Source organism: Micromonospora matsumotoense, from assembly GCF_900091525.1.
Taxonomy (GTDB): Bacteria; Actinomycetota; Actinomycetes; order Mycobacteriales; family Micromonosporaceae; genus Micromonospora; species Micromonospora matsumotoensis.
Window position 1 is genome coordinate 57,416 of record NZ_FMCU01000011.1, and the last position, 56,868, is coordinate 114,283.

A 56,868-nucleotide genomic window follows, 5' to 3' on the forward strand; every position below is an offset into this window, starting at 1 on the left:
CCACCCTGGTCGCCGAGGGAGAGCCGGACCGGCTACTCGGCCTGATCGACCCCGAGGCCGACCTCTGGGCGGCGATCGAGGAGGCCGGCCGGTTCGCCGTGACCCCGCTGGGCCCGCCCCACCGGCAGCTCGCCGACCGGTTCGCCGGGCTCTTTCCCTCCCCGGGCGGTCTCTTCGCCACCGGGTCGTGGACCGACACGCGCTACGGGCCGGTACCCGCCGACGCCGGGAGTTGGGCCGGCTGCCGCCTGGACACCGCCCGGGAGTACGGCTGGGCCCTCCTCGTCGAGGCCACCATCGAGACGGTCGAGATCGTCACCGACACCCACCCGCTCCTGCACTACCGGGGTCGGTACCACCATCTCCCCTGAGCCGCCCGGGTGGTCGGGTCGCCAGGTCGCCGATGTGGCGGTATCGCGAGTGGCGGATACCGCTACATCGACCCACCGGAGTGGATCATGGCCCCGGCCTGCGGGGCGGGGCCAGGGCCCTCAGTCAGCCCGGCTGGCCAGGGGCCCGGCCAGCCGGTGAGCGGGGTGACGTGGGTCACTGGGCGCAGGTGGAGGACCGTTCGGCGCAGGAGGCTGCCGGGATCGATCTGCACCTTTTCTCGCAGGCAGGCCGCTCTCTACGGTGCGCGAAACTCCCGATGCCTGTGAAGGTGGTGATCCACAGATGTCCACGGACACACCCACGCCCGCCCCGGCCGACTCGGCGGCGGAGCGTTATCTGGCCGTACAACGGTCGGACGAGTTCGTCGGGTTGCGCCGCGCGCTGCGCAGCTTCGTCTTCCCGATGACCGTCGCGTTCTTCCTGTGGTACGCGCTCTACGTGATCCTCTCCGCCTACGCGCGGGACTTCATGGGCACGAAGCTCTTCGGCAGCAACATCAACGTGGCGCTGATCTTCGGTCTGCTCCAGTTCGTCTCGACGTTCCTCATCGCCTGGCTCTACTCGCGGTACGCCGACCGCAAGCTCGACCCGACCGCCGACCGTATCCGCGCCGAGATGGGGGAGGTGACCCATGAATCCGGTCCTCGCGGTTGAGGCGGGTGGCGGCACCGCCCGCAACCTGACCATCACGCTGTTCCTGGTCTTCGTGGCGGTGACCCTGGCGATCACCATCTGGGCCAGCCGGCAGACCAAGACGGCCACCGACTTCTATGCCGGCGGACGGTCCTTCTCCGGTTTCCAGAACGGCATGGCGATCGGTGGCGACTACATGTCGGCCGCGTCGTTCCTCGGCATCGCCGGCATCATCGCGCTGTACGGCTACGACGGCTTCCTCTACTCGATCGGCTTCCTGGTCGCCTGGCTGGTGGCGTTGCTGCTGGTGGCGGAGCTGCTGCGTAACTCGGGCCGGTACACGATGGCCGACGTGCTGGCGTTCCGGATGCGTCAGCGTCCGGTGCGTACGGCGGCGGCGGTCTCCACCATCACGGTGTCGATCTTCTATCTGCTGGCCCAGATGGTGGGTGCGGGCGCCCTGGTCGCGCTACTGCTGGGGATCAAGCCGGGCACGACCTTCCTCGGCATGGACGCCGACACCGCCAAGATCGCCACCATCATCATGGTCGGCGCCCTGATGATCATCTACGTGACCGTGGGTGGCATGAAGGGCACCACGTACGTCCAGATCGTCAAGGCGTTCCTGCTGATGACCGGCGCACTGGTGATGACCGTGCTGGTGCTGGCGAAGTACAACTTCAACCTGTCGGCGCTGCTGGGTGACGCCGCCGCCACGTCGGGCAAGGGCAATGCGTTCCTCGAACCCGGGCTCCGCTACGGCGTCGAGGTGGCCGGCAACTCCACCCAGACCTTCTACAACAAGATGGACCTGCTGTCGCTGGGCATCGCCCTGGTGCTCGGCACCGCCGGCCTGCCGCACATCCTGATCCGCTTCTACACCGTGCCGACCGCCAAGGCGGCCCGCAAGAGCGTGCTCTGGGCGATCGGCATCATCGGCACCTTCTACCTGCTGACCCTCGCGCTCGGCTTCGGCGCGGCGGCGCTGGTGGGTGGCAAGGCGATCGTCGCGCAGGACAAGGCCGGCAACACGGCCGCGCCGCAGCTCGCCGAGGAGTTGGGCAAGACCTTCCTCGGCGGCAACCTGGGCGGGGCGACCCTGCTGGCGATCATCGCGGCGGTGGCGTTCGCGACCATCCTGGCGGTGGTCGCCGGGTTGACCCTGGCGTCGTCGTCCAGCCTGGCGCACGACTTCTATGCCAACGTGGTCAAGAAGGGGCAGACCTCCGAACGGCAGGAGGTCCGGGTGGCCCGGATCTCGGCCCTGGTCATCGGCGCGGTCTCGATCGCCCTGTCGATCTACGCGCAGAGCCTCAACGTGGCCTTCCTGGTGGCGCTGGCGTTCGCGGTGGCCGCCTCGGGCAACCTGCCGGCGATCCTCTACAGCCTGTTCTGGAAGCGGTTCAACACCTCGGGCGCGGTCTGGGCCATCTATGGCGGACTGCTCTCCGCAGTGTTCCTGGTGTTCTTCTCGCCGGTCGTCTCCGGCGCGCCGACCTCGATGTTCCCGGACCACGACTGGCAGTGGTTCCCGCTGTCGAACCCGGGGCTGCTGTCCATCCCGTTCGGTTTCCTCTGCGGCTGGATCGGCACGGTCATCTCCAAGGAGCACGACGAGGACAAGTACGCCGAGTTGGAGGTGCGTGCCCTCACCGGCGCGGGAGCGCACTGAGCGACCGGCACCACGAGGCCCCCGCCGCGAGCGATCGCGGCGGGGGCCTCCGGCGTTTCCCGGGCGTCGCCGATCCCGGCAACCGTGCCGTCGAGCACCCCGGAGGCAGAGATGGGCAGGGTACGGGACACGCAGATGTCCCAGGTCGAAAGAACCTACGGCTACCACGCTGAGTAGGCTGACCGCCATGAAGGTTGCCCAGCGTTTCGGAAGCGGTCACCGCATCCTCGTCACCGGCGGCGCCGGGTTCGTGCCGTCGCACCTGGTGGACGCCCTGATCGAGCGCGGGTGCACGGTCGTCGCGCTGGACAACTTCGTCACCGGTTCCAAGGACAACGTCGCGCACCTCGCGGAGCACCCCCGCTTCACCCTGGTCGAGGCGGACATCTCCGAGGGCCTGCCCACCCACCACACGGCCCTGGCCGAGCGGTTCGACGCGATCCTGCACATGGCGTCCCCGGCCAGTCCCACCGACTTCGACAAGCTGCCGGTGGAGATCCTCCGGGTCGGCTCGGTGGGCACCCTGCACCTGCTCGACCGCGCGGTCGCCGACGGGGCCCGGTTCCTGATGGCCTCCACCTCCGAGGCGTACGGGGACCCGAAGGAGCACCCACAGCGGGAGACCTACTGGGGCAACGTGAACCCGATCGGGGTACGCAGCGTCTACGACGAGGCGAAGCGCTTCTCGGAGGCGGCCACCATGGGTTACCACCGCAGTCGGGGGCTTGATGCGGCGATCGTCCGGATCTTCAACACGTACGGCCCGCGGATGCGACCGGACGACGGCCGCGCCATCCCGACCTTCATCTCCCAGGCGCTGCGCGGCGCGCCGATCACCGTGCACGGCACGGGTGAGCAGACCCGCTCGATCTGTTACGTCGACGATCTGGTGCGCGGCATCCTGCTGCTGCTCGACTCGACGGAGACCGGCCCGATCAACTGCGGCACCGAACACGAGCTGACCATGCGGCAACTCGCCGAGACGATCGTGTCACTCTCCGGCAGCGGGTCACAGGTGACCTACGTCACTCGCAGCTCGGACGACCCGGAGATGCGCCGCCCCGACCTGACCCTCGCCCGGGACCTGCTGGGATACGAGCCGCAGGTGTCGCCCGATGAGGGCCTGCGACGCACCATCGACCATTTCCGCGACCGGCTAGGGTAGCTCCCCCGCGCCACGCGGGACGGTCGGTACGCTTCACGTTCCGCCAACGCTCGACTGGCCTACGTACGCTGAAACGCATGTCAGCGACCTCGTCAGCCGGCGCCTCGCTCCCGTACCTGCACCGCGGCGCGGGCCGTGCCGCGGTGCCCGGTGCCGACCGCGGCGCCACCGGGCGTGCCCGCCAGTCCGACGCGCAGTGGTACCCGTCGTACCAGGACGACCAGCCCCGGTCGGGCGGACCGGGCGGCCCCGGCACACCCGCCGGGCCGGGCGGGCCGGGGAACTACGGCCGGCGCGGGCCGCGACCGCGCTGGGGCCGGATCGCCCTGGTGGCCGGCGTGACAGTGCTGGTGGTGGCGTTGCTCGGCGGGATCGGGGCCTGGTTCTACACCCGCAACCTCAACGAGGACCTGGCCCGCACCGACCCGTTCTCCGAGATCACCGGTGGTCGGCCCGCGAAGGCGGTCGACGGGGCGCTCAACATCCTGCTGGTCGGCACGGACTCGCGGGACCCGGACGCCGCGGTCGACAAGCCGGGCGAGTGGCGGGCGGACACGCTGATCGTCATGCACATCCCGGCCGACCACCAGAAGGCCTACCTGGTCTCGGTCCCGCGTGACCTGTACGTGCCCATTCCCGAGAGCGCGGGCGCGGCCTGCGACTCCGGTCGGCGCGCGAAGATCAACGCGGCGTTCGCCTTCGGTGGCCTGCCGCTGGCGGTACGCACCGTGGAGTGCTTCACCGACGTCCGGATCGACAACGTGATGGCGATCGACTTCGGCGGCTTCAAGGAGGTCACCGACGCGGTCGGCGGGGTGGACCTGAAGGTGGAGCAGAGCGTCACCTCGATCCACAAGCCGTACCGGAAGTTCACCAAGGGCACCATGCACATGGACGGCGCCACGGCCCTGGACTGGATCCGGCAGCGCAAGCAGTTCCCCCAGGGCGACTTCGCCCGGATGCGCCACCAGCAGGAGTTCCTGCGGGCGCTGATGGACAAGGCGGCGAGCACGGGCACCCTGACCAACCCCAAGAAGCTGAACGCGTTCCTCCAGTCGGTGACCGACGCGGTGACCGTGGACAACGACTTCTCCCTCGGCGACATGGCCGTCCAGTTCCGCAACCTGCGCGGCGAGAACCTGACCTTCCTCACCAGTCCGAACACCGGCAGCGACACCATCAACGGGGAGTCGGTGGTGGTCTCCGACCGGGAGAAGGCGCTGGCGATGTACAAGGCGATGTCCGCCGACACCATGGCGGACTGGGTGGCGGCCGACAAGAAGGCGGACGCGCCGGGCAACGGGAACTGAGCCTTCCGCGGGGTGGGGGCGGGCCGGCGTGGTCCGCCCCCGCTTTCAGCCCGGCCTGGGCCGATGCCCGATGTGTCGGGCAGATTTCGATGAGCGTCATCAGAGGTCGATTCCTGAAGGCTTGATCATCGAACGCCAACAGCCGTCCGGTCTCATCAACCAGCCCGAACGGATGAATTACCGGGTTAAAGGTCAGGTTGTCTGGGATTTGTGCGTGTGACTACCTCGCCTTGACGGGAAGCGGTACGTAAAGTGGTCCCGCCCCCCGATCACGCGAGCTGGAGCACGCATGCCGGTTCAGACCAGCCCCCGCCCACCGTCGCTGAACGCCGACCCCTACCGGGCGTCGGCCGCCGTCCCGTCACCGGGCGGACGCGGCGGACGGCCCTCCGGAACAGCCCGCAAGCGCGCCCGGCGCAAGGACCCGCTCTGGGCGCGGCTGACCGTGGTCTTCGGCGCGGTGCTGATGTTGACCAGCGGCGTCGCGATCGTCGGCAGCAAGGTGCTGATCAGCCAGGCCACCGGCAACATCGCCCAGCGCAACCTGCTCGGCGGGGCGGGCAAGACCGAGGCCGAGGGCGGCGCCAATCTGGACGGCCCGATCGACATGCTGCTGCTCGGCGTGGACGCGCGGGAGCGCTGGGCCGCCGACGACGTCCGGTCGGACAGCATCATCGTGCTGCACATCCCGGCCAGCCACGACCAGGCGTACCTGATCTCGATCCCCCGGGACACCGAGGCGCAGATCCCCGCGTTCAAGAAGAGCGGGTTCAAGGGCGGCACCGACAAGATCAACGCGGCGTTCCAGGCCGGCGCGCGCAACGGCGGCGGCTGGGAGGGCGGCGCCCAGCTGATGGCCCAGACCATCAAGAACATGACCGGGGTCAGCTTCGACGGCGCCGCGATCATCAACTTCGGTGGCTTCAAGAACGTCATCGACACCCTCGGCACGGTGCGCATCTGCGTCAGCCACGAGGTGAAGTCGCACCACATGATGATCGTGGACGGCAAGCAGATGTGGAACGCCGACGCCAAGAAGACCGGCCGGCCGATGACCCCGGTGGTCTACAAGAAGGGCTGCCGGGAGATGACCGGCCTCCAGGCGCTCGACTACTCGCGACAGCGCTACGGCCTGCCGAACAGCGACTACGACCGGCAGCAGAACCAGCAGCAGCTGATCAAGGCGATGGCCCGCAAGGCCACCGACAAGGGCATGCTGACCAACCCGGTGAAGGTCAACCAGCTGATCAAGGCGGCCGGCAAGGCGTTCATCCTGGACACCGGTGGGGTGGCGGTCGCCGATATGGTCTTCACCATGCGCGGGGTCACCGCCAACGAGTTGACCATGCTGCGCACCAACGGCGGCACGTTCAACGGCAACGCCAACAACCGTGAGGCGCTCAGCCAGCAGACGCTGGACATGTTCCAGGCGATCAAGGAAGACAAGCTGGGTGAGTTCGTGTACGCCAACCCGAGCGTCCTGTCCACCCGCAAGTGACCTGCGGGTAGTCGGGGCGAACCGGCCCGGCGACCGGCCGCCCCGCCGTAGCCTGACGTGAGAAGTTTTCACGTTACGGGGAGGGCGTCACGGCCAGGTCAGCGCGATCCGAGCGGGAGCGGGGTACACCGCCTCCCGGCCGGCGCAGGTCACGCTGGTCCCGGGTCCTGCTCGGTGTCGGCCTGGCCCTGGTGCTGCTCGCCGGCCTCGCCGTCGTCGGGGTACGGCTGCTCGCCCACCGCTACGACCGGACGGTCAACCGGGAACAACTGCTCGCCCCGGACGCCCGGCAGGCCCGCACCGAGCTGGACACCGGCCTGAACTACCTGGTCGTCGGCTCCGACCGACGCCCCGGCGCGCAAGGGTCGGACCAGCGATCGGACACCATCCTGATCGTGCACGTCCCGCCCGGCCTACGGCAGGCGTACCTGATTTCCGTCCCCCGCGACCTGCTGGTCGCGATCCCGCCCGACGGCGCCGGCTACGGCGGGGGACAAGACAAGATCAACGCGGCGTACGAGCACGGCGGCGGCGGCGAGGGCGGCACCCGACTGCTCTCGGCCACCCTGACCCGCCTCACCGGCATCCGCTTCGACGGCGCGGTACTCGTCGACTTCGCCGGCTTCCGCCAGGTCATCGACCTGCTCGGGGGCATCCGGATGTGCGTCGACACCGAGGTCCGGTCGATCCACACCGGGGCGCACTTCCCGGTCGGCTGCCAGCAGATGGACGGCGCGAAGGCGCTGGACTACGCCCGGCAGCGCTACGACCTCCCGAACGGCGACTATGACCGGCAACGCCACCAGCAGCAGATGCTCCGGGCGATGCTGGACCGCGCCGCCCAGGCCCACCTGCGCAGCGACCCCGTGCAACTGGACCGGGTGCTGCGGGCGGTCGGCGGTTCACTCACCGTCGACACCAACGGGGTACCCCTGGACGACCTGGTGTTCGCACTGCGCTCACTACCCGCCGACGCGCTGCACGGGGTGCAGCTGCCGTCCTACCCGCAGACCATCGACGGCATCTCGTACGTGGTGCTGGACCAGGGGGGCGGTGGGCTCTTCGACGCCGTCCGCACCGACCGGCTGCCCGACTGGTCGCAGGCCAACCCGCGCTGGGTCAACCGGTTGTGACGCCACACCGACCAGCCGACGTGCCGTCGGAGGCACCGAGGATCTAGGCTTGGTGACCGTGTTCGGATCCCAGGTTCCCAGCGTCCCCGTGACCGCGATCAACGACGATACCTACCTGCTCGACGTCCGTGAGGACGACGAGTGGGCGGCGGGCCACGCGCCCGGCGCCCATCACGTGCCGATGATGGAGCTGCCGGCCCGGCTCGCCGAAGTGCCCACCGACCGCGAGGTCGCGGTGATCTGCCGCTCCGGCGGGCGCTCCGCCCAGGTGGTCGGCTACCTGCTCAGCAACGGGTGGGGGCAGGTGCGCAACGCCGACGGCGGGATGCGGCAGTGGGTGGCCGTCGGCAAACCGGTGGTCACCGGGGACGGGCAACCCGGCCAGGTCATCTGAGCACCGGACCATGGGTGATCCGCTGGTCTTCGCACATCGTGGCGCGTCGGCCGACCTTCCCGAACACACCCTGGCGGCCTACCTGCGGGCCCTCGACGAGGGCGCCGACGGGTTGGAGTGCGACGTCCGGCTGACCCGCGACGGGCACCTGGTCTGCGTACACGACCGGCGGTTGAACCGGACCAGCAACGGTCACGGTCTGGTCAGCGCCCGCACGCTGGCCGAGTTGGAGACCTTGGACTTCGGCTCCTGGCATCCCGGGTGCACGCCGGCCGACGGCGACGAGGCACCGGACGACACGCACACCCGGCTGCTCACCCTGGACCGGCTGCTGACCGCCGTGCGGGACGCCGGCCGCCCGGTCCGGCTGCTGGTGGAGACCAAACACCCGTCCCGCTACCGGGGGGACGTCGAGCGCCGGCTGGTGGCGCTGCTGCGTCGGCACGGGCTGGCCGAGCCGGACCCCGACGACCCGGTCCAGGTCACCGTGATGTCCTTCTCCCCGCTGGCGGTGCGCCGGGTCCGCGAGCTGGCCCCGGCGCTGACGACGGTGCTGCTGCTGGAAGTGCTGCCCCGCTGGCTGCGACTCGGCCGGCTGCCGTTCGGCGCCGGGATCGCCGGGCCGGGCATCGGTCTGGTGCGAGCCCGCCCGGCGCTGGTGCCCACACTGCGGGCCGCCGGCCACCCGGTGTACGTCTGGACGGTCAACGAACCGGCCGACCTGGAACTGGTCCTCGACGCCGGGGTGGACGGGGTGATCACCGACCGGCCCGCCCACACCCTGGCCCGGCTCGGCCGATGAAACCCGTCGCCGCCCGGCCCGCCCGGCCGATCAGACCCGTCGCCGGCCGGCCCGACCGGCCGGTGCGACCCGTCCTCGTCCGGCCCGCCCGGCCGGGGATTCCGGTCGGGGCGTCGGCAGCCGTCGGGGGATGCCCGAAGGGTGGTGCACGGGGCACACTCGGGGCATGCCGGAGCGCACCGACCTCGCCGACCTCATCACCGACCACGGCGCGGTGATCGAGATGATCAATTCGGGAGAGGCCGGGCTGCCGGTGCTCACCGCGCTCCTCCGGGCGGCCCGGCCCGCGCTCGGCGCGGCCTGCGTGGCCTTCGTCGAGTTCGCTCCGACCGGCGGGCGGGTGATCGCCGCCAGCGGCTGCGCCGAGTGGACCATCGGCCGCCCGCTGCCGGCCTCCGACCCGGCCACCGTCTGCCTGCTCACCGGCCCCCGGGTCCGGCAGACCCGGCTGGACCGCCTCGACGGCCCGCTCGCCGGGGAACTGGCCGAGCGCGGCCTGCGCCGCATGATCGTCGCCCGCGCCGAACTCAACGGGCTCACTGTCGGCAGCCTGCACGCCCTCTACGCCGACAACGAGGAGTCCGAGGACCGGGTCCAGCACGCCACCCTCGGCTACCTCGCCTCCTGCATCGCCCACATGTACGGCGACCAGAGCGGCCTGCCGGTGCACGGCGACGGCCCGGTCGTGGCGGCCCTCGCCGACGGCCTGGCGGTGGTCGACCGGGACGGCCGGGTCCGGCTCTGGAACCCGGCCGCCGCGCAGGTCACCGGTCGCAGCGCCGGTGAGGCGATGAACCGGCCCCTGCCGTTCCCGCTCCCCCCCGCCGGCCAGGTCCTCGACCACCAACTGTCGGACGGGCGGTGGCTGCGGATCACCTCCGGTGAGCTGGTCGGTCCGGGCACGCTCCGGGTGGTCACCTTCCGCGACATCACCGACCAGCAGCGCCGGGACTCCGACCGGGACCTCTTCGTCGCGGTCACCAGCCACGAGCTGCGTACCCCGGTCACCGTCATCAAGGGCTACGCGGACACCCTCACCGACCACTGGGAGTCGTTGACCGACCACGACCGGCGGCAGGCGGCCCGGGTGATCGGTCAACGGGCCAACGAACTCGCCCGGCTGGTCGACCGGCTGCTCACCTCGGCCACCGACGTCCGCCCCGGCGACGAGCCGGCCGTCCCGTTCGACCTCGGCGGGGCGCTGCGCGCGGCGGTGCTGGACCTCCCCGCGGACCTGCGCCGCCGACTGCTCCTGCACGTCCCCGTCGACCTGCCCAAGGCGCTCGGTGACCGGCACAGCCTGACCACCGTGCTGACCGAGCTGTGCACCAACGCGGGAAAGTGGTCACCGGCGGACGCCGCGATCGAGGTGTTCGCGGCGGCCGACAGGCAGACCGTGTCGTTCCGGGTCACCGACCGGGGGGTCGGCATCCGGCCTGAGCACGTGGAACGCGCCTTCGACCGGTTCTGGCAGGGCGAGTCCGGGGACCGGCGGGGATATCCCGGTGCCGGGCTGGGCCTCTATCTCGTCCGCCGGATCGTTGAACAGCAGAATGGATGGGTATCCCTACGTCCACGAGATGGTGGCGGTACGGTCGCAGAGGTGCGGCTGCCGCGCGGATGAGCTGTCGTCGGTGGGCACGGGGGTGACCCACCGCACCAGCAGGCATGGGGCCGCGAAGGAGCCGGGGTGTCGACGGGACGAGTCGAGCGTTCGTGGTGTGTGGTGGTCCCCCACCACGCCACCGGCGCGCGGCTGGCCCGGCACCGGCTCGCCGACGAGCTGGCCGACCTGGTGCCCCCGCCCCTCCTCGCCGACCTGGTGGCCGTCCTGGCCGAACTGGTCGGCAACGCGGTCCGGCACGCCGACCCGCTACCCGGCGGGGTGGTCCGGGTCGCCTGGCGGCTGCGGCCGACGGCGACCGGCACGGGCCTGTCCGTCCGGGTGACCGACGGCGGCGCCGGGGCGGGCCCCCGGATGCGGGCCGCCGGCACCGACGCGGTCGACGGTCGGGGCCTGCACATCGTCGCCGGGTTGGCCAGTCGCTGGGGGGTCGACCGGGACGGCCTCGGGCAGAGCGTCTGGGCCGAGTTCGACCCGGCCGACTGTTGCCCTGACCTGGTCGCCGCCGGCTGACCGGGGCACCCTGGTCGTCACCGGCCGGGCCGGGGTCCGACCTCGGCATTCGTCGACCCCCCGGGGAGGCGCGGGGCGGGTCCTGCCCCCACCGCCCCCGGTCGGGCTCTAGGCTGTCTCGCCGTGAGCAAGCGTCGAAAGAACCAGCGCGCCGAGGCCGCTCCCCGCCGGGAGAAGATCCGGGACGTCTTCGTCCCCCGTCCGTTCGAAGGGTTGGCGGACGAACCGGAGTGGATCGCCCTGCGCGAGCTCGTGCCGGCCGCCTCCGCACCACTGCGGCTCACCCCCGACCTGGTCGAGGAGCACGGCGACCGGCCGGTCACCCTGGCCACCGTGCTGCCGATGGCCGCCCCGGCGATGACCAAGCCGGACGGTCGGGTGTTCATCGGTCTGCAGCGGCACCAGCAGTCCGGCGACGTCTCCCGGGACCTGGCCGAGGCGCTGCTCTGCGCGTTGCGTACCGAGCCGGGTGGGGCGGTGACGGTGCCGCCGCTGCCCGGCCCCGGCCCCCGGCTCCAGGACATCCTGGTCGACGGTCCGCTGGACATCACGATGCACGACGGCTTCGACTTCTGGCTCGACCCCGGCGCGGCCGACGACCCGACCGTGCAGGCGTCCCTGGAGCGGGCGAACGCGGCGATCTACCCGACCGTGAAGCTGGCCGCCGCGCGGGCCGCCTACTGGTGCCAGGTGCCGGAGAAGGCGCACGTGCGCTGGGTGCTCGGCGACGACGAGGACGCCGCGTTGGACGCGCTCTCCCGGCTCTCCGCCGCCGGTGTCCTCACCCTGGGCGAGGGCACGAAGTTCGCCGGCATGTTCCGGGCGCACGGCCGGCTGGCGCCGGTCTGGGACCTGCCGGAGGACGTCCCGGCCGCCGAGTGGGAGGAGCCGGTCGCCGCGTTCGCCAAGCGGTACGCCGACGCGTTGGCCGAGAAGGAGCCGCTGGACGCCGCCGGCCGCCGGGCCCGCCAGGGCCTGCTCGGCCGCCAGCTCACCCTCCGCTGAGCCACCCCCGCCGCCCGCGTGTGAGCCGTGCCCCTGCCGGAACCTGAGCCGTCCTGCCCTGCCGGAGCCGCCCCGCTGGCGGGCGGCCCCCTGCCGGCGGCTCAGGCGGCGGGCGGGTGCAGGGGCTCGCGGACCAGCGGGCAGGACATGCAGCGGGGGCCGCCCCGGCCGGAGCCCAGCTCCGAACCGGCGATCGGGATGACCTCGATGCCGGCGCGCTCCAACTGGGCGTTGGTCTCCACGTTGCGTTCGTAGCCGACGCAGAGCCGGGGGGCCAGGGCGAGGGTGTTGTTGCCGTCGTCCCACTGCTCACGTTCGGCGGTCACCGGGTCGAGGCCGGTGTCGATCACCCGGAGCTGGTCGAGGTCCATCGCGTCGGCCGCCGCGCGCAGGAACGGCGCGGGGCCGTCGACCCGGGGCTCGCCGTCCGGCCCGGCGATCACCGTGTACGCCGACAGCGTGCTGGCCACGTTGGGGTACATCAGCACCGCGTCGACGTCGACCATGGTGCAGACGGTGTCGAGGTGCATGGTGGCCCGTTCCTGGGCGATGGGCACCACCAGCATGGTGTGCGCCAGGCCGGCGGCGAAGACCTGCCGGGCCAGCCGCTCGGCACCGGCCGGGGTGGTCCGCTCGCCCACCCCCACGGCGAGCACCCCGGGGGCGAGCAGCAGCACGTCGCCGCCTTCGAGATGCTCCAGACCGGGGTGGTAGACGGCCCGGGTGCCGACGAAACGGGGGTGGTAGCGGTAGATCGCGTCGGTCAGCGTGGTCTCCCGGCGGCGGGCCGGCATGGCGAGGCTGGTGACCCCGACCCGGTCGCCGATCCACAGTGACGAGTCCCGGGTGAAGAGCAGGTTGGGCAGCGGGTCGATGACGAACTCGTGCCGGTCCATCATCGTCCAGACCAGACCGCCGGGACGCTCGGCGCTGATCCGTACCTCCTCGTGGGCGAGGCCGGCGGTGAGCACGCCGGCGAGCCCGGCCGGGTCGAGGTAGGCGAGGTGGTCGGCGACCCGGCGGCGCAGGGTGTCGCCCAGCCGGGGCGAGCTGAGCACCTGCTCGGTGAGGTCGGCGCGGGCCTCGGCGACGGCGAGGGTCTCGGCGAGCAGGGTGGCGAGGTAGAGCACCTCCACGCCGCGCCCGCGCAGCTCGGCGGCGAAGGCGTCGTGCTCCTCCTGGGCCCGGCCGACCCATGGGATAGCGTCAAAGAGCAACGAGTCGTTGTTGCGGGGGGTGAGGCGGGCAAGTTCCGGACCCGGCCGGTGCAACAGCACCGTGCCGAGTCGACCGACCTCGCTGTCCACGTAGTGGGTCACCCCCGCAGCGTAGGGCAGTGGTGAACGATCTTCAGCGGAAGAACAGCGGATGAATATGGCATTCATCCGCACTCATTCCGGCGCTCCAACTTGCCGTACCCCCACAGTGGCGACGTAGGGTAGTGAGACCATAACTTTCGAGGGACCTTTTGCCGGAGGTCGCGATGACTGTCTTTCCCGCTCGTCGAGCCGTACCCACCCGGGCACTGCCGCCCGTGGCGGTGCCGCACCCCCGTCCCGACGGGTCCGCGGCACTCGATCCGGCCCGTCCGACCCCACTGGAGTGGGCGCGTCGACGCCGGGCCGAGCGGGGCGCCCGCCGGCTGGAGGCCGCCGGGGCGCGGGCGCTCGGGCAACTCGACCACCTGGGCCCCGCCTGGCACGTCATCGAGTGGCCGCGCACCGACGTCTCCGACGTCCTGCGCGACCACGGCCAGGACGAACGCGCCGGGTTCCTCGCCATCGGCCCCAGCGGGCTCTTCGCGGTCAGCATCGCCGACCACGGCCGGGCCCGGGTGCTGGTCGCCGGGGACGTGGTGCAGATCAACGGCAAGCGCCCGCCGTACGTGGCCGAGGCCCGCAAGGACGCCAAGCGGGCGAGTAAGGCACTCACCGCAGCGGTCGGGCTGCCGATCCCGGTGACGCCGGTGCTGACCTTCGTCGGCTCCGGCGTCATCAGCGTCTACGGCCTGCCCAAGGACTGCATGATGGCGACCCACCGGGAGCTGGACCGGCTCCTCGTCGCCGGGGGCAACCGGATCAGCCCGGCCACCGCCGAGAAGCTGTCCCGGGTCGCCCAGGCACCGCAGACCTGGCACAACGGCACCTACCGTCCCGCCGGCGACTACCGGTGGTACGACGAGGGCCGAACGGCCGCTGACAAGCCGGCAGGTCGCCGGTAACGTCACCGGCGACGCCCCGCGGTACCGGTCCCCCCGACATCTCCGGTCCGCGCCGTCGCCGGCCGCCCACCAGGGCACCCGATCCACACCGGCGGCCGGTGGCTCCAGCGCGGTCGGCGACCGTCATGAAGACCGGCTAGCGTGGACAGTCCGTCGGTGTACCTAGGAGGCGCGGTGGCCCACGTCGAACTCTCGCTCTCGGACGTGTTCGTGCCGGCCGCGCGGACGCCGACAGGGCCGGGGGGCGACAACGTCGGGCAGTGGTCGGCCACCGTCTCACACGCCGAGGAGCCCTGCCTCCTGATCGCCGCCGACACCCGGGTGGTGGCCATCTCCGCCGCCGGCTGCGAACTGCTCTGCCTCGGTGCCCCCGAGGAGGTGGTCGGCCTGCCGCTGCTCGAAGGGGGCCTGCGGCTGCTCGACTTCACCGCCGCCCGGCACGAGCTGCCCGAGCAGGAGACCGACAAGATCCCGCCGCTGCTCGCCCTGCACTCCGGTCGACTCGCCCGGGGGCTGCTGAGGGTGCAACCGGCCGGCGACGACACCACCTACGCCACCGTCGACGCCATCTCCACGCCGATGCTCACCGACGGGTCGGTCGCCGGTTCACTCACCTTCTTCTCCGCGATCTGACCGGCTCTCCCCGTCCCGCCGCCCCCGCGCGACTCCCCCGAGGATCGGCCCGTGCCGCCTGACCCCGCACACCGCCCCCCGCACCGCCGGCCGGTCACCGCCCGGCTCGCCGTGGTCCTGCTCGCCGTGCTACCGGCCACCGGATGCGCGGCCCCGCCGGAACGCCGGGTGGCGATCCCCGTCGCCCCGCCGACGCCCGCCGTGACCGCGCCGCCGACCATGCCGCCCACCCTCCCGCCACTGACCCCCACCCTGCCGTCGACCCCGACGCCGCCGGCCCCCACCGCCGCCGCGGTCGCCACGGACTGCGCCGGCCGGCCCACCGCCAACCGGGTGATCGGGCTGCTCCGCGACGACGTGCTGCCGGGAAACGTGACGGTACGGGCCGTCGACGGGCCGCTCTGCGCCGACGGCTGGCAGTACACCGTGCTGGCGGTCAGCGGGCACGAGGAGCTCCAGGCGGTCAGCCGGGGTGAGCCGGGGGCGCTGCGGTTGGTCACCGCCGGGACGGACGTCTGCTCGATCGAGGTGAAGGCGGTCGCACCGCCCGCCATCCGGACGTTGGCCTGCGACGCCGCGACCGGGCTGCCACCGGGTGCGTAGGCTGGTCGGCATGCCCGGAACACCGCCGACCCGATACGTCTACCTCGGCCCCGAGGGCACCTTCGCCGAACAGGCGTTGCGTACCGTCCCGGCCGCCGAGCACGGCAGTCGTACGCCCGCCCGCAGTGTCGGTGAGGCGTTGGAGAGCGTACGGGCCGGTGAGGCGGACGCGGCGCTGGTGCCGATGGAGAACTCGATCGGCGGCGCGGTCGGGGTGACCCTGGACGAGCTGGCCGAGGGGGGCCCGCTGGTGATCACCCGGGAGGTGATCCTGTCGGTGGAGTTCGTGCTCGGCGCCCGCCCCGGCACCGACCTCGCCGGGGTGCGCAGCGTGGCCGCCCATCCGCAGGCGTCCACCCAGTGCCGCAACTGGCTGCGCGCCCATCTGCCCGACGCCACGGTGATCGACGTGCTCTCCAACGGCGCGGCGGCGGCCGGCGCGGCGAACGGGGAGTACGACGCGGCGATCTGCGCCCCGATCGGTGCGGCCCGGCACCGGTTGACGCTGCTCGCCGACAAGATCGCCGATCATCCGGACGCGGTGACCCGCTTCGCCCTGCTGTCCCGCCCCGGCCCGCCCCCGCCGCCGACCGGTGACGACCTCACCTCGCTGGTGGTCTACATCGCCCACGACCGGGTGGGCGCCCTGCTGTCGGTGCTGATGGAGTTGGCCGTCCGGGGGGTCAACCTGACCCGGATCGAGTCCCGTCCCACCGGTGAGGCGCTCGGCCGGTACGTCTTCTTCCTCGACTGCACCGGTCACGTCGCGGACGCCCGGCTCGGTGAGGCGTTGCAGGGGCTGCGTCGGGTCTGCGCCGAGGTGCGCTTCCTCGGGTCGTACCCCCGGCACCGGTGGACCGACGCGGTGGGTCACCGGCCGGTCCCGGCGCCGGCCGGCCTGTCGGACGCCGACTACACCGACGCGGCGGCCTGGCTGGCCCGGCTGCGCTCCGGCGAACTGAGCTGACCCCACCGCCGCAGATCTTCACGGCACACAGACGGATGGGGGCGGTCCCGCGCGGGACCGCCCCCATCCGGTGCAGGTCAGCTGAGCAGACCGCCGAGCAGGCCCTGTTGCTGCTGCTGAGTGCCGCTGCCCTGGACCGGCGGCTCCTCCGACGGCTGGACCACGACGAAGCCCTGGCCGGCGAAGCTCATGGTGAACGCCTCACCGGTGCTGCGACCGAGCAGGGTGCCCAGGCCGAGCTGCTCGGCCCGGTGGTAGCCGGTCTGGAGGTTGGCCGACCAGCAGACGGCGGCCTGCGGGTCGACGTAGGTGGGCGCGTCGACGTTGAGCACGACCGGGGTGCCCTTGGTGGTGATGGCGATCCGACCGTGGCCGCTGAACACGCAGTTGAACAGGCCGGACGAGGCCATCCCCGCGCCACCGACCATCTTGATGTCGTACGACAGGGAGGAGTCGAAGGCCAGCACGCTGGACCCGTTGATCGACAGGGCGTCGCCCGGCTCCAGGTCGATGATGTGCACGTCCTTGGCCAACTCGGCGAGGAAGACGTCACCGTGGCCGCTGAGCTTCATCAGTGGCACCCCCTCGCCGGTGAGCCGCTGCTTGATGAACTTGCCGATGCCGCCCGAGCCGAGCGCCTGGAACTGCACCTGCCCCTGGTAGGCGACCATGGACCCGACCCGGGCCATCGCCTCACCGTTGAGTTCGATCTTGAGCATCTTGGAGTTCTGCAGCCGCATGCCGGGCTGGGCGGACTCCTTCTCCAGGTTTTCTGCCGAGAACAGCGCGCTGCGCATGGGGTCTTCCTCCTGATCGGGGATGTGCTCGCCCCACGGTAGGCAGCCCCCGCAACTGCCGCATCAGCCGAGCGGCGCGCTCAGCCCCAGCCCAACGCGTGCAACCGCTCGTCGTCGATGCCGAAATGATGGGCGATCTCGTGCACCACCGTCACCGCCACCTCTTCGATCACGTCGTCCTCGGTGGCGCAGATGTGCAGGATCGGCCGACGGTAGATGAAGATCCGGTCGGGCAGCACGCCCGAGTAGCTCCAGCCGCGTTCGGTCAGCGCGTGCCCCTCGTAGAGGCCGAGCAGGTTCTCACCGGCGGGTGGGTCGTCCTCGACCAGGATGACCACGTTGCTCATCAGCCGGAGCAACTCCTCGGGCACCTCGTCGAGGGCCTCGCCGACCAGCTCCTCGAAGCGTTCACGGCTCATCTCCACGGGCACCTCACCCATTGTGCCCGACCCGCCGCCCGCCCACCGGTCCGCCGAGGTCCCGCCCGTACCCCGGTTGCCGCCCGGCCCACGTGCGGGCCGGGCGGCAACCGGGACGGATCAGGAGGCGAGGCGGGCGGTGAGGCTGATCTGCGCGCCGGGGGAGAGCAGCCGGGAGATCGGGCAGCCCTCCTTGGCGGCCTCGGCCAGCTTGGTGAACTGGGCCTCGTCCAGGCCCGGGGCCTGACCGACGGTCTCCAGGTCGATCCGGGTGACGGTCATCCCCGCGTCGGTCTTGTCGAAGTGCACCTTGGCGGTGGTCTCCACCGAGGTGTCGGACAGGCCGGCGTCGGCGAGCTGCTTGGAGAGCGCCATCGAGAAGCAGCCCGCGTGGGCCGCGCCGATCAGCTCCTCCGGATTGGTCCCCTCGCCCTCCTCGAAGCGCGACTTGAAGGAGTAGTTCCCCTCCAGGCCGCCCTTGCCGGTGCGGACGGTCCCGGCGCCCTCGGTGAGATTGCCCTGCCAACGTGCGGATGCGGTACGGATAGGCATACCCCGAACGCTAGTCGAACCCCCACCGCGCTGCCGACCTTCCGGGTGCCGGCTCCCGGCCGGTGGCGTTCCGACGTGGGATGATGCGGGTCAGGCCCGCGACGCGGAAGGTGGCCGATGTCCCAGGATCTCCCCATCCCGAGACAGGACGACCGCACGGACGACAGCGCCGTGCTGGAGTGGGGTGCCCCCGAACGACCGACCGGCCGACGGTTCGGGCACTGGCCCACCGCGCTGCGCCGGGACCGCCGGCTACCCCCGGTGCTGACCCTGCTCGGCGCGGTCGCCGCCACGGCGTCGATGGCCGGGGAGTGGCTGGTGATGACCGTCCCGAACGGTGGTCCGGAGGGCAGCGGCACCATCCGGGTGCCCGGTGGAGTGGCCGAGGTGGGCGGCTTCGGAATCGCGTACCTGATGGGATTGTTGCTGCTCAGCGTCGCGGTGGTGCTGACCCTGCGCGGGCGGGCGGCGGCCCGGCACGACGCCCGGCTGACCGGTCTGGCCGTGGCGGGCGCCCTGGTGGTCCTGCTCACCGTCACCGCGTTCTCGTTGGACGACTCCGGGCAGCGGGCGCTGTTCTACTCCCCCGAGGACGGGTTCCGGGTGGACTACGGCCGGGGCCTGGTGATGGCGTTCGTGGCCGTCGTGCTGGTCGGGGCGGCACTGCTCACCGTCGTCCCGGAGCCGGACGTCCGGCTCCGGGACGACGGTCCCGGTGACGGGGCCGAACCGGCCGGGGTCGATCCCGGCGGGGACGACCGACCGGCCGCGCCCGCCGACCTGACCGTCGCCCCGACGGTCCCGTTCGCCCGCCGCGAGTCCGACGCCTGAGCGCCGTCACCCGCCACGACCGGCCCCCGCCCCGGCACCGGCGCGGACCCGCGGTGAGCGGTCCGGCGGCCATCCGGCGTTGGCACCCGGTTCGCCGGGAAGCCGTGGTGGCGACCTGTTCGGCGAGGTACGGTTGCTGCCCGCCGTCACACCGGGTCGGATGACCGGTACGGACGGCGGCGGGCAAGGAGGAACGATGACCCGCCCGGGACTGCCGAAACTCATCGCCACCGACCTCGACGGCACGCTGGTGCGCAGCGACGAGACCGTCTCTGCGTACACCCACGGGGTGCTCGACCGGGTGCGGGCCGCCGGTATCCCGGTGGTCGGTGCCACCGGCCGCGGCCCCCGGTTGAAGGAACTCACCCGCAACGACATCCGGGCCGCCGACTACCTGGTGATGGCCGGGGGTGGCTGCGTGGTGGACCAGAGCGACCCGGCCGGCCCGGTGGTGCTGCGCGACGAGCGGCTGTCCGCCGAGGTGCTGGCCGCGCTGCTGACCGACCTGGAGGCCGCCGTCGGCCCGCTGACCGTCATGGTCGAGGGGTCCGACGAGCACGACGCGCCACTCTGGGGCGACTACCACCCGGCCTGGCCCTACCAGGACCGGTTCGAGGCGCGCACCCGCGCCGAATGTCTCTCCCACGACGTGATCAAGGCATTCGTCCGGACCGCCGACCACCACGTGGACGAGCTGCTGGAGACCGCCCGGCAGCTCGTCGGGCCCGAGGTGGCCAGCCTCACCCAGGCCGGCCTCGGCTTCGTCGAGATCTGCCCCCCGGGGGTGGACAAGGCCAGCGGCCTGACCGTGGTCGCCGACCGGCTCGGCGTCGACCCGGCGGACGTGCTGGTCTTCGGGGACATGCCCAACGACCTGCCGATGTTCGCCTGGGCCGGCTGGTCCCGGGTGGCCGTGTCCAACGCCCACCCGCTGGTGCGGGCCGCCGCCGACGAGGTGACCCTGCGCAACGACGACGACGGGGTGGCGGTCTATCTGGACCGACTACTCTCCCGGTGATGGGAGAGACACCACGGCTGGTCGCCAGCGACATCGACGGCACCCTGCTCGGCGACGACCGACGGCTCAGCGCCCGCACCACGGCGGTGCTGGAGCGGGTCGCCGCGGCGGGCACGCCGGTCGTACTGGTCACCGGCCGCCCGATCCGCTGGCTCCAGATGGTGTACGACCAGCTGTCCGCGCCGTTGCCGGCGATCTGCGCCAACGGCGCGGTGGTGTACGACCCGGACACCGACCAGGTGCTGCGGGCCGACCCGCTCGACCCGCAACTGCTCGCCGAGGTGGCCCGCCGGCTGCGGGCGGCGGTGCCGGAGGTCAGTTTCGCGGTGGAGATCGTGGACAGCCGGGAGATGCGGCACGAGGCGCACTACCCGCTGCGCTGGGACGCCGACCACGAGGCCATCCGGGCCGTCGAGTCGCCGGAGGAGCTGGCCTCGGTGCCGGCGGTGAAGCTGCTGGCCCGGGCCGGCACCCAGGACCCGGACGCCTTCGTGCAGGTGGTGGCGGGGGCGCTGGAGGGGCTGGCCGAGGCGACGCACTCGTCGTACAGCGGGCTGGTGGAGATCTCCGCCGCCGGGGTGACCAAGGCGGCCGGGCTGGCCTGGTACGCGGCCCGGATCGGCGTACGGCAGTCCGACGTGCTCGCCTTCGGTGACATGCCCAACGACGTGCCCATGCTCACCTGGGCGGGGCGGGCGGTGGCGGTGGCCAACGCGCACCCCGCCGTCCTGGAGATCGCCGACGAGGTGACCGGGGCGAACACCGCCGACGGGGTGGCGACGTACCTGGAGAAGGTCTTCGGGGTGGGCTGAGCGGACCGGGGCGTCGCCACGCGGCGACGCCCCGGCGCACGGCTCAGGGTCGACGGGTGGGGATCAGAGGTACTGGCCGGTGTTGTGGCCCTCACCGCCACCGGGCTGCGGCCCCATCCCGGGGATGCCGGGGATCATCCCACCGGGGCCACTGGGCAGGGCGGCACGGCCACCGGAACGCATCTGCTCCAACTGCACCCGGGCGGCCATCTGCTGGGCCACCAGGGCCGCCTGGATGCCGTGGAAGAGCCCTTCCAGCCAGCCGACCAGCTGGGCGTGGGCGATCCGCAGCTCCCCCTCGCTGGGGGCCTGGTCCTCGGCGAACGGCAGCGAGAGCCGTTCCAGCTCCTCGCGCAGCTCGGGGGCGAGACCGTCCTTCAGCTCGACGATCGACCGCTCGTGGATCTCCCGCATCCGGTGCCGGCTGGCGTCGTCGAGCGGTGCGGCCTTGACCTCCTCCAGCAGCTGCTTGATCATGCTGCCGATCCGCATCACCTTGGCCGGCTGCTCGACCAGCCGGGTCGGGTCCTCGCCGGCCTCGTCGGTCTGCACGGTGCCGACCGGGCGGCCGTCCGGGCCGACCACCACCACGGTGCCCGAGTGCCCGTCCTCGCGGCCCGGCTCGTCATCTTGTCCAGTCGAGTGCGCTTCGGTCATGCCACCCATCTTTACCCACCCGGTCCCGCCGCACTCGCCCGGACCACCAGCCGCCCGGCCCACCACCACCGGCGGACCGCCGGTCGCGCGTTCCCGCTGGTGGCGGGGGACACCGCCGGGCCGTCGACCGCGCTACCGTCGCCGGCATGACCGCCGACCCGCGGGCCGTGCTCACCCGGCCCGCCCCGCCGCCGGACCTGACCGTGCGCTACGGCGACCAGCCGGAGCAGCTCGTCGACCTGCGCCGGCCGGTCGGGGACGGTCCGGTCCGCCCGCTGGTGGCGGTGCTGCACGGGGGCTTCTGGCGGGCCGGGTACGACCGCACCCACACCGGCCCGCTCGCCGCCGCGCTGGCCGACCTGGGGTGGCCGGTGGCCCAGCTGGAATACCGGCGCACCGGTCAGCCGGACGGTGGGTGGCCGAACACCCTCTCCGACGTCCGGGCGGGGGTGACGGCACTGCCCGGGTTGGCGGCGCGCGCCCTGCCGGGGCAGGTCGCCGAGGGGCCGCCGGTGCTGCTGGGGCACTCGGCGGGTGGGCAGCTCGCGTTGCACGTCGCGGCGCACGCCCCACAGGCCGTGGCCGGGGTGCTGGCACTGGCCCCGGTCGCCGACCTCGTCGAGGCGTACCGGCGGGATCTGGATTCGGGTGCGGTGGCCGCGCTGCTCGGCGGCGGTCCGACCGAACACCCGCAGCGGTACGCGGCGGCCGACCCCCGCAGTTCGGTACCGCTGCGGACACGGACAGTGATTTTGCACGGGATGCAGGACCGCCAGGTGCCGATCGCTCTGAGCAGGTCATATGCTGCCACCGCACGAGCCGCCGGAGCCCCGGTCACCCTCGTTGAGCTGCCGGAATGCGAGCACTTCGGGTTGATCGACCCACTCTCGGCGGTCTGGCCACAGGTAAGAGCTGCGTTGCAGTCGCTGCTTGAAGATCAAGATTCATTGACGCAGGGCCGCCCACCAGGTAGAACGCCGGAGGGGCGGTGACGCCCGGCAATGCTCCCGGAAGGATTTCGGTGTCGCAGATGAACCGCAGGCGGGCCCTTCAGCTGCTGGCCGCGCTCGGTACCACCGGACTGGCCGCCGCCTGCGGCACGGACGACACCGAGACCCCGGTCGTGGGCAAACCGATCAAGGTCGGGCTGATCCGGCCGGAGAACGGCGACGGCAAGGCGATCGGCGAGGACATCGAGAACGGCTTCCAGCTCTTCCTGGCCATGAACGGACAGCAGCTCGGCGGGCACCCGACGACCGTGGTGACCGTCGACGAGGGTGACAACGCCAAGAGTGGCCAGGCCGCCGTCGACACCCTGCTCGCCCAGAACGTGCTCGCCATGAGCGGCGTAGTCAACTCGACCGTGATGTCCGGCATCCGGGACGCGGTGGAGAAGGCCCGGGTGCCGTTGATCGGGTCCAACGCCTCCCCGCCCAGCCTCCAGAGCGTCGTCTACATCTGGCGGACGTCGTACGTGCTGGACGAGCCGGGCCGCGCGCTCGGGTCCTACCTGCGGCGAACATTGCCCGCCGGCAGCCGGCTCGCCATCGTCGCCCCCGAGGGCACCGCCAGCCAGGACGTGATCAACGGTTTCCGGGACGGCTTCGGCGCCGACGACCCCCGGATCATCGGCGCACCGATCCTCACCACCGCCAACCCCACCCCGGGCGAGGGCGAGTTCAACGCGCAGATCACCGAGGCGCTCAGCCGCCAACCGGACGGCATCTTCTGCTTCTACTCCGGCACCGCGGGTGAGCAGTTCATCCGGCAGCTTCGCCGCAGCCGGTGGTTCGGCGACATCTACGCGCCCGGCTTCCTGACCGAGGGCAACATCCTCACCGACCTGCGCTCGACACTGGTCAACGCGGACGACAGCCTCAAGGCCGGCACCATCCAGACCTCGCTGAACTACTCGGCCGACCTGAACAACAACGCCAACCGGATCTTCGCCTCGGCGTACCGCAAGACCTACAACGTCTCCCCCACCACCTACGCGATGGCCTCGTACGACGCCGCGCAGGTGCTCGACAAGGCGATCCGGCTGGCCGGCGCGGAGCCCACCCCGCAGCAGGTCAACCTGGCGCTCGGCAAGATCGGCCAGATCGACAGCCCGCGCGGGCCGTGGCAGTTCAACCAGCCGCGTACCCCGCAGCAGAAGTGGTACCTGCGCAAGGTGCAGTTCGACGGCCGGCTGCTCTCCAACGTCCTGATCAACGAGATCGCCACCCTCGGCTGAGCCGTACCCACGAAGGGCCGACCCCGGACGGGGCCGGCCCTTCGCGATGTTCGGGCCCGACCTGTGGGCCCTTCGCGGTGTCCGGGTCCGGTCGGCCTTCGCGGTGTCCGGGTCGGTCAGGGGCGCAGCTCCGCGATGCAGCACTTGACGCTGCCGCCGCCCTTCTTCAGCTCGGCGAGTTCCACCGGCAGCGGGGTGTACCCGGCCGCCTTGAGCTTCCCGGCCAGCCGGGTCGCCTCGCTGTTGAGCACCACGTTCGCCCCGTCGCTGACCAGGTTCAGGCCGAAGGCCAGCGCGTCCTCGTCGTCGGCGAGCACCGCGTCCGGGAAGAGCTGGGTGAGCACCCGCTGGCTGGCCGCCGAGAAGGCCCCCGGGAAGTACGCGATGTTGCCGTCGTCGATCGAGGCGAGCGCAGTGTCCAGGTGGTAGAAACGCGGGTCGACCAGGCGTAGCGACACCACCGGGCGGCCCAGCGCCTCCTGTGCCTCGGCGTGCGCCGGCAACTCGGTGCGGAACCCGTGCCCGGCGAGGACCAACCCACCGTGCGCCTCGGGCAGGTAGGCGAAGTCGCCCTCCCCCTCGTTGGTCTCGCTCGGCGCGATGAAGTGCCAGCCGTGCTCCTGGTAGAACGCCCGGTGCGCGGCGGCCTCGGCGGTCCGCTGCGGATGCTTGAACTGCGCGCCGTAGACCGTCCCGTCCACCCCGAAGGCGCCGTTGGCCGCGAAGACCATGTCCGGCAGCCCCGCCTGCGGGGTCAGCACGTGCACCTCGTGGCCGAGCCCGACCAGCGTGTCCCGCAGCCGGTCCCACTGTTTGACCGCCAGCACCTTGTCGACACCGGTGGTGACGTCCATCCACGGATTGATGGCGTACTCCACGGCGAAGTGCTCGGGGGCACACATGAGATATGTCCGCTTTCGCGGGACGCGCTGCTGGTTCACGGTCACCAAGGGTAGGTAGCGTAGAACGTTGGTAACAGCCACAACCATTGCTTCCCCGAGGCGGAACGTTGCAGATAGACGCGGTCGACCAGCGAATCATTGCGTTGCTCGTGGCGGACGCCCGAACCTCGTACGCGGACATCGGCACCCGGGTGTCACTCTCCGCGCCTGCGGTCAAACGACGGGTGGACCGACTCCGGGCCACCGGGGTGATCCGGGGCTTCACCGCCGTGGTGGACCCGGCCGCCGTCGGCTGGACCACCGAGGCGTTCGTCGAGCTGTTCTGCGCCGGCCGGACCACGCCCACCCAGCTCGGGGTGGCCGCCCGCCGGCACCCCGAGGTGGTCGGCGCCTACACCGTCTCCGGGGAGGCCGACGCGCTCGTGCACCTGCGCGCCGCCGACATCTCCCACCTGGAGGAGGCGCTGGAGCGGCTCCGGGCGGAGCCGTTCGTCACCTCCACCCGGAGCACCATCGTGCTGTCCCGACTGGTCGAGTCACCCGGCGTCGGCCCGTCCACCCCCTGACCGCCCGTGCCGCCCATGCCGGTCGGGCCGCACCCGGCGGCGCGGCCCGCAGCGGCGGCAGCGACGGCGGCGCGGTTGTCTGGTGGGCGGTGGGCAGCACTGTCAGAGGTACATGCCGGTGCGGTGCTCGGTGTCGCCCCGGCTCGGCTTGTCGCCCTCACCGAAGAACCGCTTCCCGCCGAACTCACCGTGCAGCCGGTCGTCCAACTCGTCGGCGAGCCCGGTCATCACCTGCACCGCCAGCATCAGGTGGGTGGCCTGGAAGTTGCGGCCGAAGACCGGGATGGACGCCCAGACGGTGTCGTCGGCGCAGTACAGCCGGCCGATCGGCATCCGGTTGGTCAACTCGGAGAGCTTCACGTACAGCCGCTCGGTCGGCTCGACCTCGGTCAGCACCGGCGAGAAGACGTCGACCAACGGCGGATTGTCGCGGACCCGGACGAAGACCATCGCCGACCCGGCCCGGATGTTGATGTCCCCGTCGGAATCGATCTGGAGGTGTTCGGAGGTCGACTTCAGCATGGTCGACACCACCGTCCGGACCCGTTCGGGCAGGTCGAGAACCTCCTGCTCGCCGCTCTGGGCGTTCGCCGCGGCGGCCAGCGCCTCATCCAGGTCGGCCTCGACGTCCTGGTCGGGGCCGAACTCGCTGCGCGCGGTGCCGAGCGCCTCGATCGGCAACGACTCACCCTCGGCGTCCTGGCTGAGATAGACCAGGAAGGCCGGGTGCGGTGCCCCGTACACGTCCCGCAGGGTGCGGGAGAGCAGCCCGGCCAGCTTGCTGGCGTCGCCGGCCACCCCCTCCAGGCCGAAGTGTTCGCCGGAGCCCGCCACCACGCCGGGCGGCGACCAGCCGAGCGCGATCATGTCGGCCACCGCGGCGCGGTCCAGCCGGAAACCCTGCGGCAGGGTGGCGTTGCCGACCGCCCGCGCGGAGATCCGGCCACCCTCACCGGCGGCCACGCTGATCGAATAGACCGCGTCACCCGTGCCGGAGGCGGTCGGGTCCAGGGTGAGTTCGAGCTGCGCCCCGGTGGGCAGCTCGCGCAGCCGCGCGGCCAGCGCCCGCGCGAACTCCCGCCACGCCTCGGTGACCTTGGCCCGCAGGTCGGCCGTGCTCGGCTCGTCCAGCAGGATCGACTCGTGGTGATCGTGATGCGCCGGCGAGGTGCCGGGCTGATCACCGGTCGGCTTCGAGGGGTGGTCCGCCGTCATGATCGCCTCCGTCCGTCAAGGTCACCCTACCCAGGCGGGCCGGAGAACGAATCCACCGCGACCGGCATCGGACAACCGCCGCCGACGATCGTGGCGGCGAGAGATCACGGCACGACGGGATCACCGGCGGAGCCGGCCGGTCAGCCCGCCGGACGGCCACCACCCGGCCGCTCAGGGTGTCGGCGGTGCCGCCGGCCGACGTCTCAGGACCCGCCCGACGCCAGCCGATCGGGGCGCTCGCCACCCAGCTCGACCGGCCATTCGGCGGCCAGTCCGCTGAGCCGGGCCGCCGCCGCAGCCGGGTCCGCGCCCCGCCCGACCGCCACCCCCAGCAGGTACGCGGTGACCGGCGCGCCCGGCCGCACCACCTGGTGGGCGACGTCCCTGGCCAGGTCCAGCACGGTCGGCACCGACACCTCGGCCGGGTCGAGACCCAACTCGGCGCAGACCGCCGTCACCCAGTCGTCCAGCACGGTCATCGCGTCCACTCCTCCGCCCGGCGTACGTCGGAGTCAGTGTCGCAGTCGAACCACGGTGGCGGGCCGGCAGCGGACCATGCCAGCTCGCGCACGGTCAGCTCACTCAGGAGTTCCCGCATCGACGCCCCGGCCAGCGCCCCGGCCAGCGCCCCGGCCCGCCGGGCGGCCGTGCGGTCCAGCGCGGCGCGTAACGGCGGCACCCGCCACACCCCGCACAACGGCTGCCGCCGCCCCCGGTCGTCGAGGAGGCAGATGCCGTCCGACGCCCCCGGGCCGGACTCGGCGGCGAGCGCGTCGAGCAGCACGCCGACCGCCGGGCGGGTGAGCAGCGGCAGGTCGGCGGCGAGCAGGGCGACCACCGTCGTACCCGGGTGGAGCAGGGCCAGTCCGGCCGCCGTCGCGGCCACCGGACCACCACCCGCCGGCTCCTCCCGGGTCACCAGCACGTCGGCCGGCAGCGACCCGCCCGGCCCGACCAGCACCCGAGGTACGGCGTCAGCCACCGCGGCGAGCACCCGGTCGCGCATCGACCGCCCGTGCACCGGCACCGCCGGCTTGTCCCGCCCACCCATCCGGCGGGCCGCCCCACCGGCCAGCACCACCGCCGCGTACGCCGTCATCCGGTCACGGTAGCCGCCCGGCCCACCCGTGCGGGGCCGTCGCCGTGCGGTGGATCGGGTGGGCGGGGCAGGATGGCGGGATGGGACGGGCCACTGACCGGCGGAGCGTGCTCCGGATCGACCTCGACGCGACGGACGACGCCCGGGTGGCGCTGCGCCGGCCGGACACGCTCGCCGTGGAGGAACCGCTGGAGATCCGGGTCGGTCCGGGCGGCCCGGGTCGACGCCGCCCGCTGGCGGTGACCATGCGTACCCCCGGTGACGACCTCGACCTGGCCATCGGCTTCCTGCTGACCGAGGGGCTGATCCGCAGCGACGCCGACGTGCACACCGCCCAACTCTGCTCCGGGGTGGAGACGCCCAACACGTACAACGTGGTCGACGTGGTGCTCGCCCCCGGCGTGCCGGCACCGGCCACCGACCCGACGCGCAACTTCTACACGACCAGCTCCTGTGGGGTGTGCGGCAAGGCCAGCATCGACGCGGTGCGTACCCGGTCCCGCTTCACCGTCGCGGACGACCCGCTCACCGTGCCGGCGAAGCTGCTGGCGGAGCTGCCGGACCGGCTGCGGGCGGCACAGCGCGCCTTCGACCGCACCGGTGGCCTGCACGCGGCGGGCCTGTTCACCCCCGACGGCGAGTTGGTGGTGCTGCGCGAGGATGTCGGCCGGCACAACGCCGTGGACAAGGTGATCGGCTGGGCGGTCAGGCAACGGCGGCTGCCACTCGCCGGGCACCTGCTGCTGGTGTCCGGCCGGGCGAGCTTCGAACTGACCCAGAAGGCGTGGATGGCCGGGTTGCCGCTGCTGGCGGCGGTGTCCGCACCGAGCACCCTCGCCGCCGACCTGGCCGACGAGGCGGGGCTGACCCTGGTGGGCTTCCTGCGCGGCCGGACCATGAACGTCTACACCGGCACACACCGCGTCACACCCTGAACCGGCCCTGCCTCGGTCGGGGCGCGGATTGTGGAGACTTCTTGTCGCCAGGGCCGCAACAACTCTCCACAATCCACCGGCGACCGCTGCCGGCTCCGGCGGCGTCAGGTCGACTGGGAGGAGAAGAGTCAGCGGTCCGGCGGGCGGGCCCAGGTGAGGAAGCGGTCGGTCACGTCGATCTGGCGACCGTTGTCGAGCTGCGTCAGGTGTTCGGTCGCCTCCGCCGACAACCTGGCCAGCAGGGCGAGCAGGCCGGGCCGGTCGCCGTCATACCTGGCGAGGAGAGCGAGTTTCGCCTCCCCGCACGGCCACGGGTTCGCATCGACCCGGCACAGCCAGATCGGCCGCAGCGGCGTGTGCCGGCCGGGCAGCGGCGTGTGCCGGCCGGGCAGCGGCGTGTGCCGGCCGGGCAGCGGCGTGTGCCGGCCGGGCAGCGGCGTGTGCCGGCCGGGCAGCGGCCCGGTCACGGCGTCCCCGCCGACCTGCGCTCCCGCCCCCGACCGGGCCGAGCGCCCTGGGGGACCGTCGCCGCCCGCCGCGAGGTCGTCGCCCCACCCTGCCGGTCCGGCTGCGGGGACATCATCCCGGGTCGTGGTGGCGTCGTCCTTCGCTGCGCGTCGGCCGTCGCGGGCCGTGGGATCGTCGCCCGGCGCTGCGGGGCAGCTGGCCTGGCGTCGGGAGTCGTCGGGCCGGGCTGCGGGGTGAGCCGGCGCGCGCCCGCCGGCATGACGAACAGGGTCCGCCGCCGCACCGCGTCGCCGACGGCATTCAGCTGGTACGCGTCGATCCACACCCAACCGTCGTACGTGTGCCAGTCGGTCAGCACCCGGATGACCCGGACGGTGATCGGCCGGATGAACTGCACGCTGGCAGCGCGCGACAGGTGCAGCACCTCTCCCGACCTGACCTCCGGCGCGGTCACCGTGGCCCCTGGTTCCGGCTGACCGCCCACCGGTGCGTCGGCACGATGCCGGTCATCCGCCCCGGCCCCCGGTACGGCGGGACGAACGGCCCGATCGGTCCGGGCACGATCGGGCGCGCGGGCGGCCCGGGGTCCGGCGCGGGCTCCGGGCTGGGCGCGGGCTCCGGGCTCTTGTCGGGCTTCGGCTTCTCCCTGGGCACGGTGTCTCCTCTCCGTCGACGTGGAGGAGGGGTCGTCCCGCCCTCCCCCGGGACGGCCCCTCCGGCAGACGCCGTCGCCAGCTCTCGACAACTACCGACTGCGCCGCCCTGGTGACACTCTGATGTGGAGACCATTAGGCTCGAAAGGTGCGACGGGCGTCCGGGCACAGCTGGACGAGGAGCCGCCGAAGAGGTGGCGGCGTGAATAGTCGATCTTCAGATTGGGGCGCTGTGCATGGCTGACGTACCAGATCCGCTCGCCGACTTCGTCGTTGCCGAGATTCGTCGGGCTCGGGGTGCCGCCGGCATGACGCAGGAGGCGTTCGGGCGGGGTGCCGGTTTCAGTGCGTCGCACGTCAGTGCCGTCGAGGGTGGCACGCGGGCCCTGACCCTGGACTTCATCAAGGGGGCCGACCGGGCGCTCAGCACCGGCGGACTCTTCGAGCGCCTGGTGAGCAAGCTCGGCACCCCGTCGTGGTTCCTGCCGTGGCTCGACGCCGAACGCAACGCGACCCAACTCAGGTACTTCGAGCCGAACCTGATCCCGGGCCTGTTGCAAACCGAGGCATACGCCCACGCGGTGCTGCGGCTCGATCCGCGTCTGACTGATAGCGAAGTGGATCGCCGGGTGGCAGGACGCATTGAACGACAACATGTCCTGGGCCGAGATGACCCACCACAGCTTGTCGCGGTGATTGACGGTAGCGCGGTCCACCGTGCCGGTGAGGGCTTCGAGAAACTGATGGCCGAGCAAATCAACCACCTTGTAGCTTGTGCGGAACGACCGAATATCAGCATCCACGTCGTGCCTGTCGAAGTTGGTCTCTACGCCGGGCTTTCCGGTCCACTGTCGCTCGCGCACATGGGTGACGGCGGCTGGATTGGACACCTCGAAAGCCAGTTGGGCGGCGATGTGGTGAGCCAGCCGGCAGACCTGGCTACGCTCTTCGAACGGTGGGAGAGCATCCGAAACGAGGCGCTGCCACGACGGCAGTCGTTAAACCTGATCATGGGAGTAGCAGGCCAATGGACCTGACTGACGCGCAGTGGCGCAAGTCCACCCGAAGTGGCACCAGCGGTGGAAACTGTGTCGAGGTCGCCGACAATCTTCCCGGTGCGGTCGCGGTCCGCGACTCCAAGGACCCGGACGGGCCGGCCCTGACGTTCGCGCCGCCCTCATGGCGCACGTTCGTCACCGGGTTGGCCGATCGCGCCTGACCGACCTGCACGGTGAGGTGCCTGCTCCGAGTTCCGGGGCAGGCACCTCACGCCAGCCGCCAGGAACTATGCGCACCGCCGTAGACCGACGCCTGTAGTAGGAATAGCGACGAACGCTCTGGGCGCCCTCGGGCCACCAGAGTTCTGGCTTCATCAATGAATGGCACCCGCCCGGGGATCGGGCCGGTGTCATTCATTCTTCGCCTCGGCCCACCGGCATGCCTGGCACACTGGCCGCCCACCACGCCATACGCTGCGGCAGCACAGCCGGATCGTCACCCGTGACAGGTTCCGTAACTTGGCCTCGGCCCGTCTCGGCGTCCCCGGCGACGTACCGGTCAGACCCCAGAAGCGCCAAAGTGCCCCTCGGACCGCACGCGACGGGCTGACGGGGGCTCTCGGGGAGGTTCAGACGGCGGATGGCGAGCGGGGATCGACGCGGCGTTGGTCATGCGGCGGATCTCCTCGGCGTCGCGGGTGTTCTGTATGGGTCAGCCCGGGTCAGCTCCAGCCAGCAGGCGTACGTAGTTCGGATCGCTGGTACTCCAGCAGGAAGAGCCATCGCACACACGTTCTATCTGTCGGCGTGTCGGATCGGCGTTTCTAGCCTGCACCTTGCATGAAACGGCCAAATAGCTTTAATTCCGGCAGGCGGGAGGGTGGTGACGCGCCGGACACGCCGCCAACTTGACCGAAGCAGCCCAAGCGACTGCAATGTGAGAGCACATCTAGTAGTCACACGGGCGTAAGTTGCCTACAGGTTGGGTTCGACTACCCGCCCCAGCCGACCCCTGCTCCTTGGCCGGGGGCGACCAGCGGACGTTGGGCTCTACAGGTGACGGTAGCGGTGGGAACCGATACAGGGGATGGAGGGACTGACTGAAGCCGAAGTTCTTGACGGCTTACTAACCGGCTCTCTGCATGACCTAAGGGCTCGTCCCCCCGCGCGCGGGGACGAGACGGAGGCCCCGCAGATCTGAGGAGGTGGTTAGTGGCGAAGCACAGAGCACGGCCTTCGGGCCACGGTCCGCAAGCTGGCATTAGCCGGTGGCAGCGTGCGGGCGAGGGCACAGCAACCCTGCTGAAGGTCCTCTATTGGATGGCGATGCTGGTCAACATCCTGACCGGGATCGCCGGGGGCGGGCCCACCTGACCTAACAGGCCAGGTGAACCCACTCCAGCGTTGTCAAGCCGTCGCTCGGGCCTGGACAGTTGCGAGCGTCGGCCGCGTATCGCTCTGCATCGCGTTGTAACACGTTGTACGTGACAGCTCGATACAAAGCGAGTCTACGGCGAGACTGCCCGATGGGCTGGAATGAGTCAACACACGGTGTTGTGTGTCTCCGGCCTTGGGCGTCGCCCAGAGCGGGGCGGTGATCTTTCACCGCCCCGCTCTGTCTCCTCCTAGCTGGCGCGGTCCGTTGCCCAAGCGGTGAGGTCTTCGCGGGCGTAGACGTCGGCGGTCCCCCGCTTTTCTCGCGGCGTCGGAACGCTGCCTACGCGCCGCTGAAGACGTTCCTGGATGGGGAATCTGAGCCACCAGCCGGGACACCGGCATCTGGCCGAAAGCCTGCGAGAGGGGACAACCCGTGAGACTGACTGATGCGCGGTGGCGCAAGTCCGCCCGAAGTGGCACCAGCGGTGGAAACTGTGTCGAGGTTGCCGACAACCTTCCCGGTGCGGTCGCCGTGCGCGACTCCTAGGACCCGGACGGGCCGGCACTGACGTTCGCGCAGGCCTCATGGCGCACGTTCGTCACCGGGTTGGCCGATCGCGCCTGACCGACTTGCCCCGACGAAGCGCCTGCCCAGAGTCTCGCAGCAGGCGCTTCGCGTTGAGGACCAACTGGCAGGCCCACACCGTGTTGACCCGCCCTCGGCCGGTGGACCAACGCGGCGGCCGTCTTTCCCGCTCGGCGCTGACCGGGTCGACCGGACAACATCCCGCTGACAGCCTCATGCCCCTCAGGCATGAATATGACTGCTGGGCATACTCGCCTGAGGGAACACATGCTCCCGAGCACCCCTCACCGAACGTGATCTGCCGTCACCCCTCCCACGTCGGTCTTCTCCACCGACCGGTTACTGCACCCCCGACCCGCCGCAGCCCGCGCACCGACCCGGCCGCTCGAAGACGCAGTCGATCATCGACGGGAGTGGCGACGAGGCCAGCGCAGAGCACTCCAGGCCGGCGGGAAGCGACAGGCTGGTGCGCCGAACGTCGGTAGCCACCGACCACCCCCACGGGGTGCCGCCCGAAGGCCCAACCGGTCAGCGACGGCGGCGGGGACGACGACGGCGGAGGCGCAGCACTCCCGGCTCGGTCACGGCCGGCCACCCGTCCAGGTCGGACGGTGGCACACCGCGCCGGAGCAGGTCGTCGAGGATCTGGGCGAGGGTGTAGTCGGGGCGGATAGTCAGCGCCCGTTCCAGCGCCACGGCGGCGAGCGCGCCCTGGCCGGCCCGCCAGGCGGCGAAGGCGAGCAGGCAGGCCGGGGCGGGGACCAGCTCCTCCTCGGTGCGGCGCAGCACCTCACTCCAGAAGGTGATGTCCTCCTCGCGCCCGTCGGTGCGTTCCCACGCGTGGTCGCGTACCGGCAGGTGGGTCAGGAGCAGGGTCAGCCAGGCCACCTCGTCGTCGGTGAGCCGCTCACTGCGTCGGTGCCGGCGCTGCGCCTGCCGTACCGCTGCCACGCCGGACTTCCGGATCGTCCGTTCGCCGAACTCATCGGTGGCGGGGGCCGCTTCCAACTGTTGGAGCAGGCGTCGTTCGGCCCGGTCGCCGGCCCGGCGCAGCGCGACCCGGTCGATCCCCTCGGCGGGGGCGACCTGGGCGGTGAGCGCCGCCCGGTCGGGGAGCGCCACCTGACCGGCGTAGACCGCCGCCGCAGCGACCTGGCTGACGTCCGGGTCGTACGGGGTGCCGTCGGGTGGGCAGCAGTCCGGCGCTTCGCAGAGGTACGACCAGTAGCGGCGATCCGTGACGCGCAGCGCGTCGAGCACGGGCAGCCCGATGGCGACCAGCGCCGACCGGACGGCGTCCACCGTCGGGGTGACCCGTTCGGGCGGGCCGAAGCCGATGACGGTGGTGGATTCGGCGTCCTGCCGGCCGATGACGTCGCCGAGATGTCGCGCCGGCAGCGTCGGGTCGGCGCCCGGTTCGGGCAGGTCGGCACGGGCGGCGAAGACGATCCGCCGGCCCCGCATCGCCACCACCACGATGCTGTCGGTGGGATGGAAGCCGATCAGGTACGGCACGGCGGTGATCAGGTCGGCGGGGGAGCGGACGGTGAGCCGGGGGCGGTCGGTCGCGTTCATGTCCGGCAGCCTGCGGCGGGCGGTAATGCCCTCGACAGGCCCTGTGGACGACACGCGACTTATCCACAGATACGGAGAGTATTGGTGCAGGTAGCCGCGATTTCGGAGGTCACACGGCCCACCGGGGTCGGCGGGAGCGGCTACCTTGCGCTGATGGACCTGGCGTACCTGCGGGCGCACCCGGAGCACCTGCCCACCTTCCTGACCCACCAGCGCATCCGGGAGACCCCGGTGGCCGGTGGGGACAGCTGCGCGGCCTCCCGGTTGACCCTGGACGACGGCCACTCGGTCTTCACCAAGACCTGGCCGGAGCGGGCCGGCCGGCCGGTGCCGGCGGGCTTCTTCGACACCGAGGCCGCCGGGCTGCGCTGGCTGCGCGAGGCCGGCGCGCTGGCCGTACCGGAGGTGGTGGTGGCGCTGCCGGAGCTGCTGGCGCTCGACTGGGTCGACCCCGGCGAGCCGACGCCCGGGGCGGCCGAGCGGTTCGGTCGGGAGCTGGCCGACACCCACCGGGCCGGTGCGGCCGGGTTCGGGGCGGCCTGGCCCGGGTTCATCGGCACGCTTCCGCAGGACAACACCCCGGACGACGGGCCGTGGCCGGACTGGTTCGCCCGGCGGCGGCTCCTGCCGTACCTGCGGATGTCGGTCGACGGCGGTGCGCTCGACGGCGCGGACGCCGCGCTGGTGGAGCAGGTGGTGGCGCGGGTCGGCGAGTTCGGCGGCGACGAGCCGCCGGCCAGGGTGCACGGCGACCTGTGGCCGGGCAACCTGCTCTGGGGCGCGGACGACCGGGTGTGGCTGGTGGACCCGGCGGCGCACGGCGGGCACCGGGAGACGGACCTGGCCCAACTGGCGCTCTTCGGTGGTCCGCCGCACCACGACCGGATCATGGCCGGCTACCGGGAGGCGTGGCCGCTCGCCGACGGCTGGCCCGAACGGGTCCCGCTGCACCAGCTGCACCTGTTGCTCGTGCACACCGCGCTGTTCGGTGGGGCGTACCGCGATGCGGTCGTCGGTGCCGCCCGAACGGCGCTGCGGGGCGTCGGCCGCGCTACGGTCGACGGGTGACCGCCGCCCCGACGACCGCCGGCGTCCTCGTCGACCGGTACGGCCGGATCGCCCGGGACCTGCGTGTGTCGCTGACCGACAAGTGCAACCTGCGCTGCACCTACTGCATGCCGGCGGAAGGGCTGCCCTGGCTGGCCGGGCCGCAGTTGCTCACCGACCAGGAGATCGTCCGGCTGGTCCGGGTCGCGGTGCAGCGGCTCGGGGTGACCGAGGTGCGGTTCACCGGCGGCGAGCCGCTGATCCGGCCGGGGTTGGTCGGCATCGTCGCCGCCGTGGCCGCGCTCACCCCCCGGCCCCGGATCTCGCTGACCACCAACGGCCTCGGGCTGGACCGGCTCGCCCCGGCGCTGCGCGACGCCGGGCTGGACCGGGTGAACGTGTCGCTGGACACCCTGGACGCGACCCGGTTCGCCGCGTTGACCCGGCGGGACCGGCTGGGCGACGTGCTCGCCGGGCTGGCCGGGGCCGCCGCCGCCGGGCTCACCCCGGTCAAGGTCAACTCGGTGCTGATGCGCGGGGTGAACGACGACGAGGCACCGGCCCTGCTGCGGTTCGCCCTCGACCACGGCTACGAGCTGCGGTTCATCGAGCAGATGCCGCTGGACGCCCAGCACGGCTGGGACCGGGCCACGATGGTCACCGCCGACGAGATCCTGGCGTCACTGGCCGCCGAGTTCCCGCTCACCGCCGACCCGGCCGCGCGGGGTGCCGCCCCGGCCGAGACCTGGCTGGTCGACGGCGGCCCGGCCCGGGTCGGGGTGATCGGCTCGGTGACCCGGCCGTTCTGCGGCGACTGCGACCGGACCCGGCTCACCGCCGACGGTCAGATCCGCAACTGCCTGTTCGCCACCGAGGAGTCCGACCTGCGCGGCGCGTTGCGGGCCGGCGCGGACGACACCGAACTGGCCCGGCGCTGGCAGGCCGCCACGGTGGTCAAGCGGGCCGGGCACGGCATCGACGACCCGACGTTCCTGCAACCCGTCCGGCCCATGTCGGCGATCGGCGGCTGAGGTGGACCTCACCGTCCGGTACTTCGCCGGGGCACGGGCCGCCGCCGGCCGCAGCGAGGAGACCGCAGCTGCGGGGCAGTCGTTGGACGAACTGCTCGGTGAACTCGCCCACCGGCACGGCCCCCGGCTGGCCGCGGTGCTCCAGGTGGCGAGCTTCCTGGTCGACGGGGTGGCCTGCCATGATCGGCAGACGCCGTTGCCGGCCGGGGCCACGATCGACGTGCTGCCTCCCTTCGCGGGCGGCTGAGGAAGGGCTGCCGTGTTGGCGATTCTGGGGTTCGTGGGCACACTCGCGCTGGTCGTCGGCCTGATCCACTTCTACCTGTGGAAGCGGCTGGTCAAGGACACCACCGGCCCGGGGCGGCTGCGGCGGGTCGGCACGGTCGTCGCGGTGCTGCTGGCGGTGCTCGTCCCGGCCACGATGACCGGCACCCAGGTGGCCGGGGCGTTCTGGTTGGCCTGGCCGGGTTACCTCTGGCTCGCGGTGATGTTCTACCTGCTGATCGTGCTGCTGGTGCTGGAAGTGCCGATGGCGGTGACCCGGCTGGTGCTGCGTCGCCGCAGCGCCGCCGCCGAGGCGACCACGGCCGCCCCGGAACCGGCGCTGGTCGGTGCGGCCGGCAGCGCCGACCCGCCGGCCGTCGAGGCGGTGGACCGGCCCGACCACGACGAATCCCGCCGGTTGCTGCTCGCCCGGGGGGCGGCGATCTTCGCCGGGCTCACCGCCGCCGGCATCACCGGGTACGGGGTCCGCACCGCGCTGGGACCGCCACAGATCGACCGGGTACGCATCCCGCTGGCGAAGCTCCCCCGCAGCATGGACGGGCTGCGCATCGCCACCGTCTCGGACATCCACCTCGGTCCGTTGCGCGGTCGGATGCACACCGAGCGGATCGTCGAGATGATCAACCGGCTGGACGCCGACCTGGTCGCGGTCGTCGGTGACCTGGTCGACGGCTCGGTCGCCGAGTTGGGCGAGGCCGCCGAGCCGCTGCGTGACCTGCGTTCCCGCTACGGCAGCTTCTTCGTCACCGGCAACCACGAGTACTACTCCGGCGTGGAGGAGTGGGTCCGCGAGGTCGACCGGCTGGGCCTGCGGGTGCTCCAGAACGAACGGCAGGAGATCCGGGCCCGGGGCGGGGTGCTCGACCTGGCCGGGATCAACGACGTCACCGCCGACGGCACCGGCGTCGCCGGCCCTGCCGACTTCACCGCCGCGCTCGGCGGCCGGGACGTCAGCCGCCCGGTGGTGCTGCTCGCCCACCAGCCGATCGCCGCCCGCGAGGCGGCGAAGTTCGGCGTCGACCTGCAACTGTCCGGGCACACCCACGGCGGCCAGCTGGCCCCGTTCAACCTGGCCGTCAAGCTCCAGCAGCCGGTGGTCTCCGGCCTCGGCGAGGTCGACGGCACCAAGGTCTACGTCACCAACGGGGCCGGTTTCTGGGGTCCCCCGGTCCGTGTCGGCGCACCGCCGCAGGTGACCCTGGTGGAGCTGCGCTCCCCGTGACCTGCCCGGATGGATGGAAAACCCCGCTCATACCGCGTCCGACGGGTGGAGTCCAGCACCGGATTGCTCTCCTCACGCGTACGCGTGGCGGCAGGCGGGTAGTGGACCAGCCGTGACAGGATGCGGCGTGCCTCCGTTCAACGCCGCTCCCCCTGGTGGCGTCCCGCCGTTCGTCGCGGACCTGCACATCCACTCGAAGTACTCCCGCGCGTGCAGCCGCGATCTCACCCTGCCCAACCTCGGTTGGTGGGCCCGACGCAAGGGCATCGGCGTGCTCGGCACCGGGGACTTCACCCATCCCGCCTGGTACGACCACCTGCGGGAAACCCTCCAACCGGCCGAGCCCGGCCTGTACCGGCTCGGCCCGGAGGCCGAGGCGGACATCGCCCGGCGACTGCCGCCCCGGCTGGCCGACGCGGCGGAGGCGGACCCGGTCCGGTTCATGCTGAGCGTGGAGATCTCCACCATCTACAAGCGGGACGACCGGACCCGTAAGGTGCACCACCTGATCTACCTGCCCGACCTGGACGCGGTGGCCCGGTTCAACACCGCGCTGGGCCGGATCGGCAACCTCGGCTCGGACGGCCGGCCGATCCTGGGCCTGGACTCCCGGGACCTGCTGGAGATCACCCTCGACGCCAGCCCGGACGGCTACCTGGTGCCGGCGCACATCTGGACGCCGTGGTTCTCCGCGCTCGGCTCCAAGTCCGGCTTCGACGCGATCGCCGACTGCTACGCCGACCTGGCCGAGCACGTCTTCGCGGTGGAGACCGGGCTCTCCTCCGACCCGGCGATGAACTGGCGGGTCGGCAGCCTGGACCGTTACCGGCTGGTCTCCAACTCCGACGCGCACTCCCCGCCGGCCCTGGCCCGGGAGGCCACCGTCTTCTCCTCGGCCCGCGACTACTTCGCCATCCGGGACGCGCTGCGTACCGGTGACGGGCTGGCCGGGACGATCGAGTTCTTCCCCGAGGAGGGCAAGTACCACGCCGACGGGCACCGGCTCTGCGGCGTCAACTGGTCGCCGGAGCAGACCCGGGCGGCCGGCGGGCGCTGCCCGGAGTGCGGCAAACCGCTGACCGTGGGGGTGCTGAGCCGGGTCGAGGAGCTGGCCGACCGGCCGGACGGGCACCGGCCGGAGCACGCCCGCGAGGTGACCCACCTGGTGCCGCTGGCCGAGATCCTCGGTGAGATCAACAAGGTGGGGCCCCGGTCCAAGAAGGTCGAGGGGAAGCTCAACGAGCTGGTCGCGGCGCTCGGCCCGGAGTTGGAGATCCTGACCCGTACCCCGGTCGACGAGATCGGCCGGGTCGGCGGGGAGTTGCTCGCCGAGGGCATCGGCCGACTGCGCCGGGGCGACGTGCGCCGGATGCCCGGCTACGACGGCGAGTACGGCGTGATCACCCTCTTCGACCCCGCCGAGCTGCCCGGGGCCGGTGGGTCGGGACAGGAGACGCTCTTCGACGTACCGGTGCCGCCGCAGCGCAGGCCGACGGAGCCGGCGGCGATACCGAAGGCCCGGCGACCGGCGGCGGCGAAGGCCGAACCGAAGCCGAAGCCCGCGCCGACCCCGCCGCCACCGCCGATCGCCTCGACGCCGTCGCCGCACGAGCCGTTCGAACCGATGCTCGCCGGGATGGAAGAGGTCGGCACCGGCCTGCTGGACCGGTTGGACGCCATGCAGCGGGTGGCCGCCTCCGCGCCGGGCGGCCCGCTGCTGATCGTGGCCGGGCCGGGCACCGGCAAGACCCGGACCCTGACCCACCGGATCGCCTATCTCTGCGCGGAGCTGAACGTCTTCCCCGAGCAGTGCCTGGCGATCACCTTCACCCGGCGGGCCGCCGAAGAGCTGCGGCACCGGCTCGACGGGCTGCTCGGCCCGGTCGCCGAGGACGTCACCGTCGGCACCTTCCACTCGCTCGGGCTGAGCATCCTGCGGGAGAACGCCGGGGCGGCCGGCCTGCCGGCGGGTTTCCGGATCGCCGACGACGCCGAACGTGCGGCGGCGCGGGCGGAGGCCGGCGACGATCCGGCCCGCTACACGGCGCTGCTGCGCAAGCAGGACCTGGTCGACCTGGACGAGCTGCTGACCCTGCCGGTCGCGCTGCTCAAGGGCGACAAGAAGCTGGTCCGGGACTACCGGGAACGCTGGCGGTGGATCTTCGTCGACGAGTACCAGGACGTCGACGCCGTGCAGTACGACCTGCTGCGGCTACTCAGCCCCGCCGACGGCAACCTCTGCGCGATCGGCGACCCGGACCAGGCGATCTACTCGTTCCGGGGTGCCGACGTCGGCTACTTCCTGCGCTTCTCCGAGGACTTCACCGACGCCCGGCTGGTCCGGCTCAACCGCAACTACCGCTCGTCCGCGCCGATCCTGGCCGCCGCCGTCCAGGCCATCGCGCCGTCGTCGCTGGTCCGGGGCCGCCGGCTCGACCCGGCCCGGCTCGACCCGGAGGCCCCGCTGGTCGGCCGCTACCCGGCGGCGTCCGTCGCCGACGAGGCCGATTTCGTGGTACGCACCGTCGACGACCTGGTCGGCGGGCTCTCCCACCGCTCGCTGGACTCGGGGCGCGTCGACGGCCGGGCCACCACCCTGTCCTTCTCCGACATCGCGGTGCTCTACCGCACCGACGCGCAAGCCGCCCCGATCGTGGACGCGCTGGCCAGGGCCAACATCCCGGTGCAGAAGCGGTCCCACGACCGGCTCCGGGACCGGCCCGGCGTCCTCGCGATCGCCCGGGAGCTGCGGCACGCCGACGGTCTCGCCGGTGGGCTGCCCGCCCGGGTCCGGCTCGCCGGCCAGGTGCTCGCCGAACGGTTCGCCGCCCCCACCCTGGACGCCGCCGGCACCGTCCGCCCCGAGGACGTGCGTACGGCCGTCGACCTGCTCACCCCGCTGGCCCGGCGCTGCGGCGACGACCTGGAACTCTTCCTCTCCCAGCTCGCCACCGGGGCCGAGGTGGACGCGCTGGACCCGCGCGCCGAGGCGGTGACCCTGCTCACCCTGCACGCGGCGAAGGGGCTGGAGTTCCCGGTGGTCTTCCTGGTCGGCGTCGAGGACGGCCTGCTGCCGCTGCGCTGGCCCGGCTCGACGCCCGACGACGACGCGATCGCCGAGGAGCGCCGGCTCTTCTTCGTCGGGTTGACCCGCGCCCAGGACCGGCTCTATGTCAGCCACGCCGCCCGCCGGGTCCGGCACGGCACCGAACGCGACTGCCGCCCGTCGCCGTTCCTGGACGTCGTCGACCCGGGGCTGTTCGAACGGTTCGGCGAGGCCGAGCCGCGCCGCCCCAAGGACCGCCAGCTCCGCCTGATCTGACTGACGGGTCGCCGGCAGGTCGTTGCGGGTGACGAATCACACGGGTGACGGATAGATCTTGGTGGGAAATGGCCCCTTGGGGGCCGAAATCTCCCAAGATCTACGCCGCTCATGCCGATCCGCCGGTCTCGGGTGGGATGGGGACCGGCGAGGGGTGAGGGTCGGGTGGGGTCAGGCTAGGAGGACGGCCAGGTAGGCGCCGGCGAGCAGGGCCGGGCCGAACGGCAGGGCGGTGTCCCGGCGTACCCGGCGGGCGGCCAGCAGCGCCAGCACCAGCACCCCGTTGAACAGGTGCGGCAGGAGCAGGCCGAGCCAGAGGGTGGGCCAGCCCAGCCAGCCCAACGGCAGCCCGAGCACCGCCGCCAGCTTCACGTCACCGAAGCCGAGCCGGGACCGGGGCAGCAGCGCCAGCACCACGTACAGCAGGAGGGAGAGCGCGGCCCCGGCCAGCGCGAGCGCCAGTCGACCGGGCGTGCCGGTGACGACGGCCGCGACGGTCAGCGCGGTGCCACCGCCGAGCGCCGCCGCGCCGACCAGCGGGTCGGGCAGCCGCAGGCTGGTCAGGTCCACCACCGCCAACGTCAGCCCCACGGCCGCCACCAGCAGGAACGCCGGCAGCGCCGGCTCCGGCCCCCGCACGGCGGCCAACCCGCCGCAGACCACCGCCCCCACCACCGCGACCCCGACCCGCGCAGGAGCCGCGACCCCGACCGGCGCAGGAGGCACGACCCCGACCGGCGCAGGAGGCACGACCCCGACCGGCGCAGGAGGCACGACCCCGACCGGCGCAGGAGGCACGACCCCGACCGGCGCAGGAGCCGCGACCCCGACCCGCGCAGGAGGCACGACCCCGACCGGCGCAGGAGGCACGACCCCGACCGGCGCAGGAGCCGAAGCCCCGGCCGGCGGGGTACGGGGTGGGAAAGCGCGGGCGATCCGGGGTGCGGCAAGACCGGCCAGGACGCCGAGCAGCGCAGAGGCGGTCACCGGGCCGACGGGCACGGCCCTCGACGCTACCGCCGGGACAGCACGGCGGCTGCCCCGTCACCGGCGGTCCGCCGGGCCCGCTCGATGGTCACCACCAGCGCCACGCCCGCCACGATCACCGCGCCGCCGATCAGCACCTGGCCGGTGATCGGCTCGGCCACCAGCAGCGCGCCGAGCGCCACCGCCACCACCGGGTTCACGTAGGCGTAGGTGGAGACCAGTGAGATGGGCGCGTGGGCCAGCAGCCAGACGTACGCGGTGAAGGCGACCAGCGACCCCGCCACCAGCAGGTACGCCAGGGCGAGCCAGGAACGGGTCGTCACCTGCGCCGGGGAGAACCCGCGCAGTTCGCCCCGGGCCAGGGACAGCACGGCGAGCGCCACCGCCCCGGCGACCATCTCGTAGACGGTGGCGACGAACGGGTCGGCGGGCATCCGCAGCCGGTTGGACAGGAACGATCCCACCGACCAGCAGGTGGCCGCCGCGACCACGGTCAACGCCCCGACCAGTGGCACCACCCCCGTCCCGCCCCGGGGGAGCACCAGCAGCAGCAGCCCGAGAAAGCCCACCGTCACGCCGGCGAACGTCCACCCCGGGGGGCGGTCCCCGGTGACCGTACGGAGCAGCACCACCAGCAGCGGGACGGTGGCCACCAGCAGCGCGGCGATCCCCGAGGGCACCGCCACACCGGCCGGGCCGGACTCGGCGAGCACCACCAGGCCGTTGCCGCCGGCGAGCAGCAGCACCCCGACCACGGCGGCCGAGCCGAGCTGCCGGCGGTCGACCCGCAGCGCGCCCCTACCCCGCCGCAGCCGCAGGACCACCGCCAGCACCAGCGCGGCGCCACCGAAGCGGGTGGCGGCCGAGCCGAGCGGCGGCATCGACTCCACCACGACCCGGATACCGAGGTACGTGGAACCCCACAGCACGTAGACCAGGATCAGTGCGGTCCAGATCAGGGCTGGTCGGGCGGGTGTCGCGGCCGAGGAAGGTGAGGTCATCGCGGGACCACGCTACGGTGACCACGTCGGTGGCGTCCTTCCGGATGACCGGCATCTCGGCACGCGGGAGGACGGGCATGGCGAACTACGGACCACCGGGCGGTTCCCCGGACCCGTGGGGTGGACGACGCCCGGACGACCAGTGGCGTCAGCCCGCCCCGGATCAGCTCCACCCACCGACCGTGCCAGTTCAGCCAGCGGGTGGGCAGCCCCACCATCCGTCGTACGACCAGTTCCCGTCGGAGCCGTACGGGCCGGCGCAGCGCTATCCGGCATTCGGGTCGACGGAGTCCCTGCCGGAGCAGTACGGGCCGACCGAGCAGTATCCGCCGAGCGGGCCGCTCGCGTACCCGGGTAACCCGCCGTCGGGGCGCGGCCGGGGTCCGCTGGTCACGGTGCTGGTCGTGCTCGCGGTGCTGGTCGTCGGCGGTGGCACCCTGTGGTACCTGCTGGGCGACGACGACGAGCCGTCGACCACGACCGGTGCCCCACTGCCGACGGCACCGGTCGAGCCGGACGCGACCACCGCCGACCCGGCCGGGCCGACAGCCACCACCCCCGCTCCCGCCTCGTCGGCCGACCCGCGCTTCGTCAAGGCCGGGCAGTGCGTCCGCAACGAGGGCCCGGCCGGCGGCAAGCCCAAGCTACTGATCACCGAGTGCGCCCCGAGGACGTACGAGGTGTTACGTCGTTTCGACGGGGCGACCAGTGGTGAAAGGGACGCCGAGGCGAAGTGCGGCAAGGTGGAGGGCTACACCAACTGGTACTTCTTCGACAGCGAGCTGGACACCCTCGACTTCGTCCTCTGCCTGAAGCAGCGCTGAGCCCACCCCTGGGGGAGAGATTGTCAACCTTCGGCCCACCCGACTCCGGCCGCCCCGACGAGGGACACCGGCCCCCGAACCCCGACCCTGAGCCACCCACCGCGCCCCTCGCGCACCCCGACCCCGAGCCACCCACGAAGCCCATCGTCCGCGCCGAGCCGGAGCCACCCACCGTGGGAATTCCGTCGGAGCCGGAACCACCGACGGCCCCGATCCCGGGCGGATCGGACGAGCCGCCGACGGCTCCCCTCGTCCGCGACCAGGACGAAAAGCCGACGGCCCCGATCTCCCCGGCGGCTCCGGACGCCGCCGGGGAACCGGCGACCGCCGTCATCCCGCCGGCCGGCCCGCATCCGGTCGACGAGACGCCGACCGCGCCGATCTCCGCGCCTGCCCCGGTCGCTGCCGAGGAACCGGTGACCGCGCCCCTTCCGGGTGGCCCGGACGACCAACCGACCGCCCCCATCTCCGCCCGGCCGGCCGAACCCGATGCCGGCCCGGACGAGCCGGCCACCGCACCGATCCGGCCGGGAGACGTCGAGCCACCGACCGCACCGATCCCGTCGGAAGACGCCGATCCACCGACGGTGCCCGTGTCGCGGGAGGCGGGCGAGCCGGCCACGGCACCCATCCCGAGTACGGAAGAGCCGCCCACCACACCGATGGCCGCGTCCGCTCCGGAGCCTCCGACGGCACCGATCCCGGCCGCTCCGCCCGAACCTCCCACGGCACCGATCTCGGCCGCCGCGCCGGAACCCCCGACCGCACCGATCTCGGCCGCCGCGCCAGAGCCCCCGACCGCACCCATCTGGGCCGCCGCGCCAGAGCCCCCGACCGCACCATTCTCAGCCGCCGCGCCAGAACCCCCGACCGCACCGATCTCGGCCGCCGCGCCAGAGCCCCCGACCGCACCCATCTGGGCCGCCGCGCCAGAACCCCCGACCGCACCCATCTCGGCCGGCCCGCCGGAGCCTCCGACCGCACCGATCTGGGCCGGCCCGGCCGAGCCGCCGACGGCGCCCTTCGCCGCCGAACCACCGACCGCCCCGATCTCCACGCCACCGGAGCCGCCGACCACCCGGCTGCCGGTGTCGGGAGCCGGGCAGCCGGCCACCACGCAGCTGCCCGCGTCGGGCGGCGGATACTCGCCCACCACGCAGCTGCCGGCAGCGGGCGGCGGATACTCGCCGACCACCCAGATGCCGGCAGCGGGGGCTGACTACCCGCCACCGTCCTCCGGAGCGGGCTATCCACCGCCGTCCTCCGGAGCGGGCTATCCACCACCGGACACCTACCTCCCGCCGACGGGCACACCGGTGCCGTCCTCGGGGGCCGGCTACCCGCCACCGGGTCCCTTCCCGCCCGCCGGGCCGACCGCCGCACCGGCAGCCGGCGCATTCGGCGCACCGGCGTCACCGCCACCGGCTGGTTTCGCCGGCCAGGCCGCACCGCCCGGCTACTCGGGGCAGGCCACACCGGCACCCGGCTTCCCGGGGCAGTCGGCATCGTCGTCCGGCTTTCCGGGCCAGACCCCGCCCCCGTCCGGCTTTCCGGGCCAGGCCCCGCCGCCGCCGGGGTATCCGGGACAGCCCACGCCGGGCTTTCCGCCTCCGGCCGCACCGCCGGCAAAGGGTCGGGGCGGCCGGATCGCGCTGATCATCGGGCTGGTGGTGGTCCTGCTGCTCTGCCCGTGCCTCGCGGTGGGCGGCTGGTTCGTCCTGGCGTCGAATGACAGTGACGACCCGGCACCGACGGCGAGCGTGTCCGCCGCGCCGACGGAGAGCGGGCCGACCGAGCCGGCCGGGCCAACGGAGCCGGCCGAGCCGACCCTGGAACCGACGACGGCCGAGCCGACGCCGACGCCGACGCCGACCCGGGCGGAGCAGATCGTCCGGGGCGACTGCGTGGTCAACGACGGCACGGCCAGCGACGCCGACCTGCGCAAGGTGGCGTGCGGGCCGAACACGTACGAGGTGCTGCTGCGGATTCCCGCCTCCACCAACGGGGAGCGGTGCAAGTCGTTGGCACCGGAGTCGAACGCCAACTACGTGCACGACAACTCGGTGGACCTCTTCGACTACGTGCTCTGCCTGCGCAAACGCAACTGATCAGGCAAATATGGGGCTGTCTAGCGTGGATGCTAGACAGCCCCATATTCGTGTCGAGAGCCGCAACCGGCCCGGACCGGCAACACGCCGGTAGCCCCGTCTACGCATCTCTAGTCCGCAGGCTAGATCGCCCGATACTGTGCGATGCGTGGATCCGGTCCGCAACCCGTACGCGCCGGGCGCCGGTCAGCGCCCGCCCGAACTCGCCGGGCGGGGGCGGGAGCTGGACGTCTTCGACGTGGTGCTGGAACGGATCGCCCGGGGTCGCCCCGAACGCAGCCTGATGCTCACCGGCCTGCGCGGCGTCGGCAAGACCGTGCTGCTCAACACGCTCCGCTCACAGGCGATCAACCAGCTCTGGGGCACCGGCAAGATAGAGGCCCGACCGGACCAGTCGCTGCGTCGACCGATCGCCGCCGCGCTGCACATGGCGGTCCGCGAACTCGCCCCCCGGCACCGCGCCCCGGACCGGATCGACGCCTTCCTCGGCGTACTCAAGGCGTTTGCGCAGCGCAGCGCGCCGACCACCGGGCGGGCCGGTGCGGCACCCCGGTTGCGCGACCGCTGGCAGCCCGGCATCGACGTGCCGGCCAGCAGCGGTCGGGCCGACTCCGGTGACATCGAGATCGACCTGGTGGAGCTGCTCACCGACGCGGCGGCGATCGCCGGGGACGTGGGCACCGGCATCGCCGTCTTCATCGACGAGATGCAGGATCTCGGCGCGGAGGACGTCTCGGCGCTCTGCGCGGCCTGCCACGAGCTGTCCCAGCTCGGCGCACCGCTGATCGTGGTCGGTGCGGGGCTGCCGCACCTACCGGCGGTGCTCAGCGCCGCCAAGTCGTACTCCGAGCGGCTCTTCCGTTATCTGCGGATCGACCGGCTGGACCGGATCGCCGCCGACCAGGCACTGTGTGCACCGGCCGAGCGGGAGCAGGTCGAGTACGAACAGAAGGCCCTCGACCTCCTCTACGAGTCGTCCGGCGGCTACCCGTACTTCGTCCAGGCGTACGGGAAGGCGACCTGGGACCATGCTCCCCGGTCACCGATCACCGACGCGGACGTCCGGGTCGCCGCCCCGGAGGCGGAGGCGGAGCTGGCGGTCGGTTTCTTCGGTTCCCGGTTCGAGCGGGCCACCCCGGCCGAACGGGAGTACATGCGGGCGATGGCGACCCTCTCCCCGGTGGCGGGGGAGGCCGACAGCGGTGGTCGGGACGACATGGACGCCGCGGTGCCGACCGCCGAGATCGCCCGTGCGCTGGGGCGCAAGCCGGCAAGCCTCTCCCCGGCCCGGGACGCGCTGATCAAGAAGGGTCTGATCTATTCGGGGGAACGCGGCACGGTCGCCTTCACCGTCCCGCACTTCGGCCGCTACCTGCGTACCCAGCCGACCTGACAGCCCAACCGACCTGGGCGCCCGGGTGGGGGACGTCGACCGGCCGCCGGCACGAGTCGGGATCAGACCCGGGACCAGGGTGGGGGAAAGACCACCTCGCCGCGCGGAGGCGGCGGCGCGTCACTGGTCTCCGGCGGCAGCACCAGCGCCTGCCACGGCTCCCCCAGCCCCGACCAGGGACTGACCAGCCCCATCCGGTCCGCCCGGGTGAAGCCGAACCGTCGGTAGTACGCCGGGTCGCCGAGCACCACCACCAGCCGCTCACCCAGTTCGGTGGCGGCCTCCAACGCGGCCTGCACCACCGCCGTGCCGTGTCCGACCCGTTGCCGGTGCGGGGCCACCGCCACCGGGCCGAGCACCAGCGCCGCGACGCGGGCCCGGTCGGCCTCGACCTGGACCCGGGTGAGCAGCGCGTACCCGACCACCTCGCCGCCGTACTCGACGACCATCGCCAGTTCCGGCAGCCACGCCGCGCTGCCGCGCAACTCGTCGACGAGGGCGACCTCGCCCGGGGTGGTGCTGTCGGGGCGGGCGAAGGCGGCAGCCAGCACCAGACGGATCGGGCCGGCGTCGGCCGGGCCCTCGGGACGCAACCGCAGGGTCGTCACCGGCGCGACGTTACCGGTCGCGGCCGGTCCATCAGCGACGGTCGCTCTGTTCGGCGTGGCGTGCCACCGGTGCCCACCGGCACGACACGACCCCGGGAGCAACGGCGCGACCTGCTCCGGGACGGCGGCACGCAGAGCGCTCCGGATCGGCCGTTGCCCGGATAGCAGGGGTCCAAACGGGGTATGACTGAGCAATGAAACCCGTGCGCTCCCTCGCCCGTGTCATGTTGAGCGGCATCTTCGTGGTCAGCGGCGCCCGCAACTTCCAGCACCCCCAGCGGCTGGTGCCGGCTGCCCGGCCGGTCACCGACCGGGTCGCTCCGCTGATCCAACGGGCCGCGCCGCAGCTCCCCACCGATGCCGAGACGCTCATCCGCGCCAACGCCGCCGTGCAGCTCGCCGCCGGCCTGATGCTGGCCACCGGGAAGTTCACCCGGCCGGCCGCACTGGTCCTCGCCGGCACGCTGGTGCCGACCACCGCCGCCGGTCACCCGTTCTGGAACGACGACGACCCGGCGAAGCGGAACAACAACCAGGTCCACTTCCTGAAGAACCTCGGGCTCTTCGGTGGCCTGCTGCTCGCCGCCGCCGACACCGAGGGGAAGCCGGGCCTACGGTGGCGGGCCGGTCACCGGATCGGCCACTCTCGACGCTCGGTCGGTCGCGCGGTGCGTACCGCCCGGCGGGAGGCCCGGATCGCCGTCCGGTCGGCCGCCGCCGCCCGCCGACTTCCCGGCTGACCTGCATCGATTCGGCCACCACCCCCCGTAAGGCCGCGAATTACCTGAACCACCCGACACCCGTTAACGCGGTGGAAATGTCAAAAACTGGTGTGGGATCAGACACGGTCGGATAACGCGGGAGGCAGTAACGTGAGGCGCCGTTCTAGGCTCCCTACCGGACCTGGACCGGTAGGACGACCTTGGTATGGGGGTGGCCACGCCATGCCGACGACCGTCGGTAGACGTGCGGACCGCCTCGCCCCAGTCCGTCGCGCAACGCGTGGGATCGATCGTAGGACAGTCGTACGGACCGGCATCGTGGCCGCCGTCGCCTATGCCGCATGGCTCGCCATCGGTGCTTTCGGGCGGCCGTACAACTTCTTCGACATGAAGATCTACCACGGCGCGGTGGTGTGGTGGGCGAGCGGGCACGAGTTGTACGAGTTCATCGCGCCCACCACCACGCTGGGCTTCACCTACCCGCCCTTCGCCGCGCTGGCCATGCTGCCGATGGCCATGCTGCCGATCGAGATGGCCGGCTGGATCAACGCGGCCGGCAGCATCGCCGCGCTGGCGGTGATCCTCGCCGCGCTGCTGCGCCCGATCGTCGACCGGCTCGGCTGGCCGCTCTGGTACACCGTGGCCATCGCCACCCCGATGGCCACGGCCCTCGAACCGGTCCGGGAGACCCTGGGCTACGGGCAGGTCAACCTGCTCCTGTTCGCGTTGATCATGGCTGACCTGGTGGGCCTGCGCTGGCGTTCCCGGCGGGGCACCCACGGGCACGACACCGACGGCCCGTTCCTGCGGCTGCTCTACAGCGGGTCCTGGGCGGGCATGGGCATCGGCCTGGCCACCGCCGTCAAGCTCACCCCGGCGCTGTTCATCGCCTACCTGCTGCTCACCCGGCAGTGGCGGGTCGCCGCCACCGCCGTCGGCACCACCATCGGCGTCACCCTGGCCAGCTTCGCGCTGGTCGGCACCGAGTCGCGGGCCTACTTCGGCGGGGTGCTGTGGCAGACCGAGCGGGTCGGGGCCGCCGACATGACGCCCAACCAGTCGCTGGCCGGCCTGCTGGCCCGGCTCTACGACTCGATCGAGACGCCCGGCCTGCTCTGGTTGGCGTTCTCGGTGCTGATCCTGGCCGTCGGGCTGTCCCGGGCCGCCAACGCCCGTGCCGACGGCGACGAGTTGACCGCGTTCACGCTGGTCGGGCTGACCGCCAACGTGATCAGCCCGATCTCCTGGTCGCACCACCTGGTCTGGGTCATCCCGGCGATCGTCGTGCTCGCCGACGCCGCCGTACGCCGCCGCGAGGCGAGTCGGGGGCTGTCGGTGCGTACCGGCCCGCAGTCGTTCGGCGGACCGCCCGGGGTGAGCGGGCTGCGCCCACCGATCTGGTACCCCACGTTGACCGGGTTCCGGCACGGGGTGGCGGCGCTCGGGTTGTACCTGCTCTTCCTGATCTCGCCGATCTGGCCGTACGAGCACAAGCTGCCCGAGGTGTCCCACTACCAGAACGGTCTCTTCGGCGCGCTGATGGAGAACTCGCTCGCGCTGGCGTTGATCGTGCTGGTCGCCGCCCTGCCGTGGCGGCCCGGCGCCGAGCCCGCCTTCTATGCCGACCGGTCGGCCCGCGCCACCGCCACCATCGGCCGCCGTTGACCCCGCCCGGCCCGCGCCGCCGCGGTCAGCCGACCCCGGCCGGCCCGGCGGCGCTCCCGGCGGGCCACGACGCCACGCTCAGGGGCAGTTGACCCATTCCTCGGTGCCGTCGGCGAAGACCTGCCGCTTCCAGATCGGCAGCCGCGCCTTCACCTCGTCGACCAGCCGGGCACAGGCCGCGAAGGCCGCCGCCCGGTGCGCCGTGCTGACCGCCGCCACCAGCGCCACGTCCCCGATGTCGAGCCGGCCCACCCGGTGCGACACGGCCACCGCGTAGACGTCGGGATCGGCGGCGATCTCGGCGGCCACCGCGCGCAGCGTCTCGACGGCGCTCGGGTGTCCCTCGTACTCCAACAGGGTGACCGGTCGGCCGTGGTCGTGATCGCGGACCACGCCCTGGAAGGAGACCACCGCGCCGGCCCGACGGTCGGCGACCGCCGCCTCGTGCGCGGCCAGATCCAGCGGTTGGTCGGTGACCGCGAGCAGGGTCGTCGTGGGGCCGGCCGTCACCACGTGCGCTCCCCGGGCAGCAACGGCAGCGGTACGACGGGCACCCGCGCCCCGGCCTCGCCGGAGGTGCCCGGCCGGATGACCGCGAACCCGTCCGCGCCGGCCAGCCCGCGCAGCATCGCCGAGCCGACGTGCCGGACGGGGTGGGCGGTGCCGGCGGCCCGGTCCAGCCGGACCAGAGCCAGGTGGGTGTGGTCCCCCCGGCCGGGCACCGGCGCGGCGAGGGTGGCCTGCGGCAGCGCCGGCAGTGCACGGCCCTGGAGCCCGGCGAGCAGTGGCGCGACCAGCGACACCAGCGCGACGATCGCCGACTGCGGGTTGCCGGGCAGCCCGGCCACGAAGCGGACCCGCCCGTCGGCGTCGGCCAGCCGGGCCAGCAGCATCGGGAAGCCGGGCCGGACGGAGACGGTGTTGACCACGTGGTCGGCGCCGAGCGCCTCCAACGCGGGATGCAGGTGGTCGACCGGGCCGTGCATGGTGCCGCCGGTGGTGCAGACCAGGTCGGCCACGGCCAGCGCCCCGCGCAGGGCGGCCACGTGGGCGGGCAGGGTGTCCGCCACCGGGCCGACCACGTCGGAGGGCCGCACCTGGCAGCCGTAGCGGCGCAACCACGACGGCACGGCGGGACCGAGCGCGTCGCGGACCCGACCGGACCCCGGCGGGCCGGCGGTGAGCAGTTCGTCCCCGAAGACCAGCAGCGCGGCCCGGGGCTGACGGCGGACCCGGAGTTGGTCGTGCCCGCAGGAGGCGGCCAGCCCGATCAGCGCGGGGTCGACGGGGGTGCCGGCCGGCAGCAGTTCCTCACCGGCGACCGCCTCCTCGCCCGGCTCACGCCACTCCGGATGGGGACGCGGCGTGCCGGTCACCCGCCCGTCCGGGGTACGACTCGAGTCCTCGATGCGCAGGATGGCGGTCGTCCCGACGGGGACCATCGCGCCGGTGGCGATCTCGACGGTGGTGCCGTCGGCGGTCAGCCCGGCCGGGGTGTGTCCGGCGAGCACCCGCCCCACGACGTCCCACGGGCCGGCGCCGCGCACCGCCCAGCCGTCGACGCTGGAGGTGGGGAAGGCGGGCAGGTCGGTCCGGGTGGTCAACGGCTCGGCCAGGGTGTGCCCGTCGGCGTCGGCCAGCGCCCGGTTGACCGGGGGCAGGGCGGCGGCCAGGCCGACCGCGTACACCCGGGAGCGGGCCTCCTCCCATCCGGCCGGCGGCGGTGCGGCGACCTGGGCCGAGGTGGCGGCGGTTTCCGTGCTCACCGGGCGGGCCTCCGTTCGGACGGGACGCGGGGCTCCGCGTTCACCCCCTGCGAGCCTATCGCCGCCGTGGCCGCCGTGCGGTCAGTGGTCGCCCCCGTGCAACTGGTCGACCGCGTGGGCGAGGATCGGCCCCAGCACGGCCAGGCCGTCCTTCGCGCCGCCCCGCGAGCCGGGCAGGTTGACCACCAGCATCCGGCCCAGCACCCCGGCCAGCCCCCGGGACAGCGCCGAGGTGGGCACCCGGTCCCGGCTGTGGGCGCGGATCGCCTCGGCGATGCCCGGGATCTCGTAGTCGAGCAGCGCCCGGGTCACCTCCGGGGTGCGGTCGGTGGGGTTGATGCCGGTGCCGCCGCTGGTCAACACCACGTCGACCCGGTCGGCGTGGGCGGCCCGCAGCGCCTCGCCGACCGGCTCGCCGTCGGGCACCACCACCGGCTCGTCGACCTGGCAGCCCAGCTCGCGCAGGCCGGCGACGAGCAGTGGGCCGCTGGTGTCGGCGTACACCCCGGCGGCGGCCCGCTGGGACGCCACGATCACCCGGGCCCGGATCACGGCCGGTCCTGCGGGCGGACCCACTCGCCGGTCTTGCCGCCGGACTTGCGTAGCACCCGGACGGCGTCCACGGCGGCGGCCGGGTCGACCGCCTTGACCATGTCGATCAGGGCCAGCCCGGCGACGGCCACCGCGGTCAGCGCCTCCATCTCCACCCCGGTCCGGTCGGCGGTGCGGGCGGTGGCGGTGATCTCGACGGTGTCGTCGGTGAGTCGCAGGTCGACGGTGACCCCGTGCAGGGCGATCGGGTGGCAGAGCGGGATCAGGTCCGGGGTGCGCTTGGCGCCCATGATGCCGGCGATCCGGCCGACGGCCAGCGCGTCGCCCTTGGGCAGCCCGTCGCGGCGCAGCAGCTCCACCACCTCGGCGGTGGTGCGCAGCCGGCCGGTGGCCACGGCGACCCGGCCGGACACCGGCTTGGCGGAGACGTCGACCATGCGGGCCGCGCCGGCGGCGTCGACGTGGCTGAGCTGCGCGGGATCGGTCACGTCCGCGAGCCTAGCGTTCGGGTCCGACCAGGGGGTACGTCCCTTTCACCCCGGGCGGTGGGGATCAAGGGGGTCGACGCCGTACGGGACGATTTGCGATCGATAGCTCACCGTCGATTTCATCGGTCGCCACTAATACGTTCTGGGACCAGCGGGAGAGCGGGAAACACCATCGCATGGGAGATCGGACACTCGGCCGCCACCGGCGAGAAACCCTACGTCGCGCCGTGACCGCGAATCGCTACCGAGCAACTTCGACGACACTGGCACCATCGCGTCGACACGACTACGCTGCGTTCCGCAATCGGGTGATCCGTCGCACTCGCACGCCGGTCACCTCGCAGTTGCGGTAACCAGCACCCCTCGCCCGATGTCGTAAACCCGCTCGCTGCACCATTATCTAGCGTTAACGAGAACCGTCGGGAGCACTCAGCACTCCGTTTCCCCACGGAAACGGAAAGTCACCAACCCGCACTCAATTCTCACCTATCGCTCATAGTTACATTTATACCTCCAAAATCGTCCTTACCGCACTTAGGCTGTCCCCTGTCAGCACCCGACCGGAAGGGTCGGGCGCAACGACCAGGGGAGGGCGAACGCGATGTCCGCACACGAGTGGCTGTAGACGATTGTGGTGGCGGCGTGACCCCACGTAGCCTTGCCCTCTGCTCAGCGACACGGAGTGGTTGTCGAGGACACGATGGCACGACCGGACGAAGGCAAGACGGAGGCCGAGCGGCAGCTGACGCTGCACGTCGGCCTCGTCTGCGTGGTGGCCACCGCAGCGGCGGTCGTCGCCCTCTACCAACTGGTCCATCTCGACCTCACCGGCGGCGACCTCACCCGATCCATCGCCCTGGCCTTCACGGCCGCACTCGGCGTCCGGATCAACTGGCGAATTCGTATTCGGGCAACGGTCCACGCAATCTCCTGGAGCGAGACGGCGATCGTCCTCGGCCTGGCCGTCGCCCCGGCGCCGCTGGTCGTCCTGACCACCGGCACCGGCGTCGCGATCGCCCTGCTGTCCATGAAGCCCTCACCACTGAAGACCGCCTTCGGCATCGCCAAGAGCATGCTGCTGGCGGCCGGCGGTGGCGTCGCCCTGCACACCCTCGGCTGGTCGCCACAGGACACCGACCTCCGACACGTCATCGGCATGATCGGGCTCGCCTACGTCGTCGCGGTGGTCCTCGACGAACTGCTCACCCTGCCGGTCATCGCGATGGCCACCGGCACCCCGTTGCGCAGGCTCTTCTGGGACGACCTCGGGCTCCGCCTGACCAGCGCGCTGGCCCGGTTCCTCCTCATCGCCGTCACCCTGGTCATCCTCCAGGCCGACCCCCGGCTCCTGCTGGCCGTGCCACCCCTGGTGCTCAGCCTCCACCTGCTCTATTCCAACCAGGTCAAGTCCCGGACCGAGCAGCAGGCCTGGCAGCGCCTCGCCCGCACCACCGACGCGCTCAACGTGGTCGACCTGGACAAGGTCCTCACCACCGCCGTCACCCAGGCCACCGAACTCTTCTCCGCCGACGAGGTCGAGATCGAGCTGCGCGACGCCGGCCGCACCGTACGCGGAGCCAGCGGCACCATCACCTACGACGGCCCCGCCGGCACCCCGAGCGAGATCGAGGGCACCGTCCTGCCCGCCCGGCTCGAAGGCCACGACCGGACGGCCGACGTCGGGATGCTCCGCCTCCGGTTCCGCGGCCCGGTACGGCTCAACGAACGCGAGCAGTACACCCTGCGTACCTTCGCCTCCGCCCTGTGCACCGCCGTCCGCAACGCCCAGGCGTACGCCGAGCTGGCCCGGGTGGCCGACGAGCACGCCCACGCCGCCAGCCATGACGCGCTCACCGGCCTGGCCAACCGCCGGCAACTGCTGGACCGGGGCACCGAGCAGCTCGACGCCCGGCACGCCGAGGGGGTGACCGCCCTCGTCCTGATCGACCTCAACCACTTCAAGGAGGTCAACGACACCCTCGGCCACGCCGCCGGTGACCAGGTGCTGATGCAGGTCGCCGACCGGCTGCGCGCCGCCGCCCGCGACGAGGACCTGGTGGCCCGCCTCGGCGGCGACGAGTTCGCCGTGCTGATGCGCGCCCTGCCCGCCCCCGCCATCGCCGCCCACCGGGCCGAGACCCTGCTCGGCGCCCTGCACGAACCGCTCGACGTGGACGGCATGCGGATCAGCGTGGAGGCCAGCGGCGGTATCGCGGCGGCCCCCGCCAGCGGCGGCATGCCGGAGCTGCTGCGCCGCGCCGACGTCGCCATGTACCAGGCCAAGCGGGCCGGCCAGCGGACCGCCACGTACGCGCCGACCCGGGACACCGCCGACCTGCGCCGGCTCACCCTCGGCGGTGAGCTGCCCCGCGCGGTGGCCGACCACGAGTTCACCGTCAACTTCCAGCCGCTCGTCGACCTCGGCAGCGGCGAGGTGACCGGGGCCGAGGCGCTCGCCCGCTGGCACCACCCCCGGCACGGGGTGATCGACCCGCTGCGCTTCATCGAGGCGGTGGAACGCTCCGGCATGCTCCCCGCATTCGCCGAGGCCATCCTCGACCAGGCGCTCGTCGCCGCCGTCACCTGGCGGACCGCCGGCTTCGACCTGCCGGTCTCGGTCAACGTCTCCCCCCGCAGCCTGCTCGACGCCCGCTTCCCCGGTGCGGTGCTGGCCCGGCTCCAGGCCCACGACTTCCCCCCGGACCGGCTGGTCCTGGAGCTGACCGAGACGCTCACCCTCAGCCAGCTCGACGTGGTCGACCGGGTGCTGAGCCGGCTGCGCGACTCCGGCATCCGGCTCGCCCTGGACGACTTCGGCACCGGTTACTCCTCGCTCTCCCTGCTCTCCCGGATTCCGGTCCACGAGCTGAAGATCGACCGCAGTTTCGTCACCGCGATGGAGAGTTCCGCGGAGGCGGCGGCCGTCATCCGCTCCACCCTCGACCTCGGCCGCAGCCTCGACCTCGCGGTCGTCGCCGAGGGCGTGGAGAGCGAACCGCAGCGCCGCGCCCTCTGGTCCCTCGGCTGCGCCGCCGGCCAGGGGCACCTGTTCGCCCGCCCGCTGCCGGCCGGCGCGCTCCTCGCCGCCCTCCAACGCGGCTCCGGCGGCCGGCCCGGCACCCTCGCCACGCCACTGCACGACACCGGTTCGGTCATCCGACTCAGTACCCCCGGCCGGCGCCAGCCCGCCCGGAACCGCTCGACCGGTCTGCCACACTTGCCGGCGTGACCGCCGCCCACCGCGCCGCCCGCCGCTGGCGGACCGTCGACACCGCCGCCGGCGGGCTCGCCCTCGACTTCGGCCTCTACGCGGTCTCCGCCACCTTCGCCGCCGTCACCGCCGTCACCGCCTCCGCCCTGGCACCGCACCGGGCCTGGGGGAGCATCGCCGCCGTCGGCTACCTCGTCGCGACCCTCCTGGTCGCCGCCCAGTTCCTCAGCCGTCGCCAGCACCCGCGGCTGGCCGGCACCACCGCCCGCGCGGCGGTCACCGGCCTCGCCTGGGTCGGCACCGCACTGCTCCCCCTGCTCGTCCAGGCCGGGCAGCGGGCCGCTGGGCGGACCGACCGGGCCCAGGAGGAGGTG

Annotated in this window: 54 protein-coding genes and 4 pseudogenes (2 of these 58 only partly in view); 38 read left to right on the forward strand and 20 right to left on the reverse strand. The window is 72.6% G+C overall.

All coding sequences use genetic code 11. From position 1 onward, the window contains the following. The 12 genes and pseudogenes from GA0070216_RS21140 to GA0070216_RS21195 all read left to right on the forward strand — a co-directional run. A pseudogene (locus GA0070216_RS21140) lies at positions 1-371 on the forward strand (flavin reductase family protein); its annotated part reaches 175 nt to the left of the window's first position; the annotation flags it as partial. A gap of 304 nt (positions 372-675) precedes the next feature. Next, a complete protein-coding gene (locus GA0070216_RS21145) occupies positions 676-1,047 on the forward strand; it encodes a DUF485 domain-containing protein (protein ID WP_091248902.1) in 372 nt (123 codons plus the stop codon). Beyond that, positions 1,025-2,698, forward strand: a complete 1,674-nt coding sequence (locus tag GA0070216_RS21150) for a solute symporter family protein (protein ID WP_091248905.1) — start codon at positions 1,025-1,027, stop codon at positions 2,696-2,698. Before GA0070216_RS21145 ends, GA0070216_RS21150 begins: the two co-directional genes overlap by 23 nt. Before the next feature lie 187 nt (positions 2,699-2,885). After that, a complete protein-coding gene (locus tag GA0070216_RS21155) occupies positions 2,886-3,863 on the forward strand; it encodes an NAD-dependent epimerase/dehydratase family protein (RefSeq protein WP_091248907.1) in 978 nt (325 codons plus the stop codon). Positions 3,864-3,940: 77 nt separating this feature from the next. Next, positions 3,941-5,173 (forward strand): LCP family protein, encoded by a 1,233-nt coding sequence (locus tag GA0070216_RS21160; RefSeq protein ID WP_091248911.1) that lies wholly within the window; start codon positions 3,941-3,943, stop codon positions 5,171-5,173. A 289-nt stretch (positions 5,174-5,462) separates the two neighbouring features. Further along, on the forward strand, positions 5,463-6,671 hold the full coding sequence (locus GA0070216_RS21165; protein ID WP_091248914.1) for an LCP family protein: 1,209 nt from the start codon (positions 5,463-5,465) through the stop codon (positions 6,669-6,671). Between the two features lie 191 nt (positions 6,672-6,862). After that, positions 6,863-7,804 carry an LCP family protein gene (locus tag GA0070216_RS21170; protein ID WP_091248917.1) on the forward strand — a complete coding sequence of 314 codons (942 nt, stop codon included), beginning with the start codon at positions 6,863-6,865 and terminating at the stop codon, positions 7,802-7,804. A 58-nt stretch (positions 7,805-7,862) separates the two neighbouring features. Beyond that, positions 7,863-8,198 (forward strand): rhodanese-like domain-containing protein, encoded by a 336-nt coding sequence (locus tag GA0070216_RS21175; protein WP_091249320.1) that lies wholly within the window; start codon positions 7,863-7,865, stop codon positions 8,196-8,198. A gap of 10 nt (positions 8,199-8,208) precedes the next feature. Next, positions 8,209-9,000, forward strand: a complete 792-nt coding sequence (locus GA0070216_RS21180; RefSeq protein WP_091248920.1) for a glycerophosphodiester phosphodiesterase — start codon at positions 8,209-8,211, stop codon at positions 8,998-9,000. A 166-nt stretch (positions 9,001-9,166) separates the two neighbouring features. After that, positions 9,167-10,624, forward strand: a complete 1,458-nt coding sequence (locus GA0070216_RS21185) for a sensor histidine kinase (RefSeq protein ID WP_091248923.1) — start codon at positions 9,167-9,169, stop codon at positions 10,622-10,624. Positions 10,625-10,723: 99 nt separating this feature from the next. Next, positions 10,724-11,137 (forward strand): ATP-binding protein, encoded by a 414-nt coding sequence (locus GA0070216_RS21190; RefSeq protein ID WP_176739076.1) that lies wholly within the window; start codon positions 10,724-10,726, stop codon positions 11,135-11,137. A gap of 123 nt (positions 11,138-11,260) precedes the next feature. Continuing rightward, positions 11,261-12,142 carry a DUF5926 family protein gene (locus GA0070216_RS21195; RefSeq protein ID WP_091248931.1) on the forward strand — a complete coding sequence of 294 codons (882 nt, stop codon included), beginning with the start codon at positions 11,261-11,263 and terminating at the stop codon, positions 12,140-12,142. Positions 12,143-12,243: 101 nt separating this feature from the next. Here GA0070216_RS21195 and GA0070216_RS21200 read toward each other — a convergent pair whose 3' ends face one another. After that, complete coding sequence (locus GA0070216_RS21200; protein ID WP_091248935.1) at positions 12,244-13,461, reverse strand: arginine deiminase; 1,218 nt, start codon at positions 13,459-13,461, stop codon at positions 12,244-12,246. 164 nt (positions 13,462-13,625) lie between these two features. Between GA0070216_RS21200 and GA0070216_RS21205 the strand changes: the two genes are divergently transcribed. The 4 genes from GA0070216_RS21205 to pheA all read left to right on the forward strand — a co-directional run bounded on the left by GA0070216_RS21205 (position 13,626) and on the right by pheA (position 16,566). Continuing rightward, positions 13,626-14,363 carry a hypothetical protein gene (locus tag GA0070216_RS21205; RefSeq protein WP_091248939.1) on the forward strand — a complete coding sequence of 246 codons (738 nt, stop codon included), beginning with the start codon at positions 13,626-13,628 and terminating at the stop codon, positions 14,361-14,363. Between the two features lie 174 nt (positions 14,364-14,537). Further along, positions 14,538-14,996 carry a hypothetical protein gene (locus tag GA0070216_RS21210; protein ID WP_091248943.1) on the forward strand — a complete coding sequence of 153 codons (459 nt, stop codon included), beginning with the start codon at positions 14,538-14,540 and terminating at the stop codon, positions 14,994-14,996. Between the two features lie 51 nt (positions 14,997-15,047). Beyond that, on the forward strand, positions 15,048-15,599 hold the full coding sequence (locus tag GA0070216_RS21215) for a hypothetical protein (RefSeq protein WP_245722624.1): 552 nt from the start codon (positions 15,048-15,050) through the stop codon (positions 15,597-15,599). Positions 15,600-15,609: 10 nt separating this feature from the next. After that, entirely contained in the window at positions 15,610-16,566 is a 957-nt protein-coding gene (gene pheA, locus GA0070216_RS21220) for a prephenate dehydratase (protein WP_091249327.1), read from the forward strand. 77 nt (positions 16,567-16,643) lie between these two features. Here pheA and GA0070216_RS21225 read toward each other — a convergent pair whose 3' ends face one another. The 3 genes from GA0070216_RS21225 to GA0070216_RS21235 form a co-directional block, all read right to left on the reverse strand. Further along, positions 16,644-17,363 carry an AIM24 family protein gene (locus GA0070216_RS21225; protein WP_091248947.1) on the reverse strand — a complete coding sequence of 240 codons (720 nt, stop codon included), beginning with the start codon at positions 17,361-17,363 and terminating at the stop codon, positions 16,644-16,646. Positions 17,364-17,443: 80 nt separating this feature from the next. Next, positions 17,444-17,788 carry a metallopeptidase family protein gene (locus tag GA0070216_RS21230; RefSeq protein ID WP_176739077.1) on the reverse strand — a complete coding sequence of 115 codons (345 nt, stop codon included), beginning with the start codon at positions 17,786-17,788 and terminating at the stop codon, positions 17,444-17,446. A gap of 114 nt (positions 17,789-17,902) precedes the next feature. After that, a complete protein-coding gene (locus GA0070216_RS21235) occupies positions 17,903-18,334 on the reverse strand; it encodes an OsmC family protein (RefSeq protein ID WP_091248949.1) in 432 nt (143 codons plus the stop codon). Between the two features lie 117 nt (positions 18,335-18,451). Here GA0070216_RS21235 and GA0070216_RS21240 point away from each other — a divergent pair, with 117 nt between their 5' ends. The 3 genes from GA0070216_RS21240 (at position 18,452) to GA0070216_RS21250 (ending at position 20,995) form a co-directional block, all read left to right on the forward strand. Then, entirely contained in the window at positions 18,452-19,165 is a 714-nt protein-coding gene (locus GA0070216_RS21240; RefSeq protein WP_091248952.1) for a hypothetical protein, read from the forward strand. Positions 19,166-19,361: 196 nt separating this feature from the next. Further along, a complete protein-coding gene (locus tag GA0070216_RS21245; RefSeq protein ID WP_091248955.1) occupies positions 19,362-20,183 on the forward strand; it encodes a Cof-type HAD-IIB family hydrolase in 822 nt (273 codons plus the stop codon). Next, positions 20,183-20,995, forward strand: a complete 813-nt coding sequence (locus GA0070216_RS21250) for an HAD family hydrolase (RefSeq protein ID WP_091248958.1) — start codon at positions 20,183-20,185, stop codon at positions 20,993-20,995. The genes GA0070216_RS21245 and GA0070216_RS21250 overlap by 1 nt, the downstream gene beginning before the upstream one ends. A 63-nt stretch (positions 20,996-21,058) precedes the next feature. Here GA0070216_RS21250 and GA0070216_RS21255 read toward each other — a convergent pair whose 3' ends face one another. Beyond that, positions 21,059-21,661, reverse strand: a complete 603-nt coding sequence (locus tag GA0070216_RS21255; protein ID WP_091248961.1) for a bacterial proteasome activator family protein — start codon at positions 21,659-21,661, stop codon at positions 21,059-21,061. Between the two features lie 137 nt (positions 21,662-21,798). On the opposite strand from GA0070216_RS21255, the gene GA0070216_RS21260 reads away from it, so the two are divergent. Together GA0070216_RS21260 and GA0070216_RS21265 are read left to right on the forward strand one after the other, a co-directional pair. After that, positions 21,799-22,644 carry an alpha/beta hydrolase family protein gene (locus tag GA0070216_RS21260; RefSeq protein ID WP_091248968.1) on the forward strand — a complete coding sequence of 282 codons (846 nt, stop codon included), beginning with the start codon at positions 21,799-21,801 and terminating at the stop codon, positions 22,642-22,644. A gap of 29 nt (positions 22,645-22,673) precedes the next feature. Then, positions 22,674-23,888: an ABC transporter substrate-binding protein gene (locus GA0070216_RS21265; RefSeq protein WP_091248972.1), complete on the forward strand. Its 1,215-nt coding sequence runs from the start codon at positions 22,674-22,676 to the stop codon at positions 23,886-23,888. 116 nt (positions 23,889-24,004) lie between these two features. On the opposite strand, the gene ddaH is transcribed toward GA0070216_RS21265, so the two are convergent. Further along, on the reverse strand, positions 24,005-24,838 hold the full coding sequence (gene ddaH / locus GA0070216_RS21270; protein WP_342670779.1) for a dimethylargininase: 834 nt from the start codon (positions 24,836-24,838) through the stop codon (positions 24,005-24,007). A 59-nt stretch (positions 24,839-24,897) separates the two neighbouring features. On the opposite strand from ddaH, the gene GA0070216_RS21275 reads away from it, so the two are divergent. After that, on the forward strand, positions 24,898-25,356 hold the full coding sequence (locus tag GA0070216_RS21275; RefSeq protein WP_091248979.1) for an Lrp/AsnC family transcriptional regulator: 459 nt from the start codon (positions 24,898-24,900) through the stop codon (positions 25,354-25,356). 102 nt (positions 25,357-25,458) lie between these two features. Here GA0070216_RS21275 and GA0070216_RS21280 read toward each other — a convergent pair whose 3' ends face one another. The 3 genes from GA0070216_RS21280 to mobA all read right to left on the reverse strand — a co-directional run bounded on the left by GA0070216_RS21280 (position 25,459) and on the right by mobA (position 27,670). After that, complete coding sequence (locus GA0070216_RS21280) at positions 25,459-26,571, reverse strand: T3SS (YopN, CesT) and YbjN peptide-binding chaperone 1 (RefSeq protein WP_091248982.1); 1,113 nt, start codon at positions 26,569-26,571, stop codon at positions 25,459-25,461. A gap of 203 nt (positions 26,572-26,774) precedes the next feature. Then, complete coding sequence (locus GA0070216_RS21285) at positions 26,775-27,050, reverse strand: DUF6457 domain-containing protein (protein WP_091249333.1); 276 nt, start codon at positions 27,048-27,050, stop codon at positions 26,775-26,777. Continuing rightward, complete coding sequence (gene mobA, locus GA0070216_RS21290; protein WP_091248985.1) at positions 27,047-27,670, reverse strand: molybdenum cofactor guanylyltransferase; 624 nt, start codon at positions 27,668-27,670, stop codon at positions 27,047-27,049. The genes GA0070216_RS21285 and mobA overlap by 4 nt, the downstream gene beginning before the upstream one ends. An 80-nt stretch (positions 27,671-27,750) precedes the next feature. On the opposite strand from mobA, the gene fdhD reads away from it, so the two are divergent. Next, complete coding sequence (gene fdhD / locus GA0070216_RS21295; RefSeq protein ID WP_091248987.1) at positions 27,751-28,605, forward strand: formate dehydrogenase accessory sulfurtransferase FdhD; 855 nt, start codon at positions 27,751-27,753, stop codon at positions 28,603-28,605. A 128-nt stretch (positions 28,606-28,733) separates the two neighbouring features. Here the strand turns inward: fdhD and GA0070216_RS21300 are convergent, their stop codons facing one another. From GA0070216_RS21300 to GA0070216_RS21310, 3 genes and pseudogenes are all read right to left on the reverse strand, one after another. Next, entirely contained in the window at positions 28,734-29,072 is a 339-nt protein-coding gene (locus GA0070216_RS21300; RefSeq protein ID WP_245722625.1) for a hypothetical protein, read from the reverse strand. Between the two features lie 224 nt (positions 29,073-29,296). Further along, positions 29,297-29,527: pseudogene (locus GA0070216_RS21305) on the reverse strand (hypothetical protein); the annotation flags it as partial. Further along, a complete protein-coding gene (locus GA0070216_RS21310) occupies positions 29,524-29,727 on the reverse strand; it encodes a hypothetical protein (RefSeq protein WP_091248990.1) in 204 nt (67 codons plus the stop codon). The pseudogene GA0070216_RS21305 and the gene GA0070216_RS21310, both read right to left, overlap by 4 nt. A gap of 235 nt (positions 29,728-29,962) precedes the next feature. Here GA0070216_RS21310 and GA0070216_RS21315 point away from each other — a divergent pair, with 235 nt between their 5' ends. The 3 genes and pseudogenes from GA0070216_RS21315 (at position 29,963) to GA0070216_RS36190 (ending at position 32,726) form a co-directional block, all read left to right on the forward strand. Further along, complete coding sequence (locus tag GA0070216_RS21315; protein WP_091248993.1) at positions 29,963-30,763, forward strand: helix-turn-helix domain-containing protein; 801 nt, start codon at positions 29,963-29,965, stop codon at positions 30,761-30,763. Beyond that, complete coding sequence (locus GA0070216_RS21320; RefSeq protein WP_091248996.1) at positions 30,754-30,945, forward strand: DUF397 domain-containing protein; 192 nt, start codon at positions 30,754-30,756, stop codon at positions 30,943-30,945. The genes GA0070216_RS21315 and GA0070216_RS21320 overlap by 10 nt, the downstream gene beginning before the upstream one ends. Positions 30,946-32,534: 1,589 nt before the next feature. Then, a pseudogene (locus tag GA0070216_RS36190) lies at positions 32,535-32,726 on the forward strand (DUF397 domain-containing protein). A gap of 489 nt (positions 32,727-33,215) precedes the next feature. Here the strand turns inward: GA0070216_RS36190 and GA0070216_RS21335 are convergent. Continuing rightward, entirely contained in the window at positions 33,216-34,262 is a 1,047-nt protein-coding gene (locus GA0070216_RS21335; protein WP_091249004.1) for a DUF4192 domain-containing protein, read from the reverse strand. Positions 34,263-34,415: 153 nt separating this feature from the next. Between GA0070216_RS21335 and GA0070216_RS21340 the strand changes: the two genes are divergently transcribed. The 5 genes from GA0070216_RS21340 to GA0070216_RS21360 all read left to right on the forward strand — a co-directional run bounded on the left by GA0070216_RS21340 (position 34,416) and on the right by GA0070216_RS21360 (position 41,169). Beyond that, positions 34,416-35,330, forward strand: coding sequence for a fructosamine kinase family protein (locus GA0070216_RS21340; protein WP_091249341.1), 915 nt, complete (start codon positions 34,416-34,418; stop codon positions 35,328-35,330). Continuing rightward, positions 35,327-36,340, forward strand: coding sequence for a GTP 3',8-cyclase MoaA (gene moaA / locus GA0070216_RS21345; protein WP_091249009.1), 1,014 nt, complete (start codon positions 35,327-35,329; stop codon positions 36,338-36,340). Before GA0070216_RS21340 ends, moaA begins: the two co-directional genes overlap by 4 nt. Before the next feature lies 1 nt (position 36,341). After that, entirely contained in the window at positions 36,342-36,587 is a 246-nt protein-coding gene (locus GA0070216_RS21350) for a MoaD/ThiS family protein (protein ID WP_091249012.1), read from the forward strand. Positions 36,588-36,599: 12 nt separating this feature from the next. Next, positions 36,600-37,847, forward strand: a complete 1,248-nt coding sequence (locus GA0070216_RS21355) for a metallophosphoesterase (protein WP_091249016.1) — start codon at positions 36,600-36,602, stop codon at positions 37,845-37,847. Between the two features lie 127 nt (positions 37,848-37,974). Next, positions 37,975-41,169 carry a UvrD-helicase domain-containing protein gene (locus tag GA0070216_RS21360; protein ID WP_091249019.1) on the forward strand — a complete coding sequence of 1,065 codons (3,195 nt, stop codon included), beginning with the start codon at positions 37,975-37,977 and terminating at the stop codon, positions 41,167-41,169. A gap of 171 nt (positions 41,170-41,340) precedes the next feature. Here the strand turns inward: GA0070216_RS21360 and GA0070216_RS21365 are convergent, their stop codons facing one another. Both GA0070216_RS21365 and GA0070216_RS21370 read right to left on the reverse strand, forming a co-directional pair. Continuing rightward, the gene (locus GA0070216_RS21365; protein ID WP_245722626.1) at positions 41,341-41,895 is read right to left on the reverse strand and encodes a prepilin peptidase; all 555 of its coding nucleotides are present in this window, start codon (positions 41,893-41,895) and stop codon (positions 41,341-41,343) included. 287 nt (positions 41,896-42,182) lie between these two features. Continuing rightward, complete coding sequence (locus tag GA0070216_RS21370) at positions 42,183-43,157, reverse strand: EamA family transporter (RefSeq protein WP_176739071.1); 975 nt, start codon at positions 43,155-43,157, stop codon at positions 42,183-42,185. A gap of 293 nt (positions 43,158-43,450) precedes the next feature. Between GA0070216_RS21370 and GA0070216_RS21375 the strand changes: the two genes are divergently transcribed. The 3 genes from GA0070216_RS21375 (at position 43,451) to GA0070216_RS21385 (ending at position 47,482) form a co-directional block, all read left to right on the forward strand. Next, complete coding sequence (locus GA0070216_RS21375) at positions 43,451-43,981, forward strand: LppU/SCO3897 family protein (protein WP_176739078.1); 531 nt, start codon at positions 43,451-43,453, stop codon at positions 43,979-43,981. Between the two features lie 1,652 nt (positions 43,982-45,633). Further along, positions 45,634-46,089 carry an LppU/SCO3897 family protein gene (locus tag GA0070216_RS21380; RefSeq protein WP_218108254.1) on the forward strand — a complete coding sequence of 152 codons (456 nt, stop codon included), beginning with the start codon at positions 45,634-45,636 and terminating at the stop codon, positions 46,087-46,089. A gap of 148 nt (positions 46,090-46,237) precedes the next feature. Further along, positions 46,238-47,482, forward strand: a complete 1,245-nt coding sequence (locus GA0070216_RS21385; protein WP_091249027.1) for an ATP-binding protein — start codon at positions 46,238-46,240, stop codon at positions 47,480-47,482. Between the two features lie 62 nt (positions 47,483-47,544). Here the strand turns inward: GA0070216_RS21385 and GA0070216_RS21390 are convergent, their stop codons facing one another. Then, positions 47,545-48,090, reverse strand: coding sequence for a GNAT family N-acetyltransferase (locus GA0070216_RS21390; protein WP_091249030.1), 546 nt, complete (start codon positions 48,088-48,090; stop codon positions 47,545-47,547). Positions 48,091-48,284: 194 nt separating this feature from the next. Here GA0070216_RS21390 and GA0070216_RS21395 point away from each other — a divergent pair, with 194 nt between their 5' ends. Continuing rightward, positions 48,285-48,830 (forward strand): DoxX family protein, encoded by a 546-nt coding sequence (locus GA0070216_RS21395; RefSeq protein WP_091249034.1) that lies wholly within the window; start codon positions 48,285-48,287, stop codon positions 48,828-48,830. A 204-nt stretch (positions 48,831-49,034) separates the two neighbouring features. After that, positions 49,035-50,477, forward strand: coding sequence for a glycosyltransferase 87 family protein (locus GA0070216_RS21400; protein ID WP_091249037.1), 1,443 nt, complete (start codon positions 49,035-49,037; stop codon positions 50,475-50,477). Positions 50,478-50,555: 78 nt separating this feature from the next. Here the strand turns inward: GA0070216_RS21400 and GA0070216_RS21405 are convergent, their stop codons facing one another. From GA0070216_RS21405 to moaC, 4 genes are all read right to left on the reverse strand, one after another. Then, on the reverse strand, positions 50,556-50,987 hold the full coding sequence (locus GA0070216_RS21405; RefSeq protein ID WP_218108250.1) for a molybdenum cofactor biosynthesis protein MoaE: 432 nt from the start codon (positions 50,985-50,987) through the stop codon (positions 50,556-50,558). Further along, positions 50,984-52,243 (reverse strand): molybdopterin molybdotransferase MoeA, encoded by a 1,260-nt coding sequence (locus tag GA0070216_RS21410; RefSeq protein WP_091249041.1) that lies wholly within the window; start codon positions 52,241-52,243, stop codon positions 50,984-50,986. Before GA0070216_RS21410 ends, GA0070216_RS21405 begins: the two co-directional genes overlap by 4 nt. Positions 52,244-52,324: 81 nt before the next feature. Beyond that, positions 52,325-52,795: a MogA/MoaB family molybdenum cofactor biosynthesis protein gene (locus GA0070216_RS21415; RefSeq protein ID WP_091249045.1), complete on the reverse strand. Its 471-nt coding sequence runs from the start codon at positions 52,793-52,795 to the stop codon at positions 52,325-52,327. After that, the gene (moaC, locus tag GA0070216_RS21420) at positions 52,792-53,283 is read right to left on the reverse strand and encodes a cyclic pyranopterin monophosphate synthase MoaC (RefSeq protein WP_091249047.1); all 492 of its coding nucleotides are present in this window, start codon (positions 53,281-53,283) and stop codon (positions 52,792-52,794) included. Before moaC ends, GA0070216_RS21415 begins: the two co-directional genes overlap by 4 nt. A 700-nt stretch (positions 53,284-53,983) precedes the next feature. Between moaC and GA0070216_RS21425 the strand changes: the two genes are divergently transcribed. Both GA0070216_RS21425 and GA0070216_RS21430 read left to right on the forward strand, forming a co-directional pair. Then, positions 53,984-56,512, forward strand: coding sequence for a putative bifunctional diguanylate cyclase/phosphodiesterase (locus GA0070216_RS21425; RefSeq protein ID WP_091249050.1), 2,529 nt, complete (start codon positions 53,984-53,986; stop codon positions 56,510-56,512). Continuing rightward, positions 56,509-56,868 (forward strand): annotated as a pseudogene (locus GA0070216_RS21430) (glycosyltransferase 87 family protein); its annotated part runs 972 nt beyond the window's last position; the annotation flags it as partial. The gene GA0070216_RS21425 and the pseudogene GA0070216_RS21430, both read left to right, overlap by 4 nt.

Excerpts from the sequence above, each read along its gene's own strand:
- GA0070216_RS21145 (WP_091248902.1), top strand. The coding sequence starts at position 676 with ATGTCCACGGACACACCCACGCCCGCCCCGGCCGACTCGGCGGCGGAG.
- GA0070216_RS21150 (WP_091248905.1), top strand. The coding sequence starts at position 1,025 with ATGAATCCGGTCCTCGCGGTTGAGGCGGGTGGCGGCACCGCCCGCAAC.
- GA0070216_RS21160 (WP_091248911.1), top strand. The coding sequence starts at position 3,941 with ATGTCAGCGACCTCGTCAGCCGGCGCCTCGCTCCCGTACCTGCACCGC.
- GA0070216_RS21280 (WP_091248982.1), bottom strand. The coding sequence starts at position 26,571 with ATGACGGCGGACCACCCCTCGAAGCCGACCGGTGATCAGCCCGGCACC.
- GA0070216_RS21155 (WP_091248907.1), top strand. The coding sequence starts at position 2,886 with ATGAAGGTTGCCCAGCGTTTCGGAAGCGGTCACCGCATCCTCGTCACC.
- GA0070216_RS21255 (WP_091248961.1), bottom strand. The coding sequence starts at position 21,661 with ATGGGTGGCATGACCGAAGCGCACTCGACTGGACAAGATGACGAGCCG.
- GA0070216_RS21180 (WP_091248920.1), top strand. The coding sequence starts at position 8,209 with ATGGGTGATCCGCTGGTCTTCGCACATCGTGGCGCGTCGGCCGACCTT.
- GA0070216_RS21320 (WP_091248996.1), top strand. The coding sequence starts at position 30,754 with ATGGACCTGACTGACGCGCAGTGGCGCAAGTCCACCCGAAGTGGCACC.
- GA0070216_RS21205 (WP_091248939.1), top strand. The coding sequence starts at position 13,626 with ATGACTGTCTTTCCCGCTCGTCGAGCCGTACCCACCCGGGCACTGCCG.
- GA0070216_RS21245 (WP_091248955.1), top strand. The coding sequence starts at position 19,362 with ATGACCCGCCCGGGACTGCCGAAACTCATCGCCACCGACCTCGACGGC.
- pheA (WP_091249327.1), top strand. The coding sequence starts at position 15,610 with ATGCCCGGAACACCGCCGACCCGATACGTCTACCTCGGCCCCGAGGGC.
- GA0070216_RS21315 (WP_091248993.1), top strand. The coding sequence starts at position 29,963 with ATGGCTGACGTACCAGATCCGCTCGCCGACTTCGTCGTTGCCGAGATT.
- GA0070216_RS21340 (WP_091249341.1), top strand. The coding sequence starts at position 34,416 with ATGGACCTGGCGTACCTGCGGGCGCACCCGGAGCACCTGCCCACCTTC.
- GA0070216_RS21225 (WP_091248947.1), bottom strand. The coding sequence starts at position 17,363 with ATGCGCAGCGCGCTGTTCTCGGCAGAAAACCTGGAGAAGGAGTCCGCC.
- GA0070216_RS21235 (WP_091248949.1), bottom strand. The coding sequence starts at position 18,334 with ATGCCTATCCGTACCGCATCCGCACGTTGGCAGGGCAATCTCACCGAG.
- GA0070216_RS21425 (WP_091249050.1), top strand. The coding sequence starts at position 53,984 with ATGGCACGACCGGACGAAGGCAAGACGGAGGCCGAGCGGCAGCTGACG.
- GA0070216_RS21335 (WP_091249004.1), bottom strand. The coding sequence starts at position 34,262 with ATGAACGCGACCGACCGCCCCCGGCTCACCGTCCGCTCCCCCGCCGAC.
- GA0070216_RS21240 (WP_091248952.1), top strand. The coding sequence starts at position 18,452 with ATGTCCCAGGATCTCCCCATCCCGAGACAGGACGACCGCACGGACGAC.
- GA0070216_RS21250 (WP_091248958.1), top strand. The coding sequence starts at position 20,183 with ATGGGAGAGACACCACGGCTGGTCGCCAGCGACATCGACGGCACCCTG.
- GA0070216_RS21165 (WP_091248914.1), top strand. The coding sequence starts at position 5,463 with ATGCCGGTTCAGACCAGCCCCCGCCCACCGTCGCTGAACGCCGACCCC.
- GA0070216_RS21185 (WP_091248923.1), top strand. The coding sequence starts at position 9,167 with ATGCCGGAGCGCACCGACCTCGCCGACCTCATCACCGACCACGGCGCG.
- GA0070216_RS21285 (WP_091249333.1), bottom strand. The coding sequence starts at position 27,050 with ATGACCGTGCTGGACGACTGGGTGACGGCGGTCTGCGCCGAGTTGGGT.
- fdhD (WP_091248987.1), top strand. The coding sequence starts at position 27,751 with ATGGGACGGGCCACTGACCGGCGGAGCGTGCTCCGGATCGACCTCGAC.
- GA0070216_RS21395 (WP_091249034.1), top strand. The coding sequence starts at position 48,285 with ATGAAACCCGTGCGCTCCCTCGCCCGTGTCATGTTGAGCGGCATCTTC.
- GA0070216_RS21400 (WP_091249037.1), top strand. The coding sequence starts at position 49,035 with ATGCCGACGACCGTCGGTAGACGTGCGGACCGCCTCGCCCCAGTCCGT.
- mobA (WP_091248985.1), bottom strand. The coding sequence starts at position 27,670 with ATGACGGCGTACGCGGCGGTGGTGCTGGCCGGTGGGGCGGCCCGCCGG.
- GA0070216_RS21260 (WP_091248968.1), top strand. The coding sequence starts at position 21,799 with ATGACCGCCGACCCGCGGGCCGTGCTCACCCGGCCCGCCCCGCCGCCG.
- GA0070216_RS21370 (WP_176739071.1), bottom strand. The coding sequence starts at position 43,157 with ATGACCTCACCTTCCTCGGCCGCGACACCCGCCCGACCAGCCCTGATC.